This window comes from Clostridium sp. Marseille-P7770, from assembly GCF_902143525.1.
Classification (GTDB): domain Bacteria; phylum Bacillota; class Clostridia; order Lachnospirales; family Lachnospiraceae; genus Pilosibacter.
Genome location: NZ_CABFVC010000005.1, coordinates 115,343 through 173,013 on the forward strand (window position 1 = coordinate 115,343; position 57,671 = coordinate 173,013).

At 48.1% G+C, this 57,671-nt stretch carries 40 protein-coding genes, 2 tRNA genes and 1 pseudogene (2 of these 43 running past the window's edge); 11 read left to right on the top strand and 32 right to left on the bottom strand.

Annotated elements, in window-relative coordinates:
* The 5 genes from FN001_RS13275 to ftsH all read right to left on the bottom strand — a co-directional run.
* On the bottom strand, positions 1-212 hold the 5' end (the start) of the coding sequence (locus FN001_RS13275; protein ID WP_142412162.1) for a YbaK/EbsC family protein. 262 nt of this gene lie to the left of the window's left edge; 212 of the gene's 474 nt are visible here — the first part of the coding sequence; it begins with the start codon at positions 210-212; its stop codon lies beyond the left edge, outside the window.
* A 126-nt stretch (positions 213-338) separates the two neighbouring features.
* Entirely contained in the window at positions 339-1,316 is a 978-nt protein-coding gene (locus tag FN001_RS13280; RefSeq protein ID WP_118530621.1) for an EamA family transporter, read from the bottom strand.
* 105 nt (positions 1,317-1,421) lie between these two features.
* Positions 1,422-2,567 carry an aldo/keto reductase gene (locus FN001_RS13285; protein ID WP_118298653.1) on the bottom strand — a complete coding sequence of 382 codons (1,146 nt, stop codon included), beginning with the start codon at positions 2,565-2,567 and terminating at the stop codon, positions 1,422-1,424.
* Between the two features lie 151 nt (positions 2,568-2,718).
* Positions 2,719-4,293, bottom strand: coding sequence for a S8 family peptidase (locus tag FN001_RS13290; RefSeq protein ID WP_142412163.1), 1,575 nt, complete (start codon positions 4,291-4,293; stop codon positions 2,719-2,721).
* A 326-nt stretch (positions 4,294-4,619) separates the two neighbouring features.
* Positions 4,620-6,710 carry an ATP-dependent zinc metalloprotease FtsH gene (ftsH, locus tag FN001_RS13295; RefSeq protein ID WP_118530617.1) on the bottom strand — a complete coding sequence of 697 codons (2,091 nt, stop codon included), beginning with the start codon at positions 6,708-6,710 and terminating at the stop codon, positions 4,620-4,622.
* 243 nt (positions 6,711-6,953) lie between these two features.
* Between ftsH and FN001_RS13300 the strand changes: the two genes are divergently transcribed.
* The 3 genes from FN001_RS13300 to FN001_RS13305 all read left to right on the top strand — a co-directional run bounded on the left by FN001_RS13300 (position 6,954) and on the right by FN001_RS13305 (position 8,910).
* The gene (locus tag FN001_RS13300; protein WP_142412164.1) at positions 6,954-7,445 is read left to right on the top strand and encodes a DNA-deoxyinosine glycosylase; all 492 of its coding nucleotides are present in this window, start codon (positions 6,954-6,956) and stop codon (positions 7,443-7,445) included.
* Between the two features lie 195 nt (positions 7,446-7,640).
* Positions 7,641-7,808 carry a hypothetical protein gene (locus FN001_RS18165; RefSeq protein WP_182426555.1) on the top strand — a complete coding sequence of 56 codons (168 nt, stop codon included), beginning with the start codon at positions 7,641-7,643 and terminating at the stop codon, positions 7,806-7,808.
* A gap of 193 nt (positions 7,809-8,001) precedes the next feature.
* Positions 8,002-8,910, top strand: a complete 909-nt coding sequence (locus FN001_RS13305; protein ID WP_142412165.1) for a radical SAM protein — start codon at positions 8,002-8,004, stop codon at positions 8,908-8,910.
* 721 nt (positions 8,911-9,631) lie between these two features.
* Here the strand turns inward: FN001_RS13305 and FN001_RS13310 are convergent.
* The 13 genes from FN001_RS13310 to coaBC all read right to left on the bottom strand — a co-directional run bounded on the left by FN001_RS13310 (position 9,632) and on the right by coaBC (position 25,152).
* The gene (locus tag FN001_RS13310) at positions 9,632-10,249 is read right to left on the bottom strand and encodes a DedA family protein (RefSeq protein WP_142412166.1); all 618 of its coding nucleotides are present in this window, start codon (positions 10,247-10,249) and stop codon (positions 9,632-9,634) included.
* Between the two features lie 74 nt (positions 10,250-10,323).
* Complete coding sequence (gene trpS, locus FN001_RS13315; protein ID WP_118298647.1) at positions 10,324-11,412, bottom strand: tryptophan--tRNA ligase; 1,089 nt, start codon at positions 11,410-11,412, stop codon at positions 10,324-10,326.
* Between the two features lie 339 nt (positions 11,413-11,751).
* Positions 11,752-12,918, bottom strand: coding sequence for a phosphoglycerate dehydrogenase (locus FN001_RS13320; RefSeq protein ID WP_142412167.1), 1,167 nt, complete (start codon positions 12,916-12,918; stop codon positions 11,752-11,754).
* 35 nt (positions 12,919-12,953) lie between these two features.
* The gene (serC, locus tag FN001_RS13325) at positions 12,954-14,042 is read right to left on the bottom strand and encodes a 3-phosphoserine/phosphohydroxythreonine transaminase (protein ID WP_142412168.1); all 1,089 of its coding nucleotides are present in this window, start codon (positions 14,040-14,042) and stop codon (positions 12,954-12,956) included.
* Positions 14,043-14,800: 758 nt separating this feature from the next.
* A complete protein-coding gene (gene leuB / locus FN001_RS13330) occupies positions 14,801-15,883 on the bottom strand; it encodes a 3-isopropylmalate dehydrogenase (protein ID WP_142412169.1) in 1,083 nt (360 codons plus the stop codon).
* Between the two features lie 299 nt (positions 15,884-16,182).
* On the bottom strand, positions 16,183-17,049 hold the full coding sequence (aguB, locus tag FN001_RS13335; protein WP_142412170.1) for an N-carbamoylputrescine amidase: 867 nt from the start codon (positions 17,047-17,049) through the stop codon (positions 16,183-16,185).
* A 27-nt stretch (positions 17,050-17,076) separates the two neighbouring features.
* On the bottom strand, positions 17,077-18,189 hold the full coding sequence (gene aguA / locus FN001_RS13340) for an agmatine deiminase (protein ID WP_142412171.1): 1,113 nt from the start codon (positions 18,187-18,189) through the stop codon (positions 17,077-17,079).
* Between the two features lie 109 nt (positions 18,190-18,298).
* On the bottom strand, positions 18,299-18,712 hold the full coding sequence (locus FN001_RS18775; protein WP_347466178.1) for a PRC-barrel domain-containing protein: 414 nt from the start codon (positions 18,710-18,712) through the stop codon (positions 18,299-18,301).
* 179 nt (positions 18,713-18,891) lie between these two features.
* Complete coding sequence (locus FN001_RS13355) at positions 18,892-19,719, bottom strand: amidohydrolase family protein (protein ID WP_185911940.1); 828 nt, start codon at positions 19,717-19,719, stop codon at positions 18,892-18,894.
* 230 nt (positions 19,720-19,949) lie between these two features.
* Positions 19,950-21,353, bottom strand: coding sequence for a dipeptidase PepV (gene pepV / locus FN001_RS13360; protein ID WP_118651913.1), 1,404 nt, complete (start codon positions 21,351-21,353; stop codon positions 19,950-19,952).
* Positions 21,354-21,556: 203 nt separating this feature from the next.
* Complete coding sequence (locus tag FN001_RS13365) at positions 21,557-22,006, bottom strand: GatB/YqeY domain-containing protein (protein ID WP_142412173.1); 450 nt, start codon at positions 22,004-22,006, stop codon at positions 21,557-21,559.
* 85 nt (positions 22,007-22,091) lie between these two features.
* Positions 22,092-23,684, bottom strand: coding sequence for a peptide chain release factor 3 (locus FN001_RS13370; protein ID WP_117484361.1), 1,593 nt, complete (start codon positions 23,682-23,684; stop codon positions 22,092-22,094).
* A 274-nt stretch (positions 23,685-23,958) separates the two neighbouring features.
* A complete protein-coding gene (gene coaBC / locus FN001_RS13375; RefSeq protein WP_142412174.1) occupies positions 23,959-25,152 on the bottom strand; it encodes a bifunctional phosphopantothenoylcysteine decarboxylase/phosphopantothenate--cysteine ligase CoaBC in 1,194 nt (397 codons plus the stop codon).
* A 195-nt stretch (positions 25,153-25,347) separates the two neighbouring features.
* Between coaBC and FN001_RS13380 the strand changes: the two genes are divergently transcribed.
* Both FN001_RS13380 and FN001_RS13385 read left to right on the top strand, forming a co-directional pair.
* Positions 25,348-26,127, top strand: coding sequence for a type III pantothenate kinase (locus FN001_RS13380; protein WP_015553673.1), 780 nt, complete (start codon positions 25,348-25,350; stop codon positions 26,125-26,127).
* A gap of 221 nt (positions 26,128-26,348) precedes the next feature.
* Positions 26,349-28,160, top strand: a complete 1,812-nt coding sequence (locus tag FN001_RS13385) for an AAA family ATPase (protein ID WP_142412175.1) — start codon at positions 26,349-26,351, stop codon at positions 28,158-28,160.
* Between the two features lie 66 nt (positions 28,161-28,226).
* Here the strand turns inward: FN001_RS13385 and nspC are convergent, their stop codons facing one another.
* From nspC to FN001_RS13415, 6 genes are all read right to left on the bottom strand, one after another.
* On the bottom strand, positions 28,227-29,360 hold the full coding sequence (gene nspC / locus FN001_RS13390) for a carboxynorspermidine decarboxylase (protein ID WP_142412176.1): 1,134 nt from the start codon (positions 29,358-29,360) through the stop codon (positions 28,227-28,229).
* 146 nt (positions 29,361-29,506) lie between these two features.
* Positions 29,507-30,766: a saccharopine dehydrogenase family protein gene (locus FN001_RS13395; RefSeq protein WP_118606946.1), complete on the bottom strand. Its 1,260-nt coding sequence runs from the start codon at positions 30,764-30,766 to the stop codon at positions 29,507-29,509.
* A gap of 2 nt (positions 30,767-30,768) precedes the next feature.
* A complete protein-coding gene (gene speE / locus FN001_RS13400; RefSeq protein WP_015553676.1) occupies positions 30,769-31,623 on the bottom strand; it encodes a polyamine aminopropyltransferase in 855 nt (284 codons plus the stop codon).
* A 34-nt stretch (positions 31,624-31,657) separates the two neighbouring features.
* Positions 31,658-33,112, bottom strand: coding sequence for an aminotransferase class I/II-fold pyridoxal phosphate-dependent enzyme (locus FN001_RS13405; protein WP_142412177.1), 1,455 nt, complete (start codon positions 33,110-33,112; stop codon positions 31,658-31,660).
* A 645-nt stretch (positions 33,113-33,757) separates the two neighbouring features.
* Positions 33,758-37,888 (bottom strand): hypothetical protein, encoded by a 4,131-nt coding sequence (locus FN001_RS13410; RefSeq protein WP_142412178.1) that lies wholly within the window; start codon positions 37,886-37,888, stop codon positions 33,758-33,760.
* A gap of 429 nt (positions 37,889-38,317) precedes the next feature.
* Positions 38,318-45,283, bottom strand: coding sequence for a YDG domain-containing protein (locus FN001_RS13415; protein WP_142412179.1), 6,966 nt, complete (start codon positions 45,281-45,283; stop codon positions 38,318-38,320).
* A 190-nt stretch (positions 45,284-45,473) separates the two neighbouring features.
* Here FN001_RS13415 and FN001_RS13420 point away from each other — a divergent pair, with 190 nt between their 5' ends.
* Together FN001_RS13420 and FN001_RS13425 are read left to right on the top strand one after the other, a co-directional pair.
* Positions 45,474-46,226, top strand: a complete 753-nt coding sequence (locus FN001_RS13420; protein ID WP_142412180.1) for a LytR/AlgR family response regulator transcription factor — start codon at positions 45,474-45,476, stop codon at positions 46,224-46,226.
* Positions 46,227-46,291: 65 nt separating this feature from the next.
* Positions 46,292-46,903: a hypothetical protein gene (locus tag FN001_RS13425; protein WP_142412181.1), complete on the top strand. Its 612-nt coding sequence runs from the start codon at positions 46,292-46,294 to the stop codon at positions 46,901-46,903.
* A 563-nt stretch (positions 46,904-47,466) separates the two neighbouring features.
* On the opposite strand, the gene FN001_RS13430 is transcribed toward FN001_RS13425, so the two are convergent.
* From FN001_RS13430 to FN001_RS13465, 8 genes and pseudogenes are all read right to left on the bottom strand, one after another.
* Positions 47,467-48,780, bottom strand: a complete 1,314-nt coding sequence (locus tag FN001_RS13430; protein WP_142411495.1) for an IS30 family transposase — start codon at positions 48,778-48,780, stop codon at positions 47,467-47,469.
* 222 nt (positions 48,781-49,002) lie between these two features.
* The gene (locus FN001_RS13435; RefSeq protein WP_118600347.1) at positions 49,003-49,413 is read right to left on the bottom strand and encodes a hypothetical protein; all 411 of its coding nucleotides are present in this window, start codon (positions 49,411-49,413) and stop codon (positions 49,003-49,005) included.
* Positions 49,414-49,529: 116 nt separating this feature from the next.
* Positions 49,530-50,648 (bottom strand): RNA-guided endonuclease TnpB family protein, encoded by a 1,119-nt coding sequence (locus tag FN001_RS13440; protein ID WP_142412182.1) that lies wholly within the window; start codon positions 50,646-50,648, stop codon positions 49,530-49,532.
* Positions 50,611-51,051: an IS200/IS605 family transposase gene (gene tnpA / locus FN001_RS13445; protein WP_142412183.1), complete on the bottom strand. Its 441-nt coding sequence runs from the start codon at positions 51,049-51,051 to the stop codon at positions 50,611-50,613. The genes FN001_RS13440 and tnpA overlap by 38 nt, the downstream gene beginning before the upstream one ends.
* A gap of 293 nt (positions 51,052-51,344) precedes the next feature.
* A pseudogene (locus tag FN001_RS13450) lies at positions 51,345-51,671 on the bottom strand (P-loop NTPase family protein); the annotation flags it as partial.
* 9 nt (positions 51,672-51,680) lie between these two features.
* Positions 51,681-51,938 carry a TM1266 family iron-only hydrogenase system putative regulator gene (locus FN001_RS13455; RefSeq protein ID WP_142412184.1) on the bottom strand — a complete coding sequence of 86 codons (258 nt, stop codon included), beginning with the start codon at positions 51,936-51,938 and terminating at the stop codon, positions 51,681-51,683.
* Between the two features lie 244 nt (positions 51,939-52,182).
* Positions 52,183-53,727 (bottom strand): 2,3-bisphosphoglycerate-independent phosphoglycerate mutase, encoded by a 1,545-nt coding sequence (gpmI, locus tag FN001_RS13460; RefSeq protein ID WP_118298632.1) that lies wholly within the window; start codon positions 53,725-53,727, stop codon positions 52,183-52,185.
* Between the two features lie 618 nt (positions 53,728-54,345).
* Positions 54,346-55,308 (bottom strand): hydroxyacid dehydrogenase, encoded by a 963-nt coding sequence (locus FN001_RS13465; protein ID WP_142412185.1) that lies wholly within the window; start codon positions 55,306-55,308, stop codon positions 54,346-54,348.
* Between the two features lie 382 nt (positions 55,309-55,690).
* On the opposite strand from FN001_RS13465, the gene FN001_RS13470 reads away from it, so the two are divergent.
* The 4 genes from FN001_RS13470 to FN001_RS13485 form a co-directional block, all read left to right on the top strand.
* Positions 55,691-56,590, top strand: a complete 900-nt coding sequence (locus tag FN001_RS13470; protein ID WP_142412186.1) for a LysR family transcriptional regulator — start codon at positions 55,691-55,693, stop codon at positions 56,588-56,590.
* A gap of 349 nt (positions 56,591-56,939) precedes the next feature.
* Positions 56,940-57,013: transfer RNA gene (locus FN001_RS13475), tRNA-Pro, on the top strand.
* A 4-nt stretch (positions 57,014-57,017) separates the two neighbouring features.
* A tRNA-Glu gene (locus FN001_RS13480) sits at positions 57,018-57,089 on the top strand.
* Between the two features lie 440 nt (positions 57,090-57,529).
* Positions 57,530-57,671: the beginning of a lactate utilization protein gene (locus FN001_RS13485; protein ID WP_142412187.1), read on the top strand. 452 nt of this gene lie beyond the right edge of the window; only the first 142 of its 594 coding nucleotides appear in the window; its start codon is at positions 57,530-57,532; its stop codon lies off the right edge, out of view.

Below are 57,671 nucleotides of genomic sequence, written 5' to 3' on the forward strand. Positions count from 1 at the left end.
TATTTATGGTTATCAATCTTTGCAGTTCCTTCCGTCAGGATCAGGACCGGCGCGTCTCCCTGTAAAAATGACATCGTCTTCGCGATCATTCCCGGTTCTACGCCAAGCGCCTCCGCCGCCTCTGCGACCTTTGCTGTCGAATCTGCAAGTTCGATCACATGATCCAGAAAACCTTTTTTATCAAGATCTGCTTTTGCTTTTTCTAATGACATGATGTGTTTCCTCCTTTGCAAGCTGTCCCTATTCTACCACGTTTCACCGAAAATGGTGAAAAAAACTGCCGTCGATGGCAGAATATGATCTGTCACCAACAGCAGTCTTTCTTACATACACATTGATCAGATATCAAACACCCCGAGCATCACGATCCCGACCACAACCAGTGCGATCATCGCATAGTGTTTCCAGGAAAGCTTCTCTTTCAGGAAGATCCGGCTCCATACGACTGACGCGACGCAGTATGCGGAGATGATCGGCGCGGAGATCGCTGCGTGGACCGTGTCGGAGAGTGCGAAGATATACGCGAACTGACCGGCTGTCTCGCAGAGAGCTCCGAGATATTTCGGACCTTCCTGGGCAGCTGTGAACTTCTGTTTCTTAATGAAACCGACGTAGATGATGCAGCAGAAAGCCGCAAACAGGAATGTCAGCTCGTAGGCGCTGTTTGCCGCAGACGCAGCGTAGGAAGAGCATTCCTCTGCCGTTGCGAACATTCCGGCCGCCTCCGCCTCTCCTGCGAGCTTGTCGAGCACCATGGTGTCCGCAAAGGTACCGGCCGCATCGAGCAGACAGTACGCCACCGGCAGAAACAGCGCCAGCCAGGACTTCGCATACTTATAATTGGACGCAGCCTGGCGCTCCCGGCGCAGTTCATCATCTTCCCTCGACTCAACAATACCAAGCCCGATCACGCCGATGCACACGAGAGCCACCGCTCCGATCACCGCAAGACGCATGTTCCCCTCGATCGCATCGTCCAGGGTACCCGTTAAGAAGCAGAGCACCGCAACGAGAGCGCCTGAGGAGTTGCAGATCGGTGAGGAGATCGAAAGCTCAATGTACCTCAGACCGATGTAACCAAGCGTCATGGACGAGATATAGAGCAGGGATACCGGCAGATACACCATGGCGATATGCCATGTTACCACCGTACCTCCTACAAAGATCGTATAAAGTGCATGTACTCCCATCACAATTCCGACGGCAATAACCATCTTTAAGTGGGCGTACTTATCATTTCCGCGGCAGCCGATCTTTGAAAACAGATCCGAGCCACTCCAGCACAACAGTGCTGTCAGTGCAAGCCAAAACCACATATGCTTTTTCTTCCCTCTTTTCGTATTTGCCCGAAATGGACCTGCTTATTATATATCCGATTCCCGGTTCGCGCAAGGGAATTACCTGAGAGGTTTTGTCAACACTTAACACCCAAATAACTTCGCAGTCTTCTCCATCCGCTCCGCGATCGGAACTCCGAACGGACAGCGGGATTCGCAGGCATGACAGCCGATGCACTCAGATGCCTTATGGTCCAGGAGTTCATAGTGGGACTGGATCGTCGCCGGGACCTCCGGCTGCATGGTCGCCAGATCATAAAATTTGTTGATCATGGCAATGTCCAGATTTGCGACACACGGCTTGCAGTGTCCGCAGTAGGTGCACTCCCCGCGGTAGGAGTGAAACGGCGCGTTCGCAAGCACGGACGCATAGTCTTTCTCTTCCTCAGAAGCCGTCTCGTATCCTGCTGCCGCATCCACCTGTTCCTTCGTGTCATACCCGCACATGATGGAACAGACACCCGGTCTTGTGAGCGCATAGTGAATACACTGCACCGGAGTCAGACAGACGCCGAACGGGGAACGTTTCGCATCGAAGAGTCTTCCGCCCGCAAATCCTTTCATGACCGTGATCCCTACATCGTGCTCCTCACATGTCTTGTAGAGTTTTGCACGGTCCGGATCTGTCCCTTTCAGCCCTGCATCAAACTCATCCGCGAACATTGTGTCGATATTTTCACTCGCCGGCAGCATGTCAAACGCCGGATTGATGCTGAAGAGGATCATCTCCACATAGCCGGATTCCGCCGCTTTCATCGCAACCTTCGGGTTGTGGGAGCTCATTCCGATATGGCGGATGATGCCTTTTTCCTTTAATTCCATCACATAGTCCAGGTAGTCAGAATGCTGGATCTTCTCCCATTCTTCCTCAGAGTCCACGTAGTGGATCATGCCGAGATCGATGTAATCGGTCTGCAGTCTCTTTAAAAGGTCCTCAAAAGCCGGGCGAACGTATTTCATGTCTCTCGTGCGGAAATACTGGTTGTCCTTCCAGGTTGATCCGATATGTCCCTGAATGAACCACTGGCTGCGGTTCTCTTTAATCCCTTCACCGATGATATTTCTTGATTTCGGGTCCGCCATCCAGCAGTCCAGGATGTTGATCCCCTTTTTCGATGCATATTTGATCAGCTCGATGCTCTCTTCCTCCGGATGGCGCTCAAGCCACTCGCCGCCAAAGCCGATCTCGCTCACCATCAGACCTGTTTTCCCCAATCTCCTTGTTCTCATCTGTCTCTCTCCTTTTTCATATCCCATAATTTTTTTCTGACTCATTTCCTTCGTTTTCACATTCCTGTCCGGCAAAATTTCCTGCAATAACGCAGTGGGATTTGCAGATATTCCCCCACAGGATCTTACCTGCATCCTTGTATGGCGAGTTTTATTGAAACGCCCCCGGCCCATCGCTCTCCGACACGAATCTGGCGAGTTTTACGGCTCCGTTTCCTTTTTTGTCGACCGCATAAAAGGTATAGGTTCCTTTTTCCGTGATCTGAAATGCCGCGGTATCTTTGTCATTCACCGTAAACGGCGTTCCTTCCACCGTCCCGTTCGCAAATTCCTCCGCCGTGTGCTCTCCCTTTGCATAGAGAAGTTTGTCGAGATCCCCATCGATGTCGATAACGCGCACAGTCAGATAATTTCCTCCATTCCTGCTCGAGGTCTGCATCTCGATATGAGGTGCCGTCCCATTTTCCGGTCTCGTTCCGCCGTTCTGGAATCCCTTTCTTGAGAGCGTGCTGATATCGTAGGATAATGCCGCTCCGACATTCAGCATTCCGCCGGAAACCGTCACGTCTTTCAGGCTCTCCATCGGCGTCACCGTGGACATCAGGATCTCCTTCACGTCTGCGACCCCGATCCCGTCAAAATAGGAATAGACCATCGCCGCTGCACCGGATACCATCGGCGCCGCCATGGAAGTACCGCTCATGTAACCATATGTATTTCCCGGCGTTGTGCTCAGGATATAGCTTCCCGGAGCCGCGAGATCCACCGTTTTCTTTCCATAGTTCGAACTTGCGGAGAGCGTTCCGTCGATACTTAGATTCGCGACAGAAATGATATTGTCGAGATCATAAGCCGCCGGATAAAACGGGATCGCATCCGTGTCAACTCCCTTTCCGGTCTTCGGATTTCCGTTTCCTGCCGCCACAACAAAGAGCATACTGGAATTCTTCATCGCCTCATACAGCGCCTTGTCATCCACCGTCGATGTCAGGCTCAGGTTGCAGATCACGGCTCCATTGTCCTCCGCATACCTGATCGCCTTGATGACTGCTGCCGTGCTCCCTCCGCCGTCCGTGCCTCCTAGTGCCTTCAGCGCCATCACGCGCACCCGGTTTCCGGGAACGATCCCGGCAATTCCGATCCCGTTTCCCGTCCCGGCACTGATCGTCCCGGCTCCGTGGGTCCCGTGGCTGTCCTCTTCCCCGGTGAAGATCTGGTTGTTGTTATTATAAAAATTCCATCCGTAGACATCGTCCACATATCCGTTCCCATCGTCATCGATCCCATTTCCCGGGATCTCATCCGTGTTCACCCACAGGGTATCCTTCAGATCTTCATGCGTGTAGTCGATGCCCGTATCGATCATCGCGACGATCGTATCATGATTTCCGTTTCCGTACGTCTTCCATGCCTGCTCCAGGTTGATATCCACGCCAGATACCGCCTGGCGCTTTTTCACCTCCACAAGAGTTCCCAGTAGCTCCGCATTCCCCGTCGGCTGTCCGAACGGATCCGAATACACCGGATACTTCCTCATCTCCTCCGCTGCAAAGGAACCGTCATTGAAAAAAGCCCACTGTTCCAAGGCGGACGGGTCATTCGTCTGAAGCTTTTCCGAGGCGAAAGCCATAAGCGGCTGCCCTGATGAGGCGAGCAGGGCTGTCGCCAGGATTCCCGCCGCGATTTTAGAAATTTCTCTTTTCTTTTTCAAATATTTCTGCTGCATATCCACTCTCTTTTCTGGTCACAGTACACAGACACTCCATGCCCGCACACTGTAACAGGATCTTGCCGTTGCTTCGCTTCCCATTCCGGCTCAGCAACATCCGCGGTCACAACGTTATCATACTCAAACCAATGTTTATTCTACCAGATATTCTTGTATTTTCTATGAACTTTTTTGTTTTTAGGTAAATGCAGCGCCAAATACGGTCTAAAAAGAAAAGGCAGAACAACATCTTCCGATATCATTCTGCCTCTGTATTTCATTTTCCGGTTGTCTCGATCCACCGACTGCAATTTCGCGGAATCCTGTCGATCCGGATCAGGCTGTTACAGCTCCGCCGGTCCCTGACCATTGTCCGATCCCTGCTGACCGTTCTGAGTTTCTGCTGTCTTCTGCTCCGGATCCTGCGGCATCACGCTGTTTCCATCCTGCACCGGATTCTGAACCTGCTCAGCTGCCGGCTGTTCAGATCCCGCTGCCATCTCCGGCTGCCTGTTCCCGTTCTCTGCAGACTCAACAGTCTCAGCGCTCTCGCCGCCCATCCGGCTGTGATCGTCCTTCTGGCCTTCCTCCGGCTCCGGGATTCCCTTGACCTCACGGAAGATCTTCATGAATTCCTTGCCGGTGATCGTCTCTTTCTCGATCAGGAACGCTGCGATCTTATCCATCACATCCCTGTTTTCAGAGAGAAGACGTTTCGCCTCCGCATAGGCCTCTTTTAACATCTTCATGACTTCCGTATCGATCTCGGCAGCTGTCGCATCACCGCAGTTCATCACGGTGCGTCCGGTCAGATACTGGTTTTCCTGCGTCTCAAGACCCATCAGACCGAATTTATCCGACATTCCGTACTGGGTAACCATCGCTCTTGCGACTCTTGTCGCCTGTTCAATATCATTTGCCGCTCCGGTCGTCACGGTATCAAAGACGATCTCCTCCGCCGCACGTCCGGCAAGAGAGACAACGAGCATTGCCTTGAGCTCTTTCTTCGTATTTAAGAATTTCTCTTCTTCCGGAACCTGCATCACATATCCCAGCGCGCCCATTGTTCGCGGAACGATCGTGATCTTCTGGACCGGCTCTGCATCCTTCTGGAGAGCGGTTACAAGCGCGTGTCCGACCTCATGGTAGGAGACGATCCGGCGCTCCTCTTTGCTCAGGATCCGGTCTTTCTTCTCTTTACCGACAAGGACAAGTTCCACTGCCTCGAAGAGATCTTTCTGGGAGACAGCCTGACGGCCGTTCTTGACCGCATTGATCGCTGCCTCGTTCATCATATTCGCAAGGTCCGCACCGACGGCGCCGGAAGTCGCAAGGGCGATCTCCTCGAAGTCTACCGTCTCATCCAGACGCACATCCTTCGAATGTACTTTCAGGATGCTCACACGGCCTTTCAGGTCCGGCTTATCGACGATGACACGCCGGTCAAAACGACCCGGTCTTAAAAGCGCCGGATCCAGGATCTCCGGACGGTTTGTCGCTCCGAGGACGAGAAGTCCCTTGGAGGAATCAAATCCATCCATCTCGGAGAGGAGCTGGTTTAAGGTCTGTTCTCTCTCATCATTTCCGCCGAAACGGCTGTCACGGCTGCGTCCGATCGCATCGATCTCATCGATAAAGATGATACACGGGGCGGACTGCTGTGCCTGTTTGAAGAGGTCGCGGACACGGGACGCACCCACGCCGACGAACATCTCAACGAAATCGGAACCGGAGAGGGAGTAGAACGGAACGTGCGCCTCACCGGCTACCGCCTTTGCGAGCAGTGTTTTACCGGTTCCAGGAGGACCCACGAGGAGCGCTCCCTTCGGCAGTTTTGCGCCGATCTTTGTATATTTCTGCGGGTTGTGCAGGAAATCGACGATCTCCACAAGGGATTCCTTCGCCTCATCCTCACCTGCAACATCCGCGAACGTGACTCCGGTCTCCTTCTGGACGTAGACCTTGGCGTTGCTCTTTCCGACGCCCATCATTCCTCCGCCGCCCATCCGGCTGTACATCATATAGAGAAGTCCGATCATCAGTGCCGACGGAAGTACCCATCCCATCAGGAAATTCAGGATGCTGGCACTCGTACTCGTATCTTCTGCCACCACATGGACTCCGTTGGAGTCTAAAAGACGCTCCGCAAGTTCAGAGTCCGGAATTCTCACTGTATAATACTGGATAAAACGTGAAAGCTTTGTGGAAGAAGTCTTTGGCGTTAAATAGATCCTGTTGCCGGAGATCTTCGCCGTATCGATCTCTCCCTCTTTCAAGTATTCCACAAACTCCTCATACCCGAGTTCCTGGGTCTGGTTTTTGCGGACCATGTTGTTCATGACGGTCACAGCGATCAGCGTGATCACGAGGATCAGGGCGAGAACCCCGATATTCTGTCCGCTGGGCCGCTTTCTGTTCTGATTGTTGTTGTCCATTTATCTTCTCCACTTCTTTAGCGCATATATCACCTTTTGGGGACACTGCCCGCATTCTGTGATATAAAATTATAACTATTGTAACTGTTCAAATAGTTATACCTAATCATTATAATTTGAGTTTCCCCATAAGGCAATAAAAAAAGTATGAAATTTACGTGTTTACAAGAATTTTCAGAAAGGCTACAATACAAGATGTACGTTCCGTCCGAAAGTTTTATCATATCTGAAAGGCAAATGATCATGAACACTGTTATTCATCCGATCCCGCCCGTATTTGACCGGAATTCAAAGATCCTGATCCTCGGATCTTTCCCGTCCGTCAAATCCAGGGAAGGACATTTTTTCTACCATCATCCGCAGAACCGCTTCTGGAAAACCCTGGCCGGAGTCCTGGACGTTCCGGTTCCGGACACGATTGATGGGAAAAAGGCTTTTCTCCTCTCCCACCGCATCGCGCTCTGGGATGTGATCGCCTCCTGCTCGATCGAAGGTTCCAGCGACAGTTCGATCCGCGATGTCGTGCCGAACGACCTCTCCGTGATCCTCTCCACCGCCGATATCCGGGCGATCTTCTGCAACGGAAAGACTTCCTGGAATTATTACAGGAAATATCAGGAAGCCGTGACTGGGATCCCCGCCGTCTCCCTGCCGTCCACGAGTCCGGCGAATGCGGCGTGGTCGCTCGAAAAATTAAAGGGTGCATGGAATGTGATCCTTCCGTATATCAGATAATGCACGCTGTCCCGGTATGAATGCTTACAGGACACGCGTCCTCCATGCCCGCGCACTGTAACAGAAGGTTCCTGCACTCATTTGCTCCAGCGTCGTCTGTTCTGCCGGCATTTTTCATGATAAAATTTTTTATGAATTACTTTCCTGCATGTTTTCCCTCTCACCATCGAAAACTATCAGCCAGGAGGTGATCGTATGAAAGAACCATCAAAAAATAAGTCAGCTGATACCGACTGGGAGATCGACATCCAGTCCTGCTCCGCCACCGACTGTACCGGTCTGATCCCGGCGCTCCCGGAGAGTGACGCAGAGCTTGAGCATTATCAGGATCTCTACCATTATCTGCCTGACGAAAAAAAATGAGTCCGACTTTCACGGACCATATCTGCAAAATATGCATTCACAACTGCATCATACGGGATTTTTCGTTTAGATATTTTCGCTCCGTGGTGCAGGAACCATTTTTTCTACTCATCCGTGCATCCGGAAACTTCTCTCGATGCACCGGAAACTTGCAAGCCAAATATGATCAAATAAAGAAAGAAGTACAACAATTATGTTAAACGAATCCATCTACCGGTCATGCACCCTCTGTCCGAGGGAATGTCATGTTGACCGGACAGTATCCACAGGCTTCTGCGGCGCCGGACATGAACTGCGCGCCGCCAGAGCCGCCTTACATATGTGGGAAGAACCATGCATCAGCGGCACGACCGGAAGCGGGACCGTCTTTTTCTCCGGCTGTACACTGCGCTGTGTGTTCTGCCAGAATTTCCAGTTAAGCCATGAAAACTACGGAAAGACGATCTCCGCTTCCCGGCTCTCTGATATCTTCCTGGAGCTTCAGGAAAAAGGCGCCGCAAACATCAATCTCGTGACCGGGACGCAGTTCGCTCCGTCGATCATCCGTGCCCTGGATCTCGCAAAGCCAAAGCTTCAGATCCCGGTTGTTTTCAACTGCGGGGGATATGAAAAGATCGAGACGATCCGGGATCTCGCCGACTACGTCGATATCTGGCTCCCGGATCTCAAATACATAGACAGCGGTCTCTCAAAAAAATACTCTGCCGCTCCGGACTATTTTGAGAAAGCTTCCGCCGCGATAAAAGAAATGATCCGCCTCACCGGCGGACTTACCTGGAATCAAAAGAGCCCGTCCATGCTGGACCGCGGCGTCGTCATCCGCCATATGGTCCTTCCAGGAGCAAAGGATGATTCGATCCGGCTCCTGCACTGGATCAAAGAGAACCTCCCGGAACACCAGTATCTCATCAGTATCATGAGCCAGTACACGCCGTTTTACAGGAGCGCGGACTACCCGGAGATCAACCGCCGGATCACCTCCTACGAGTATAACAAGGTCGTTGATACCGCCATCGATCTCGGTCTCACTGAGGGCTTCATGCAGGAAAGAAGCAGCGCCAAAGAAGAATATACGCCGCCGTTTGACTGTGAGGGGATCTGAGAGCCGGTAGAAGTTCAGACCGACAGGATTGATGATGACAGCGTCAGCACCGGCAGCTTTCTGGATACAAACATCATAAAAGGTGGGTACCGAATCAATTTTTCTGTTTCGATACCCACCTTAATGTTCTGCGTTATCCAATGGATCTTACCTCGTTTTCATTAGATTTTGTTTCTATATGAAGTTTTTCTTGTTCACTCCGCCGGCTTTTTCCGAAAGTTTATATTTTTTGTTCTCATATCGATCATTGTATTTCTCTTTTCGATACTTTCTCGTCATATCTCGAAGGATTTCAAATAATCTTTTTTCGATCAATTACCCGGTTTTGTGTGTTTCCTTTGTTCCGGATTTTTCAAATTTGAAAAACGGAACGAGACTTATGTGTTCGGTGGACTGTACCTCCTTTACTTAGAATCTTTTAAGTACGAACCTTTTCGTCTTCTTTGCTTTGTTCTCTCTTTCTTTTTGATGTCTTTATTATATGCGATAAGTCCCATTTTGTCAACATGTTTTTAGAAATATTTTTATTTATTTTATTATTGTTAGTTAATTGTTGTATTGTATATAATTATTCAAATAATTTTATCTGTCAGTATTCTCTGTATATTACTGGATTTCTCCGCCCCGGATTTTTTACTCTGCAAGAATACCGCATCTACCAGCTTATGCTGACTAAGAGTATGCACCAACGTTCACCTGCATTCGTCTTAAATCCCCTGGGTTATCCACTTCTTTTTCTCTCCCCGCATCCCCGGAACAATACTGCAAATGTGACGGAGATTCCCGCCACCATCAGAAAGAGATCTGAGTACACCCCGAACGCAGCTGACACCTTCTCCCAGGAATCTCCGGCGATCCTGCCTGCATAGACGAGAACCGTATTCCACAAAAGGCTTCCCGCCGCCGTGAAAGCAAGAAACGGGATGACCGGCATCCTGGCGATCCCTGCGGGAATGGAGATCATGCTCCGGACGATCGGTACCAGTCTGCACAAAAAGACTGCAGACTTCCCGCGATCCCGGAACCAGTCTTTCGCGAGATCGACATCCTCCGGTCTGAAATGGAGCAGCTGTCCGGCCTTTCCACAGAGCAGTTTCCGAAATATCTCATCCGGAAGGAATCTCCCTGCTCCGTAAAGAATGACCGCTCCCACCATGGACCCGGCCGTTGAGAAGAGGATCACCCCGCTGGGCGTCATGTCCGTGCAGGTCGTCATGACACCTCCAAATGTCAGGATCACCTCCGAAGGGATCGGAGGAAACAGATTTTCCACTAAAATAAGGAGGAATACGGCAAGATTTCCGTATTCCCCCATCAGTTCCAGTACCAGCTCCCGCATACACGCACCCCCGCTTTGCCATGGGTACAATATATGTGGAGCTGATCTGCATTATTCATTTCCTTTTTCTCCGATCAGCCATTATATTTCTGGCTCTGCTCCGCGATCAGCGCCGCATCATCGAAGTAGTTGATCTTCATCGCCTCGCGCATCTCTTTTAAGGTCTGGGCAGCCACGCGCTCTGCCTTCTCGCTTCCGCTCTTTAAGATCTCGTATACAGCCGGGATGTCCTGCTCCCATTTCTTTCTTCTCTCACGGATCGGGCGAAGCTCTTCCTCAAGCACACGGTTTAAGAACTTTTTCACCTTTACATCGCCGAGTCCGCCGCGGGAGTAGTGTTCCTTCACCTCGTCGAGATTCTTGTAATCCGGCCAGAACTCTGCAAAGTACTCGTCCTTGCAGAATGCATCGAGATATGTGAAGACGGTATTTCCTTCCACCTGTCCCGGATCGCTGACTTTTAAGTGATTCGGATCTGTGTACATGGACATGACTTTCTTCTTTACTTCCTCCTCCGGATCGGAAAGATAGATGCAGTTTCCTAAGGATTTGCTCATCTTCGCCTTTCCATCGATTCCCGGAAGACGGCGGCATGCGTCGTTGCTCGGAAGAAGAATCTCCGGCATCACGAGTGCGTCTGTGTTGTATACCGTATTGAATTTGTGAACGATCTCTCTTGTCTGCTCAACCATCGGCATCTGGTCCTCACCGGCCGGGACCACGTTTGCCTTAAATGCGGTGATATCGGCAGCCTGGCTGATCGGGTAGGTGAAGAAACCGACCGGGATGCTCGCCTCGAAGTTTCTCATCTGGATCTCGCTCTTTACAGTTGGGTTTCTCTGTAATCTGGAAACGGTAACGATATCCATATAGTAAGCGGTCATCTCATAGAGTTCCGGCACCATGGACTGGATAAAGATCGTGGATTTCTCCGGATCAAGACCTGCGGACAGGTAATCCAGGGCAACCTCCAGAATATTCTGGCGGACCTTCTCCGGGTTATCCGCGTTGTCTGTAAGTGCCTGGGAGTCAGCGATCATGATATAGATATCGCTGTACTCTCCGGAATTCTGAAGCTCCACTCTTCTTCTCAAAGATCCTACATAATGTCCTACATGAAGACGTCCGGTCGGACGGTCTCCTGTTAAAATTACTTTTCCCACAACAATGTTCCTTTCTGTTCTGTGTTAGCAGGCAGCCATTCCGGTCATTTAGACCTTCCTGCGGCCTGGATCTTTCTCTTTTATTCCAAAGCGCCCTGATCCATCTGATCGTGGTCACGGCACCCGGAAGCGTTATGATAGAATTATAAAGCGGATTCGCCTCTTTTGCAAGCATAACCGCTCTTTTTGCAGGATTCTACGGACTTTGGCGTAACAAGTAAAGATCCGGTCACGATGAGTTTTCTCACCATGACCGGATCTTTCTACCATTTTCAGTATTATGAGATCACAGACCGTTTTCCGTTTTTATCCGTACACATCGGACCTGTAAATCTGTTTTCAGCCTTTGATCACGCGGACTTTATACATTCCGCTGATCTTCTCCAGATGGGCAACTGCCTCTGCCTTTGCCGGGTCCTCAAGATCCAGAAGTGTGTAGGCGTATTTGTCGCGGCTCTTGTTTGTCATGTTCGCGATGTTGATCCCCTCAGCCGCAAGGATCGAGGTGATCTGGCCGATCATGTTCGGAACATTTGCGTGGAGCAGGGCGATTCTTCCTGCAACCTGGCATACCCCCATGTCGCATGCCGGGTAGTTTACGGAATTCTTGATATTTCCGTTTTCCAGGTAATCCTTTAACTCATCCGCAGCCATCACTGCACAGTTGTCTTCAGATTCCTCTGTGGAAGCGCCGAGATGCGGGGTTGCGATCACGCCTTCCATCGCGGATGTCTTTGCGTTCGGGAAGTCTGTGATATATTTCTTTACTTTTCCTGCCTTTAATGCCGCTTCCATGTCATCGTCATTGACAAGAAGGTCTCTCGCGTAGTTTAAGATCACAACGCCGTCCTTCATCTGGTCGAAAGCGTCCTTGTTGATCATATACTTCGTGGAATCCAGAAGCGGAACATGAACGGTGATGTAATCGCACTCCTGGTAGATCGTGTTGACGTCCATGATGTGCTTTACGGAGCGGGACAGCATCCATGCCGCGTTGACGGAGATGAACGGGTCGTATCCGTATACTTTCATTCCGAGAGCTGCAGCCGCATTCGCTACCTCGCAGCCGATCGCGCCGAGTCCGATGACACCGAGCTTTTTGCCCTTGATCTCATTTCCTGCAAAGGCTTTCTTGCTCTTTTCCATCTTCTTTGCGATATCTTCCTCACCTGCATGCTCTCTGCACCATTCCACGCCGCCGATGACGTCTCTGGATGTCAGGAACAGGCCTGCAAGTACAAGCTCTTTTACACCGTTCTTATTTGCACCCGGTGTGTTGAATACGACGATTCCCTTTTTCGCGCACTCATCGAGCGGGATGTTGTTGACTCCGGCTCCGGCTCTCGCGATCGCCTGAAGTCCCTCCGGGAATTCTGTCTCATGAAGGGATGCGCTGCGGACCATGACTCCTTCCGCATCTTTGATGTCATCTACAAATGTATAATCTCCTGTGAGGCGGTCTGTACCGTAGTGGGAGATCTGATTTAAACAGCAAATCTTTCTCATAATGTCTCTCCTGTAATCTTTTCGATCCGGCAGCCTTACGCGTTCGCGTGCTCCGCCTCAAATTTTTTCATGAATTCTACAAGCTTTACAACGCCCTCTTCCGGCATTGCATTGTAGATGCTGGCTCTCATACCGCCGACGGTGCGGTGACCTTTTAAGTTCACGAATCCGGCCTTTTCTGCCTCTTTTACGAACAGGGCATCGAGGTCTTTGTCACCTGTCACGAACGGTACGTTCATGATCGAGCGATCCTCTTTTCTTACTGTTCCATGGAACATTTTGCTCTGATCCAGGTAATCGTAGAGGATCTTTGCCTTTCTTTCATTTCTCTCTTTCATGGCTTCCAGACCGCCCTGTTTCTTCAGCCATTTGAATACCTTGCCGCAGATATAGATTCCGTAGCACGGCGGAGTATTGAAGAGAGAGCCTGCCTTCGCCTGTACATCGTAGCGCATGATCGTCGGTGTCTCCGGAAGAACGTCCTCGCGGATCAGGTCTTCCCGGATGATCACGATGACAACGCCGGCCGGTCCGATATTTTTCTGGACGCCTCCGTAGATCACGCCGTATTTTGTGACATCCATCGGTTCTGAGAGGAAACATGAGGAGACATCAGAGACAAGTATTTTTCCTTTTGTATTCGGGAGTGTGTGGAATTTTGTTCCGTAAATCGTATTGTTCTCGCAGATGTAGACATAGTCAGCATTCTCGTCGATCGGAAGATCGGAGCAGTCCGGAATATAGCTGAATGTCTTGTCTTCGCTGGATGCGATGGCATTTGCGGTTCCGTAAAGCTTTGCTTCCTTCCATGCTTTCTTTGCCCACTGTCCAGTGATGATGTAATCGCCGACACGGTTCTTAAACAGGTTTAACGGAACTGCAGCGAACTGCTGGTGTGCGCCGCCCTGTAAGAACAGGACTTTGTAATTGTCCGGGATCTTTAAAAGATCACGGATATCCTGCTCTGCCGTCTGGATGATCTCCTCGAACGCTTTTGAGCGGTGGCTCATCTCCATAACGGACATTCCGGTTCCGTTATAATCCAGCATTTCTGCTGCTGCTTCTTTTAATACTTCTTCCGGCAACACAGCCGGACCTGCGGAAAAGTTGTAAACTCTGCTCATAAATTTTGTTCCCCTCTCTGATTGCTCTATGGTCTCTCCTCTAAGGGGCGGCCACGAATCCAGCCCAGTCGCATGATCCGTTGTATTACTTCACCTTGTCTCTTCTCTACCAATGTGAAGCCTCGAATCGGGCTGATTTGTCATATATCCTAGCACAAGTCACCCGGCAAATCAATGATAAAATTTTTTATTTTCGGGAATTATGTAAACTTTCTTCTTTTTTTAGTCTCTTTTTTTACAATTTCGATGAGACAGTTCCGAATTTTATTAGATTTCTCTGGGAAAATCGGATTTTATCTCAAGCAGATAAACCATGTTAGATTTTCATTTCCCTATCGTGTAAGATTATGGTACGTCAGTTATATCTTTACTCACTAGAAGCAGCGGACTTCCCTGATTCGGTAACAAGTGAAAACACGCTTCGCGAGTTTCCCCTTGTTATCGCGACAGTCGCCAAGGTCTCGCGCAAGCAGCGGACTTTGGCGTAAAAAAAAAGAAAGACAGACTGCATATGTTTTATATGTACTCTGTCTTTCTGTATTCGTAACTGCTCAGTACCCTCACAGTTACGAGCAAAAATCCATTTCAAATCGGCTTCGCCGATGGGATTTTTGCCTTCAAGCCTGTGTTTTATTACGGTCAGCGCAGCAAGTGCCCAGACCTACTGAACAGTTACCTGTATTCTTTCTATTTTACTTTCTGTATCTGCGTGATCTCTCCCTTTTTTCTCTCACTGAGAAATCCGGGCCCGGTCATTCTCAGATCCTCTCGCAGATCAAGTTGCCCATCTCGGTCGTTCCAACCTGCTTCATGCCCTCATCCATGATATCCACAGTGCGGTAACCGTCCGCAAGGACTTTTCTCACTGCGCCTTCGATCGCATCTGCTTCCTTATCAAGGTCGAAGGAGAAGCGGAGCATCATCGCTGCGGAGAGGATCGTCGCGATCGGGTTTGCGATGTCCTTGCCTGCGATATCCGGTGCGGAACCGTGGCTCGGCTCGTAGAGACCGAATTTGCTCTCGTTTAAGCTTGCGGAGGACAGCATTCCGATGGAACCTGTGATCATGCTCGCCTCGTCAGATAAGATATCGCCGAACATGTTCTCAGTTAAAATGACGTCGAACTGGCGCGGATTCATGACAAGCTGCATTGCGCAGTTATCGACTAACATGTTCTCAAGTGTAACTTCCGGATAGTCCTTTGCGACTTCCGCTACAACTTTTCTCCAGAGTCTGGAGGAATCAAGAACGTTTGCCTTATCGACACTCGTCACTTTCTTTTTTCTCTTCATTGCGATCTCGAAGGCCTTGATCGCTACGCGGCGGATCTCCTTCTCACTGTATACAAGAGTATCTGTTGCCTGCTCCACACCGTCTACCGTCTCTGTGTGGCGCTCGCCGAAATACAGACCACCTGTAAGCTCGCGGACGATGACCATGTCAAAGCCGTCCCCGATGATCTCTTTCTTTAACGGGCATGCACCGGCAAGGTCATTGTAGAGGTACGCCGGGCGGATGTTTGCAAACAGATTTAAGCCTTTGCGGATCGCAAGAAGACCTGCCTCCGGTCTCAGGTTCGGAGCCACATCATACCAGCGGGAGTTTCCGACATTTCCGCCGACTGCGCCTAAAAGAACGGCATCGCTCTTCTTTGCAGTCTCAAGCGCCTCATCTGTCAGCGGCACCCCGTAGGTGTCGATGGAGATTCCGCCCATGAGGACGTCCTCGTAGTTGAATTTATGGCCGTATTTCTGTCCAATTTTATCTAAAACTTTTTTTGCCTCTCTTACAATTTCCGGACCGATCCCGTCGCCGGAGATCGCTGCGATCGTGTATTCCATCTCTTTTACCCTCCATGATCCCATGGACTTGAATCCAGGGATCTTCTTTTTATATTCCGGATCCATCCCGACCCATTCTTTTCCATGTAATCATACTCTAAATTTTCTTATTTTTCAAGAAATCGGGAGGAATTACCGGCATACATGTTTTCTATCTGTTGTATGAATCAGGGTTATATTCTGATTGTTCCTCAAAAATGATTAGACATCGTAAAAAAAGTTAGTCCTATCCGGCCAAGATAAAGAAAGGCAGATACCCCGGAAAAATCCATCGGTATCTGCCTTTGTTCTCTTTTTCTTTATTCGTGGTACATCTCCGGTCTGCGGTCACGGAAAAGTCCCCAGGAGAAACGCTCGCGCTCCAGCTCGTCCAGGTCGAACTCCGCTGTGATCACGCCCTCGCTGTCGCGGTCCATGGACTCGATCACCTCTCCGGATCCGTCCGTGATGAAGGAGGAACCGTAGAATTTCAGGGCGGATTTCTGGTTTCCGTTCGCCTCACAAGGTTCTACCTCTTCCAGGCCCACGCGGTTTGCCGCGATCACCGGCATCAGGTTCGATGCGGAATGTCCCTGCATGCAGCGTCTCCAGTGCGGCATGCTGTCCACGGAGAGGATCGGCTCGCTTCCGATCGCGGTCGGGTAGAATAAGAGCTCCGCGCCCTTTACCGCCATGAATCGTGCGGTCTCCGGGAACCACTGATCCCAGCAGATTCCGACACCGATGGTGCCGTAGCGGGTCTTAAATGCCTTGAATCCGGTATCCCCAGGTGTGAAATAGAATTTCTCCTGATAATAGTGATCGTCCGGAATATGGGTCTTTCTATAGATCCCAAGGTTCGTTCCGTCCGCATCAAGGATCGCGACAGTGTTGAACAGGCGCTTTCCGTCCTTCTCATAGAAGCTGATCGGAAGAACGACAGAAAGCTCCTCTGCGACTTTCGCAAAGTGCTTTACCGCATCATTCTCCTCCACCGGCTTCGCAAACTCATAGTATTCGTACTGGCGCTCCTGGCAGAAATACTGGCGTTCAAAGAGCTCCGGCAGCAGGATGATCTGCGCACCGTCCGCCGCCGCTTTTCTTACAAGCCGTTCCGCGTTCGCGATATTTTCATTTACATTTTCTGTGCAGCGCATCTGTACCGCTGCAACTTTTACTTTTCGCATTTTATCTTTCCTCCTGTCGTATCTTTCCTATCTCCCTTGCGGGATCTGCTGTGTGATGCAGTGGATATTTCCGCCTCCGAGAAGAATATCCCTGGCCGGGATCGGGCAGATCTTTCTTTCCGGGAAGACGGTTCCAAGAATCTCCACCGCCGTCTTATCATGCTCATCCCCAAACTGCGGCACGACTACCCCGCCGTTTGAAATATAGAAGTTAACATAACTTGCTGCCAGCCGTTCCCCGACTTCTCTCGTGTCTTCGCCGTCCTCAAACTCATAACCGCCGAGGTCTTCCTCCGTCACACAGATCGGTGTCTTTGGGATTGGAAGCTTGTGAACTTTGATTTTTCTGCCCATAGCATCCGTCTCATTTTCTAAAATATCCAGACAGCTCTTCGACATGGCATACTGGGGATCCTTCTCATCATCGGTCCAGCCTAAGACCACCTCGCCCGGGCGCACGAACGCGCAGATGTTGTCCACATGTTCATTCGTCTCGTCATTGTAGATTCCACGTTCCAGCCAGATCACTTTTTCAGCCCCGAGGTAAGCACAGAGCTTCTTTTCGATCTCGTCCTTTGTGAAATCCGGATTTCTTCCTCCGCTCAGAAGACACGCCTCTGTCACAAGAACCGTCCCCTCTCCGTCAGAATGGATCGAACCGCCTTCCAGAACGAAGGGGTGGGCCTCATAGCAGTCATAGCCAAGCTCCCCACAGACTTTTTCCGCCACAAGATCGTCCTTCTCCCAGTGGGCGTAAAGTCCGTCCACGGTTCCGCCCCAGGCGTTGAACTCCCAGTCGATACCACGGACAGCGCCTTCCCCGTTCACCACAAAGGTCGGTGCCACATCCCGCGCCCAGGCATCGTCGGACTCCATCCGGATCACGTGGATCCCGTGTCCCGGATTCCCCGCTAACATCTCGCGGGCATTCTCCTCCACGTCCGGCTCCGCCAGCATAAAGACCTCCTCGCTCTCCGCGATGGCCCATGCCACGCGCTTAAATGCCTCTCTCGCTTTTTTCGCGCCGTAGTTCCAGCTTCCCGGACGCTTTGGCCAGATCATAATGCAGCCTCTGTGAGGTTCAAATTCTCCCGGCATGCGGAATCCATCTGCTGCCGGTATCGTATGAAGTTTGTTCATTCTACAGTTCCTTTCCTGACTTATCTTCATTAACTACTAATTATACCAATCTATCTCATGTCCATCTTCCCGCTATTCGACCCGGAAACAACTCTCACTTCCAGGTTTTTTACCGCCACTTTTTTATATAACCGCCTTTTTCCTGGTCACAAGGCGGAGGGCAGCCACAATCCATATTACACGGCGGCGGACAGTCACATCTTCCTCCCGGCTCACATGGAGGCGGGCAGGGACAAAACGGCGGCTTTGGCGGCGGTGGCGGGCCCGGCTTCGGAGGTTTCGGCGGCTTATCCTTCTTCTCCTCAACCCGGACCAGAATAATATCATCTCCAATCTGGCAGATGTCCCCAAAAGGGATCACAAATTCTTTTTCCCGTCCCAGGAAACCGCAGACACAGCCCGGTCCCGGCACGATGATCGCCAGAATCCTGCCTGTACATGGATCGACATCCAGATCACCCACAAAGCCTAAACGTTTGCAGTCGCAGACGTTGATCACTTCCCGTCTCTTCAATTCGCTCATCCGCATGGCATCATCTCCCGAATCGAAACATTTTATGTATCCCATCAACAGCAGACCTGTTATTCGCGCAGGCTGCCGTCAACCAGTCATACTCTCTATTTATAGTCTATGCTCCATTTCTTGTCCCTGAGATGAATATCCAGCATTATTTTCACTTAAATTATAATTTTTCTGAAGCTTTACAATTCAATATTCTCCGGCAGTTTGCCCACCGTTTTCAGGATCTTCGCCGCATTTCTCCACAGCATATCCTCTTTCTCACTGTCCGTGAAGCTGCTGTCCTTAATCCTCGCAATAGCGGCTTTCTGGGTGCCATAGGGGAAATCACTGCCGTAGAGCACCCGTTTTGTTCCGAATCTGCCGATAATCTCCTCAAACTCCCCGGCTTCCTCCAACTCCGCGCTCATGGCCGTATCGATAAACACATTTTCCGGCAGATTTTCAAGATTCTCCTCGGGATTTTTCATCATGCAGAAGCTTCCCATATGCGCCATGATAATTGGGATATCCGGGGCAAACTTTAAGATCTTCCGGATTCCCGACGGGTAAAGGTCATAGGGGCGCACAATCCTCGCCGTCCCCATGTGGATCAGCACCGGAAATCCCAACTCATTGATCTTTCTCCACATCTCCTCATACTTTGGATCTTCCAGATGGACCTTCTGAAACGGCGGATGGAACTTGATCCCGGCCATCTCCATATCCTTCAGCTTTTCCAGCTCCTCGATCACATTCTCACAGTCCGGATGAAGGCCGCCAAATGAGCTAATATTCTTTCTTGCCGCTTCCTTCGCGAACCGGTTTACCTCCCCCTGATTCTGTGGTTTCGATACCACCGGCAGGTTCACGGAGAGATCCACTCCCGCCTCCCGCATCCGCGCCAGCAGATTTTCCCTGATCGGAAGCTTCTTAAAATCATCATTTTCATGCCCGGTGACCTCCATGGCCCGTCTCGCCAGGGCAACCGGATAGATATGGGTGTGAATGTCAATGATCCTGCAATTCATCCTTTGTTCATCCTGTCTTTCCTCCATGCGCCGTTTTCAGCTTCATGTTCCTGATTTTTTGTAAATGCTGCCAGAACTTCTTCCACAGCACTTTATGAGCATCTATTTCACTGCGATCCAGCACCATTTTACCATGCAGACTGTACGATTTGCAATATACAAGTAACTACAAACGGCCTGACCTCATTTCTGAAGCCAGACCGCTTTCATACGCTCTATCACGTAAACTCTTAACAGCAAAGATCCACAATCACCTGTGCAAAGATCTTCGCACTCATTGTGAGCTCGTCAACCACCGCGAACTCGTCCGGGCCATGCATGTGGTTCTCGGTCTCCGGAAGGGCAGCGCCGAAGGCAACACCGTTCTTTAAATTGTGGACATAGGTTCCGCCGCCAATGGCGATACACTCGCCCTTTCTTCCGGAATATTTTTCATATGCGGAGAGCAGAGTCTTCACAAAATCAGAATCTGCCGGTACATGGTGCGGCGGCTTCATTTCTTCTGTATTGAAGGAGATTCCATCTGCTTCCATTTTTTCACGGATCACATCGATGGTGTTTTCCTTTGTGGCACAGATCGGACAGCGGCTGTCAAATTCGCCCTCTAAACTTTTCTCAGAAATATCCAGCATGCTGAATGCCAGTGTCAGCTCGCCGGACTCCTCATCGCTCATCTTGATTCCAAGCGCTTCGCCGTACCAGTCACCGTGAGGCATCAGGCGGTTTAACGCGCGGACTGTCTTTACCTGTCCGCATTCCGCCAACGGAAGACGCTCGATCAGGGATAAGAGTCCTGTCAGGGCATTTTTTCCTTTCCACGGTGCCATTGCATGGCCGTTTTCGCCAGCTGCAGCGATCTTCAGGCAGCCATCCTCAGAGGATACCGTGAACCGGATTCCAAGCTCCTCTTCCATGCTCTTTGCGAGAGCCCCTGTCTCATCTCCGTCAAGACCCTCAAATAATGCCTCTGCTGCGCCCGGAACCACATTCGTCTTTGTCCCGCTGTGGAAGGATACCATCTTCGGAAGACGGTCCGACGGCTCGAACTCTGCCGTAAAATTACCTCCGATCCGACCTTTCTCGATATTGATCACCGGGAAGGACGCATCCGGGGAGAAGGTCATCGGAGCTTCCTTTTCCACACTGTAGTAGTGGGTGATATCGGAGCTTCCGCACTCCTCGTCAGTGCCAAGGATCAGGCGGACGTTCTTTTTCATCGGGATTCCAAGTTCATTTACGGCACGCATCGCGTAGAGGGCAGCAATTGCCGGTCCCTTATCGTCCGCGGTTCCGCGGCCATAGATCTTTCCGTCTTTTACTACCGGCTCAAAAGGTTCTGTAACGGTCCAGCCGTCTCCGGCCGGAACAACGTCCAGATGAGCCAGAATATCGAGCTGTGCCTCTTTGTCATTCATATCAACGGTTCCAACATAGTTGTCATAGTTGTTGATGGAAAAACCGTAGCATTCCGCAATGTGCAGAGCTGCACGCAGTGCCTCGGAGCACCCTTCCCCATAAGGTTTTCCGATACGGTAAGACCCCTTCACACTGTTGATCCGGCAAAGAGCTCCGATGTCCTCCAGCATTTCTTTCCTGTGTGCGTCAATATACCGGCTGATCTTCTCTTTATACATAAATTTCCGCCTCCATATTTCTTTTGTTATAACCCATTTTACAGACAGGCGGGACCGTCTCATCCCGGGCGTTTCCGAGATCGTAAAACCAGCCCCGCTTATACCATATTTATTCTGTGCGCCAGTTATTGGCTGCGTGCCTGCCCACAAACCAGCACTTACGCGCTTTATTGTCTGCTTCGCAGGCGTTTCGTTCGTTTACCTTATTTCATGAATCCAGCTAAGATCTCATTTACGATCTTGCCGTCTGCCTTTCCCTTTACAAGCGGCATTAAGGACTTCATGATCTTTCCTTTGTCCTTTGCGGTCGGAGCTTCGATTCCGAGCTCTGCGAGAACCTTCTCAATCGTCTCCCTGATCTGGTCCTCGGTCATATCTGCCGGAGCGAACTCCTGATATACAGCCAGTCTCTTCTTTGCCTCTTCGATGATATCAGCGCGGTCTGCCGGAGCGGTATCGATCGTCTCTTTGACCTGCTTGATCTCCTTCTTTACGATCGCGTTCTCCTCATCCTCTGTGAGCGGAGCTTCACGCTTGTCGATCTGCGCGTTCTTTAACGCGGAGAGAAGCATGGAAAGGGAATCCTTTCTCTCTTTATCTTTTGCTTTCATCGCCTCGACCATGGCTGCTCTTACAACATCGATCTTACTCATCTTATATTCCTCCTGTCTATGCAGTATTCCCAGTCAAACCAACTGGTTCCGCATGTTCCTGTGATGATATATTTTGTAAACTTGATTAGTTCTTTCCGAATTCACTAAGTTTCAAGTTCGGATTTCTCTCCTCGACCATGCCGACACTCCAGCTGTTGATGAATAACAATAACGGATTGCCCTTGAGGTCGCAGATACGCTTCATATCGGATGTACCCTGGATCTTCGCCACATCCACTTCCTCCGGGTTCTCAACCCAGCGGATATACTCGAACGGAAGCTGTTCCAGACGGACATCGACATTGTACTCGTTCTTTAAGCGGTAAGTCAGGACCTCAAACTGCAGGACACCGACAACGCCGACGATGATCTCCTCCATACCGGTATTGAACTCCTGGAAGATCTGGATCGCACCTTCCTGAGCGATCTGGTTGACACCCTTTAAGAACTGTTTTCTCTTCATGGTATCGATCTGGCGGACTCTCGCGAAATGCTCCGGCGCAAAGGTCGGGATACCCTCAAACTGGAACTTCTCGTTGGATGTACAGAGCGTGTCACCGATTGAGAAAATACCCGGATCGAAAACGCCGATGATATCTCCGGCATAAGCCTCGTCAATGATCTTACGGCTCTCAGCCATCAGCTGCTGCGGCTGGGTCAGACGTATCTTCTTGCCTCCCTGGACATGGTTGACTTCCATTCCGGCCTCGAACTTACCGGAGCAGATGCGCATGAAAGCGATACGGTCACGGTGCGCCTTATTCATATTTGCCTGGATCTTAAATACGAACGCGGAGAAATCTTCCCGGAACGGGTCGATCACGCCTGTCGTTGTCTTTCTCGGAAGCGGAGAAGTCGTCATATTTAAGAAATGCTCCAGGAATGTCTCGACACCGAAGTTTGTGAGTGCGGATCCGAAGAATACCGGGGAGAGTTTTCCGGCGCTGACAAGCTCCTGATCAAACTCATCGCTTGCCCCGTCGAGAAGCTCAATATCGTCTCTTAACTGAGCGTGGAAATCGGAACCGATGACGGAATCCACATCTGTTCCCTCCACGTCGAAAGTCTCTGTGGCAACTTCCTTCTGTCCGCCCATGGCAGCCGTGAAGGTCGTGATCTTCTTTGTCTGGCGGTCATAAACGCCCTTGAAGCTCTTTCCGCAGCCGATCGGCCAGTTGATCGGGCAGGTATGGATTCCGAGAACCTCCTCAATCTCGCTCATGAGCTCGAACGGATCTCTCGCCTCGCGATCCATCTTGTTTACAAAGGTAAAGATCGGGATATGGCGCATCACACAGACTTTGAACAGTTTGATGGTCTGCGCCTCGACACCCTTTGATCCGTCGATGACCATGACTGCGGAGTCCGCTGCCATCAGGGTACGGTAAGTATCCTCGGAGAAGTCCTGATGTCCGGGGGTATCAAGGATGTTGATGCAGTATCCCTCGTAATTGAACTGGAGTACGGAAGATGTTACGGAGATACCTCTCTCCTTCTCGATCTCCATCCAGTCGGAGACTGCGTGCTTTGTCGCTTTGCGTCCCTTTACGGTTCCGGCAAGATTGATCGCGCCTCCGTATAACAGGAATTTCTCAGTCAGTGTCGTTTTACCGGCATCCGGGTGGGAAATGATCGCGAATGTCCGTCGTCTCTTTATTTCATCATTTAATGAAGCCAAAAAATTTTCCTCCAAATCTATCTTGTGTTTCGTCTATCAATATTTTCCTGCTGACAGCACAAAAGAACCGCGGTCCTTCATTGACTGCCGTTTTTTTCTGCTGCTCTTATTCCAATTAATTTTTACCAGTATTTAAGAGTTTCGTCAAGAAGAAAGCCCTAAAATTCGTTATATTTATAGCAATCTTCACCACTCTGTGCCTGCTTTGCGTTTTTCGCCTGTAAAGGCACCTGAGTGGTCGAATCTTCTATTTTCTGGTAAAAATTGGAATTTTCTATCTTTTAATTTCAAAGATCTCGTCTAAGATTGCCCCTGCAACCTCTTCCTTCGACATGATCGGAAGCTCGGTCTCCTTATTCTCGCGGATCATCGTCACTACATTCGTGTCCGTTCCGAAACCGGCACCGGCAACCTTCAGATTGTTAGCAACGATCATATCGAGGTTCTTCTTCTTTAATTTTGCCCTGGAATTCTCCAGCATATGTTCCGTTTCCATGGAAAATCCGCAAAGAAACTGGCTGTCCTTTTTGTGCTCACCAAGCCACTTTAAGATATCGTCGGTGCGCTCCAGTTCGATCGCCATATCCCCGTCCTTCTTCTTCGTTTTTTCCGTATTCACGAACTTCGGGCGGTAGTCAGCGACAGCCGCGGCCTTGATCACCGCGTCCATCTCATCACTGCGGCTCGTCACGGCCTCAAACATATCTTTGGCGGTAACCACCGGAACAAAGTTTACGAACATCGGCGGCTCCACCTCTGCCGGTCCGGAAACAAGAGTCACGTCAGCGCCGCGGAGAGCAGCCGTCTTCGCGATGGCATATCCCATCTTTCCGGTACTGTGGTTTGTAATATAGCGCACCGGGTCGATGGCCTCCCTCGTCGGGCCTGCGGTCACGAGGATCTTCTTTCCTTTTAAGTCTTTCTTGTACTGGACTTCCTTTAAGATATACTGGAGCAGCACCTCCGGCTCCGGCATCTTTCCCGCTCCGGTATCGCCGCAGGCGAGGTATCCGCTTGCCGGACTGATCACTTCCATTCCATAGTGTTCGCAAATCTTTAAGTTATCCTGTGTGATCGGATTCTCGAACATTCTCGTATTCATCGCCGGGCTGATGATCTTCCTGCAGGTACAGGCGAGAACCGTGGTCGTCAGCATATCGTCCGCAAGGCCATGGGCCAGCTTCGCGATCACATTCGCGGAAGCCGGGGCAACGAGGACAACGTCCGCTGCCTTCGCAAGGGAAACATGTTCAACGGAAAACTCAAAGTTCCGGTCAAACGTATCCACCAGGCATTTGTTTCCGGTCAATGTCTCGAATGTAATCGGGTTGATGAAATTTGTCGCATTCCGGGTCATAAGCACATGGACATCTGCCTTCAGTTTTTTCAGTGCGCTGGCGAGATATGCGATTTTATAGGCAGCGATGCTGCCGCTCACGCATAAAAGTACGGTTTTTCCTGCTAACATTTGGAATCCTCCGTTGTAATTTTAGTCAATTTATGGTAAGATAATTCGAACTTTAAAATTATGAGGAACCTGTCTCACATGTTTCTCATATTCACGGTGACGGTTGGCAAGTCCCGCAAATACGGAAGCTTTGATCAACTGCACACGTAAAAACAGTATAACACGTTACTTAGATTTGTGGAAGGAGTTTTCTCAATGATTTTAGCAATCGACATGGGAAACAGTAATATCGTTGTCGGAGGTCTTGACGACAATAAAACATATTTTGAGGAGCGTATCACCACCGATGACCGGAAAACGAGTCTCGAATACGCGATCCTTTTAAAGAATATTCTGGAGATCCATAAAGTAAAGAAAAATGATATCGAAGGTTCCATTATGGCGTCCGTTGTCCCGCCCCTGAACGCGCCGATCTCTTCCGCCGTAAAGAAGATCACCGGAAAGAAACCGCTTCTTGTTGGTTCCGGCATGAAGACAGGCTTAAACATCAAGATGGATAACCCCAAGACCGTCGGCGGTGACCGGATCGTGGCCGCTGTCGCTGCAAATGCCAAATACAAAGGACCGATCATCATCGCGGATATGGGAACCGCGACAACGCTCGATGTGGTGGACCACGATGGAAATTACATCGGCGGTGTGATTCTCCCCGGTGTAAAGGTTGCCTTAAACTCCCTCGTTTCCAATACGGCCCAGCTTCCGAGGATCAGCTTCGATGTTCCGAAACGCGCAATCGGAAAGAACACCATCGAATGTATGAGAAACGGCATCATGCTCGGCAATGCCGCAATGCTTGACGGTCTTATCGACCGCATGACCGCAGAGCTCGGCGAACCGGCAACTCTCATCGCTACCGGCGGTATGGCAAGATTCATCACACCGCTCTGCACCCACAAGATCACCTATGACCCGGATCTTCTGCTCCGCGGACTGATGATCCTTTACCGACAGAATACGGAAACAAAAGACGCGTAAAGCTTCACTGCCGAATGAAATTAATGTTCATTCGGCTTTTTTTATTGTAACAGGGAATTTCCTGTTACATAAAAAAGGCACATTCTTTTTCATTCAGAATCGTCCTCCCGGCCATTTCTGTCTATACATTTCGTTCGAAACGAAATGCAAGCGAAATGTAGAGTTGTAATATTTCGTTTTATAGGATATACTTATGATAGAATTACGTTTGGAGGTGTTCTATGAACTATTTGTCCAGCAGGGAAGCGGCAAAAGCAATGGGAATCACAGTGCGCAGAGTCCAGCAGATGTGCAAGCAGGGCGAAATTTCCGGAGCTGTGAAAGAGGGACATTCCTGGCTGATTCCAGAAAATGCAGTTTGGCCAGATTCAGGCGAAAAGAAAAAGCCGATGCCCATTGGGATTTCTGATTTCAAGACGGCGACCACAAGCTATTATTATGTAGATAAAACCTTGCTGATCCGTGATTTTCTGGATGCGAAACCTATGGTATCGTTGTTTACCCGTCCGAGACGTTTCGGTAAAACATTGAATATGGATATGGTTCGGGTCTTTTTTGAAAAAACACAGGAGGACACCTCCATTTATTTCAAGGATAAGCAGATATGGCAGTGTGGTTCTGATTATACCCGGCATCAGGGAAAGTATCCGGTCATATTCCTGACATTTAAGGATGTAAAATGTCTGACATGGCAGGAGACATTTCAGAAGATCCGTAAGCTGATTTCACTGGAATTTATACGGCACAGTGAACTTGAGGAAAGTACTGCACTTGGAATCTATGAAAAAGAACAGTACCATCGCCTTGCCAGTGACAATGCGAATGAAGTAGACTGCCAGATGGGATTACAAATCTTATCTCTGTTGCTGCACAAGCATTATGGACAAGAATGTATTATCATTATTGATGAATACGATACACCGATCCAGCAGAGACATCATTGCAATTTTTATCCTGAAATCGTGAATTTCATGCGTAATTTCTTTTCCGGCGGCCTGAAGGATAATCCACATCTGGCTTTTGGCTTTCTCACAGGCATTCTCCGTGTTGCAAAAGAAAGCATCTTCAGCGGCATGAATAATTTGAAAACCAATTCAATTTTGGACGACAGTTACAGTGAATATTTCGGATTTACGACTGAAGAAGTAAAAGAAATTCTGCACTACTATGGAAAAGAGGATAAATATCAGGAGATCTGCAGCTGGTATGACGGATATCGATTTGGTAATACAGAAATCTTTAATCCATGGTCTGTGATCAATTACATTACCGATCAATGCTTCCCAAAGGCATTCTGGCAGTCTACCGGCAGCAACGAAATCATTGGTGAGATTATCGCGACATCTACTCCCGAGATAACGGAAGGACTTCATAAACTGCTCTGCGGTGAAAAAATCACTACTTATATAGACACCAGCGTGATCTATCCGGAGATCCAGAATAATCCATACACGATTTATAGTTTTCTTCTTGTTGCGGGTTACTTAAAAGTTGCAGAAATTTATCCACAGAATGATGGAAATTTCATGTGTGATGTTGCAATTCCAAATAAAGAGATTGCCTGTGTCTATGAAAAAGAAATTTTGAATCGGACGAATCAGAACAGCGTCGCGATTTCTATCAATCAGGCGATATTCTCCGGAAATGCAAAAAAGCTTCAGTCTTTGCTGGAGAGTTTTATGCTGCAGAGTATTTCTTCTATGGATGGGGCAAATGAAAGTTTTTATCATGGCATGATGCTTGGATTATGTGCGATCCTTGGAAACAGGTACCAGATTCGTTCCAACCGAGAATCAGGGCTTGGCCGATTTGATATTCAACTGAATCCATTAGTAAAAGAAATTCCGGGATTCCTGTTTGAATTCAAACACACAAATGATGATCATGTGGATCTGGATGCGCTGGCAGACCGCGCACTCCAACAGATAGATGCGAAAAAATACGACACGGAATTGCGGGATGCAGGTGTCCGGCCGATCATAAAAATCGGGATTGCTTTTCGTGGAAAAACAGCCGTTGTGAAACGAAAATAATGAGAAGGGGCTGCCGCACCAATTTTGGCAAGCGGCAGCCCCGTTTTCTATAATCATGTTTCTATTTTATCCCAGTCTTCTCACAAATTCCTCATACCCAAAGGTTTTCACCACACTGCACTCCCCACTCTCATCCATTCGCGCGATGGACGGAAGGCACATGCCGTTGAAGGTGTTGTTTTTTACCATGGAGTAGATCGCCATATCCTCGAAATAGAGTTTATCGCCGATCTGAATCTCGTGGTCGAAGGAATAGTCGCCGATCACGTCACCCGCAAGGCAGGTCATTGATGAGAGACGGTAGGTGTACTGCTTTTCGTCTGCTTCTCCGGAGTCTTTTAACGGCGGACGGTAGGGCATTTCCAGCACGTCCGGCATATGGCAGGCGGCGGAAGCGTCCAAGATCAGAGTCCTGATGCCGTTATCCACAATGTCCATGACTTCCGTCACGAGATATCCCGCATTTAATGCCACGGCTTCCCCAGGTTCCACATAAACAGTGACATCATATGTCTCCTGCATATGGCGGATGCAGCGCTCTAAACGGTCGATGTCGTAATCGCTTCTCGTGATATGGTGTCCGCCGCCCATGTTGAGCCATTTGATATTTGGAAGCTTCAGGTACTTTCCGAATTTTTCCTCCACTGCCTTCAGAGTCGTCTCCAGATCATCCGAGTTCTGCTCGCAGAGGGTATGGAAATGGATCCCATCAAGCTTTTCCACGAGATCTTCCCGGAAATTTGCCAGGGTCACGCCGAGTCTGGATCCCGGTGCGCAGGGATCGTAGATCGCGTGGTCGCCCTGGGTGGAACACTCCGGGTTTACGCGGATGCCGATACTGACGCCCTTTTCCTTACAGAAGTCCGCGTATTTTTCAAGCTGGGAAAAGGAGTTGAATACCAGATGTTCGCAGATATCGGTGATCTCGCCGATCTCCGACTCCTTGAAGGCCGGGGCAAATACATGGTTCTCCTTTCCCATTTTTTCATATCCAAGCTTTGCCTCGAAAAGACCGCTGGCTGTGGTTCCGTCCAGATACTGCCCGATCAGCGGGTACTCAAAGAAGTTCGAGAATGCCTTCTGGGCAAGGAGGATCTTGCAGCCGGTGTCGTCTTTCACTTTCTTTAAAATCTCCAGATTTTCTCTGAGTTTTTTTTCATCGATCACATAACATGGAGTTGGTAATTCATTAATCTTCATCTTGTTCTCCAATTACTGACTCGTTTCTGATACACATTTCAACCCTGCCAGAAAACGAAGTTCATTTTTCTACTGCCGTATCACAATACAGCAACACCCCTGACATCCTGCCAGAGGTGTTTTCTGCACTTAAAATCATTCAAATTTTATTTCACAATCTCCGGATTCTCATCCACAACCCACGGAAGTCCCCACTTGTTCAACGCTTCCATATACGGATCCGGATCGAACTCCTCGACGTTGAATACGCCTGCGCCCTTCCAAGTTCCGTCGACTACCATCATGGAACCGATCATAGCCGGTACGCCTGTCGTGTAGGAGATGGCCTGGGAGCCAACCTCTTTGTAGCACTCCTGGTGGTCGCATACATTATAAATATAGATCGTCTTCTCTTTTCCGTCCTTCACACCGGTAAAGATACAACCGATGTTTGTCTTTCCGACGGTTCTCGGACCTAAGGATGCCGGATCCGGAAGAAGAGCCTTTAAGAACTGGATCGGAACGATCTCCTGTCCGTTAAAGTTTATCGGGGAGGTGGAAAGCATTCCAACGTTCTCTAAGCATTTCATATGGGTCAGGTAGCTCTGGCCGAAGGTCATAAAGAAGCGGATGCGCTTTACGCCCGGAATATTCTTTGCGAGGGATTCGATCTCCTCATGATGTAAAAGATACATATCCTTCTCACCGACCTGCGGGAAGTTGTACTCACGCTTGATCTCCATCGGCTTTGTCTCTACCCAGTGGCCGTTCTCCCAGTAGGAACCGTTTGCGGATACCTCACGGAGGTTGATCTCCGGGTTGAAGTTTGTAGCGAACGGATAACCATGGTCACCGCCGTTGCAGTCTAAGATGTCGATGGTGTGGATCTCATCGAAATAGTGCTTTAACGCATACGCGGAGAAGACGCTTGTGACGCCCGGGTCAAAACCTGTTCCTAAGAGTGCCATAAGTCCAGCCTCTTTGAATTTCTCCTGATATGCCCACTGCCAGGAATAATCGAAGTATGCGGTGAAGCCCTCTTCCTTGCAGCGTTTCTCATAGATCGCGCGCCATGTCGGATCGTCGGTGTCCTCCGGCTCGTAGTTTGCGGTATCGATATAGTTCACGCCGGCCTTTAAGCATGCATCCATGATCGTCAGGTCCTGATACGGGAGTGCAACGTTTAACACTGCATCCGGCTTGTAGCTTTCCATTAAAGCCACCAACTCGTCCACGTTGTCAGCATCCACTTTCGCGGTCGTGATCTTCGTCTTTGTAGTTCCCTGAAGTTTCTCCTTTAAGGCATCGCACTTGGATACGGTACGGCTTGCGATCATGATTTCTGTGAATACATCACTGTTCTGACAGCACTTGTGGATCGCTACGGACGCAACACCTCCGCAGCCGATGATCATTAATCTGCTCATGTTTATTTTTCCTCCTCTTTTAAAAGATCCTCAACATACTTCGGCAGCATGAATGCGCCCATGTGAAGATGTGTCGTGTAATACCAGGTTTCGATATTTAATGCATCCCATTCCCGGGGCTTGAAATCCTTGATGGGATGATATTTCTTTGAAGCGAAGCCGAAGAGCCAGTATCCGGACGGACAGGTCGGAATATGCGCCTGATACACACGGCTGATTGGGAAGGAGCGGAACGCCTTGCGGTGCATACTGCGGCAGGCCAGCTCGTCCTCATCGTAGAATGGGCTTCCGTGCTGGTAGACCATGATCCCATCTTCCTTTAAGGCGCTGTAGCAGCTTCCGTAGAATTCCTTCGTGAACAGTCCCTCAGTGTGGCCGAAGGGGTCTGTGGAATCGTTGATGATGAGGTCATATTTTGCCTTCTTGTTTCTTAAAAATCTCAGACCGTCATCATAGTGGACCTCGACACGCGGATCATCTAAGGCACAGGCTACCTCCGGGAAAAATTTTCTTGAAACCTCCACAAACATCTCATCCGTCTCCACGACATCGATATGTTCCACGCAGTCATACTGCAAAAGCTCTTTCGCGACACCGCCGTCGCCGCCGCCAATGATCAGTACGTCCTTCACACACGGATGGACCGCCATCGGCACATGGGTCACCATCTCGTCATAAATAAACTCGTCCTTCTCGGAGAATACGATCTCCCCGTCCAGAGAGATAAATTTTCCAAATTCCTCGGAATCGAACACATCGATCCGCTGATATTCACTCTCCCCGGAAAACAGCTGCTTTTCGATCTTGATGGACAGCTTTACGTTTCCGGTGTGCAGTTCTGAAAACCAGAATTCCATATCTCGTGACTCCTTGTATCGTATTGGCCAAAGCCTATATGTTTGCCAGCACCATCAGATGGTCCACCGCCGGATCCTCTGTTCCCTGCATGGAGCATCCCTTTTTCTTCGCATACAGGATATACTGGACCACGTCGTCCGTGATCATCTCCCCCGGCGCCAGAATCGGGATTCCCGGAGGATAACACATAACAAACTCCGCACAGACTCTTCCTGAAGACGCTTCCACCGGAACGGAGACCTTCTCGGAGTAGAACGCTTTCTGCGGGGACATAACAACCTTTGGAGAAATGTACTCGCCAGAGAGCAGTCCGGAGCTGTCTTTTTTGTAGAGACGCTCGATATCATCCAGAGCACCAACAAGACGCTCGATGTCCTGGATACGATCTCCGATGGAGATGTAAGCAAGAATGTTGCTGATGTCACCGAACTCGATCTGGATATCATACTCGTCGCGCAGGAGGTCATAGACCTCAATTCCCGCAAGTCCGATGTCTCTTGTATACACGGAGAGCTTCGTCACATCGTAATCGAAGATGCTGTCCCCGTTTACCAGTTCTTTTCCGTAGGCATAATAACCACCGATGGAGTTGATCTCCCGTCTCGCGTACTCTGCCATCTCAACGACCTTCGCGAAGGATTCCTCACCGCGGAGAGCCAGATTTCGTCTTGAGATATCAAGGCTGGAAAGAAGCAGATAGGAGGCGCTTGTGGTCTGGGTCAGGTTGATGATCTGGCGCACATAGTCGGTGTTCACGCCCTTATTTAAAAGAAGAAGCGAACTCTGGGTCAGGCTTCCGCCGGACTTGTGCATGGATACCGCCGCCATATCAGCTCCCGCTGCCATTGCGGAGATCGGAAGATTCTTTCCAAAATACAGGTGGGTTCCATGGGCCTCGTCCGCGAGGACCTTCATGCCCCTCGCATGGGCAAGCTGTACGATCGTTTTTATATCAGAGCAGATACCGTAATAGGTCGGGTTGTTGACGAACACCGCAACCGCGTCCGGATTGTCCTCGATGGCCTGTTTTACTTTTTCGACCTGCATTCCCAGTGAAATACCGAGTCTCTGGTTCATCTCCGGATTTACGTAGATCGGGATTCCGCCGCAGAGCACCAGCGCGTTGATAACGCTCTTATGTACGTTTCGCGGCAGTATGATCTTATCTCCGGCTTTTACCACCGAGAGGATCATGCTCTGGACCGCCGATGTCGTTCCACCTACCATCAGATAGGCGCTGGCCGCTCCGAATGCCTCCGCCGCAAGCTCTTCCGCCTCACGGATCACGGAGACCGGATGACAGAGGTTGTCAAGCGGCTTCATCGAGTTTACGTCCAAAGATACACATTTCTCTCCTAAAAGCTGTACAAGTTCCGGATTTCCGCGTCCTCTCTTATGTCCCGGTACGTCAAACGGGACAACTCTCTTCTTTTTAAATGCCTCGAGCGCTTCATAGATCGGGGCTTTCTTTTGTCTCTCTCTGTCCATGGTTTTGTTCCTCATGCATTTTATTGATTGCGCATCATCTGAATAATAAAAAAAGCAGATGACGCCAAAACCATCATCTGCTCAAAACGATTCTATTCCATTGGGGTCTGGGGCGCGTCACTCCGCTCCCGTCTGCCTCTGACTTTTATCGTTTTTTCCTCCAAGTCTGCAATCGAAAATATATTGTCCCTGCACTTATTGACCGATTCACAAGATGATGTTTTTTTAAAACACTGATTATAAAGTAATCAACTTATAATTTTGAGCTTTTAACTAAATCAATAATGTGGGCTTACCCCCCCGCGGCGCTTGACCCGCCTGTCCGATGGGCTTAACTTCCGTAGTCTGTTCTGCGGGAGTGGTCATTACATACATTTGCATGAAAACGATAAATGTCTCTTCACACTATTCTTATCATACATGAAAAACACGGGAACTGTCAAGTAAAAAATTCTTTACGTGCTTGACAAAGTAAATAGAAATCCGGAAGGATTCCCAAAGCCCGCGGATCCCTTCCGGATTATTCTATACCTAATGCAAGAGCATCTCCCCGCGAGGATACGCAGTGATTCTGATAGAAGCATATCAGCTTCTCTTACCAGAATCACGCGCCAAGTCTCGCGGAGATTCAGCTTGAAACTCGTTTTACTGCTTGTTTCTTCCGTCCCAGACACCGTTTTCCTCTACATAGTATCCGTCCGGTGTTCTTTGTCCGGCGTACATAATCCCTCTCTTTCCATCGGAAATCGGATTAAAATAGTACCAGACTCCATTGAGAAGCATCCAGCCGGTCTGCATGCCGTGTTCCGGATCCATATAGAACCAGCCGCCGTAATCCTCATCTCTTAACCAGCCTGTCTTGACATAACCCGTTTCATCAAAGGCCCACCATTTTCCGTTGATCTGCTCCCAGTGATATGTGCCGGTGCGGTCGGCCATTGGCCATGTACCGTCACTAAAGCGGAGCCACCAGCCTTTGGCGTCCTTCATCCAATGGCTGTAGCCATCATTCACGGTCTGATTGGCTGTGCCGGTGATGACGCCCTGTTCCACATTTCTGTAGCCCTTCTGACTGTCCTTTGTAACCTTGTTGGACGGATCCGGGGTTACTTTAACACGACTTTCGTTCGGATCATCATACTCGGAGCTGTCCCCGTCTGAACTGGAGCTGCCGCCGTTGGAACCGCCATTATTGCTGCCATTGGAATTACCATTATTGGAGCCATTGTTGCCAGAATTATTTCCAGAGTTGTTGTTGGAGTTACTGTCAGACGAATCTGCAGTCAGAGTCACGATCACAGGAATCTGAATATCCTCGTAATTCTTAGTCTCCACCTTCACGACAACCTGGGCAGTCTTGCCAACCATGTTTTTAGAACCGCCTTTCAGACGAAGTACCAGATTCATGCCATCCACTGCCGCACTATCTAAGATCTGTCCCTCATCGGAAATGATCTGTGCCGTGATACTTCCAATGGTTCCACAGTTCTCCGGAAATCCTGGCAATGCCACCTGTCTCTCGCCAGTCTCTTTGTAGCTGTATGATTCTGACATAGCAGATACGGTTGGAGCAGCTGCTTTCTGCACAGTCACAGCAACTGTTTTCGTTTCGTCATTGAAATTCGCCATAGATGCTTTCACATACACCAGATACGTTCCCGCCTCTGTAAAGCCCGGGATCTCACTCTGGTAATTGACACCGTCCTTCGAGTAGGTAAATGTTGCGTCTGGGCTTACATTTTCAAGTCCGGTTTCCACAGAAGCATTGATCTTCGGCTGCTGCTCGGTACCGTTGTAGGTGAGCGGGGCTGCGGATACGGTCATGGACGCGAAATCTCGTTTCTCAATCCAACCATAATCACTTACACTCGTTGACTCTAACTGGTAACTTTCTGCATTCGGTCCAGCAATCTTGATGTCATGAGCAGTCAGAACCCTTTTTCCCGCATCTGCATAATTGTATTCCCACTCAACATGATCAACATAAATCTCATCGAAAGGACTTGTTCCTTCTTTCGTAATCGCAAGTTGAATTGCTAAGTTCTGTGCATCCGTAACACCAACAGTGCCATCGTAGACTTTCGTTGTGCTTCCATTAATCTTTAAAAACAATGTAGATTTCTGAATTGTAAATATAGCGCCATTCGTGGTATTATCGTAATTTCCAATTCCCATTAACTGAACCGTATATGTTCCTGCATCCTTTATTTCTGAATCCTTTATTACTGAACCTATTCCTCCAGAAACTTTCTTTCCCCAATAGGATATTTTGTAATCAACATTTTCTCTCAACTCATTTTTTAAAGCGCCATCCCAATTCTCAAACACCTTGATTTTGGGCATCTGGGGTTTGCCATTATAAATAAGGACATCAGGCTCAATCGTTACTGCAACACTGGACGAAAAAGTACGCTTCTTAATCTCCGTTGTTTCAAAAGAAGAGAACACTTTTGGTTCATAATTATCCGTTATAACCCTTACAAATACATGCTGACCAGACTCTGCTACATTTGCAATGGTAGGACACGTTTGTTGCCATTGATCGGCAGGCAACTCATCAATCTTAGTTGTCCTTGCTACCTGATATTCATACGTCACTTTCACATCACTTGGTATATCTTTCGCTGTGACCGTAGCTACTTTATATCCAGTAGAACCATTATATGTCACATCCCGAATTGGATTGATTTCCAGCTTCCAACTTTCTGGAATTTTCGCTGGTGTAACTGTTAATGTTATCTCAACTGGTTCTGCTGATTTATAGATTCCAGTTTTTTCTGTGGTAACCTGAATTACGAAAGTTCCTATCTTTTCAACAGTCAGTTTACCTGTCCCAGAATTGATCGTTCCTATTCCATCACTTTTATCTTTATCAATCGAATACGACAACTCTACATTCTCATTTGGCTTAGTAATTTCAGCGAGACCTTGAATATCCATCTTCTCACTCGTATATTCCTGCTTTAATGTACCTTTAGTGAATCTAATTGAACCTGGATCCCTTTTTGCATCTTCTGGCACACTTCCAGTTCCACTGATTGTTCCTCCCTCTTCAGTCACAACAGTTCCACCGCCGTCATAATCACCATTTACGATAAGCTTTCCTTTATTTACTAATTTACCAGTTTCTTTGAGACCCAACCTATCTACTTCTAAAGTTCCTCCAGATTCAATCGTCATAGTTCTATTGTCTAATAATACACGATCTGCAATTAATTTTCCGCCTTTTATCGTAACATTATCTGATGCTACAGCAAACCCTGTACCATTATTCTCCGTTGCTCTAATTATTCCACCTGAAAGTTCAAATGTTCCAGCGGTACCTCTGCCATCAACCAAAATAGCCTGATGACCAACTCCATTAGCCGTTAACTCTCCACCAGACATCCGAAAAGTACCGCCTACAAATACACCATATCGGCCACTTCCAGTTGTAGTTATGGAACCCCCAACAATATTTAATTCTCCATTTCCAGAAACTCTAATTCCTGCTATTCTATCATCATCTGCTTTATTTCCCCCCTTATATTCATTAGCACTTGCATTAATCGTTCCTCTTTGAATTGTTAATTTTCCAACAACATCTATGCCAGATCCAATCAGGTTTCCAGCAGTCGTCAAGCTACCATCGCCCGTGATAACGACTTCTGCTCCTTGCCCAATAAAAAGAGCAGTACCAAGATATTTACGATCTACTTCCGCTTTATTTTTACCTCGTAATTCTATTGTCCAGTTTCCACTATGTATAGAAATAGAATTCACATTTGTATTATTAAGAATTAATTTATGATTACCATTTGATAAGTTCTGATACGTTAATCCACTAATATTGGCACTGGTTAAATGGTCTTCCCCATTATCATAAACACTGGCATCAACTTTTCCATCCCTTATTACTGTAAGAATTGCCCTCATTTCTCCAGCCGTCACCGCCGCCTGGTCTCCCACCACAGACACTTCCACCACCAGCGCGTCCACGCCTTCTGCCAGCTCATACCCCTCCGGCAGCTCTGCTTTAAACTCATAGGTGCCTTCCAATGGCCAGCGGCCTTCTTCGTCCTGCACATACTCCGGGCAGCTCCAGCTGGTGATTGACAGATTCTTTTCTTCCCCGTCTTCCACGTTTTCGCCGTCTTTGCCTTTTTCCACCCGGGCAATAATGGCCGTTGGTAAATATTCGGTGATCTCTGTAAAAGATGGCTGAGCCTCCTCAGTAATTCCGGTGAGTTCCAGTCTGCCATCAAGCAGATTTTCCTCCGGATCAAGCCATGACCATGACAGGATCTTCGTCTGTGGAACCGGTGTGACGGTTCCACCCGTGGTTGTGGTATCTTTCGCATTGGACGACGTGCTGACAGAAGGTGCTGTCCCGTTCTGAGATAACACATCGTTTAAATTTTTATTCTCATCTGTATTACCAGAAGAATCCTTCCGGTCTATGGCTTCTTCTCCAGCTTGCTCCTTGCCAGAATCAACCTTGCCTGTATTGGAAGTAGCATCCAACGTGTCGGCATTCTCATTATTTTCATTCTCTGTATCCCGTATACAGCCACTTTCTACGCTGCAAATGTGGGTACATTCCGTAGGCTCCTTTCCTATCTGGGATGGAGTTGCTGTTTTGTCTGCATCTTTGTAGCACTCTGCCGTATGCACATGGACGCACCGGTTATTCCCTGCATCCGAATGTATCTCTCCCCATGCTGTATTCCCAAAAGCTGTCGATATCGCCAACGACATGGCCAGCCAGACCGCCGCTGCTTTTCGTGTATTTTTCATTACCACAACGCCCCTTTCTGATTCCTTTTCACATTTGATGTACGCTCATAAAGTCTATTGCTCTGCTTTCATTATTTAATAATCCGCGCGACATGTCAAGCAAATGCACACGAATTGTTGTTTTTTGGCACGAAATGTTTGAGAACTGGTATCGGAAATGCAACAGTATTTCGACTCACAGTTTCCGGGGCTTTGACACACCTTCCCTCTAAAAACACCCTGTAAGCCGCATAAAGGCTTATATTTTTTTGTCAATTTTGTCGTTTTTGCACAATTCAGAAACCGAGTAAATAACTACGCGGAAAATAAATAAATAGAAATATGCAAATAGAAATCCGGAAGGATTCCCCAAGCCTACGGATCCCTTCCGGATTATTCTATAGTTAGTACACGCGCCAAGTCCCACGGAGGTTCGACTTGAAACTCGTTTTACTGCTTGTTTCTTCCGTCCCAGACACCGTTTTTATCTACATAGTATCCGTCCGGTGTTCTTTGTCCGGCGTACATAATCCCTCTCTTTCCATCGGAAACCGGGTTAAAATAGTACCAGACTCCATCGAGAAGCACCCAGCCGGTCTGCATGCCGTGTTCCAGATCCATATAGAACCAGCCGCCGTAATCCTCGTCTCTTAACCAACCTGTCTTAGCATAACCCGTTTCATCAAAGGCCCACCATTTTCCGTTGATCTGCTCCCAGCAATGTGAAACACCACCGGATTCACGCACGCTTCCCTTCGGATAGGTATTATCTGCAAAGCGTAACCACCAGCCGTGCTCATCCATCATCCAATGGCTCTTTCCGTCATTGACAAAGCTGTTTGTTTCTCCTGTGATAATTCCTGTTATACTGTCGATCGTTCCTTTGACTGAATCGTGGCTGACTGCACCGCTGCCGGAGGTTTTATCCTTACCGGAGGACGGGTTGTTGCGACTCGGTCTTTCCGGCTCATCCGAATCATCGGAATCATCCGTTCTGTTCGATTCGTTCGGTTTGCCTGCTTCTCCTGGCTTTTCCGTTTCACCCGGCTTGCCTGATTCTCCCGGCTTTTCCGTTTCACCCGGCTTTTCTGCTTCGCCCGGTTTGCCCGTTTCTCCCGGCTTGCCTGTTTCTCCCGGTTTTTCTGTTTCTCCCGGCTTTTCCGTTTCGCCAGGCTTTTCTGTTTCGTCCGGCTTTTCTTCCGTTGCTGTAACTTCTGCCGTGCCGGTCATCGCTGCGATCTCATAACGAGCGGAGGCCCCTTCATTCGGTGTAAATACCACCTCGTAGCTATGGGTGCCTGCCTGTGCCGTCTGCGCCGGATCCTTCCATGCAAAGCTTCCGTATTCGGTGCTTCCTCCCGATAAGGCAGAATCACTCAGAGGACTTCCCGCCTTCACCGACGCTGCCGTCGGCCAAGTGATCTGCGGTGCAGCCACCTTTCCGATCGCGAAGGTATACGCAGCCGGAGCAGGCGTGTTGTATTTGTCCGCCCATTCATGATAAGTGTCAAAATCAAACTCGGCTGTCATCCGGTGCGTTCCTACGGATGCGACTCCCGGCTTTGTCAGGTTGAGAACCGCAGTTCCAGCTTCCCCTACAGAGATCGCATCCGGAACCTGATTTCCATTATCATAGAAGCGGATCTTACCCTGCAGCTTGTCACCATACGCTCCCTGAATACCTGCAATGATATCAAAATCATCCTCGTAGGTTCCGAGAATCCCTTCCGGCTGCTGCACTCCGGTATTCCGGTTCACAGCCGTTAAGGTAAGGGTGAGTGTTCCTTTTTCAATGGTGATCCTTCTCTCTGCCGGTGTGCTTGTGCCAAGGTAATTTGTTCCCTTTGCCATAGTGATGCTTACATCGGCGGAACCCGTGCCTTTGATGGTCACCTGTCCCTGTGCATCCACGGTGAGAACATTTTCATTGGAGCTTTCATACTTCAGAGCTCCATCTCCCACTACATTCACACCCATCAAGGAAAAGCTGTCATCTCCATAGGTTTTTTCTCCAATCCATGCTTCCGGATCGATTGAAATCGAACCCTGTATCCGATGGATGGTTCCGGTCTGAGCTGGATATGTGATAAGGTAATTCTGCAGATTCACTCCACTCTCACCCGTCTCAACCCTTGCCTCTGAGGAATCAATGGTTACCGTCTTACCGGTTCCGGCATTGGCATCATCAAAGGTTCCTTTCAGACCGCTGATGTTATAGCTCTGACCCGAGCTCTGACCCGGAGTTTCTATCTCCACCGTTGCCTTTAATGCGATACCGGTACTTCTGTCATAGTCTTTTTCGATAGGCGTCGTAATAACTGCGGTCAACTCTTTCGGTGATATCTCCGGAATCACACTTTGGGTCAAAGTTTCTCCATACTGGTCTTCTGATGCTTTATCAGGTATAAATTCTACCTGATATGAAGTGGTTCCCTTTGCCTCCGGATAAATGGAGGAAGCGGGCGTTCCGCTCTGATCCACACTGAACCTCCATGTTCCTGAAACCGGTGATCTACTATAATTAACAACCTGAAATCCCGTTGCCAGCTTTACCTGAATCTGATCAAGTGTCTGTCCATAGGTTCCCATCGTTTCAAAGGATACTTTGCCGGCGGGACCGTCGATCAGTAATGCATCCGGTGTTGTCACCTCCAAACGATCAGCTGGCTTCGATGCAAAACTGCTGTCTGTTGCTTTCACACGACGGGTTATATAATAGGTGTTAGCCGGCTTCGGCGACGTAAACGTCTTCTCCGTCTGCCACTGAAGCTTACCATCCGCAGATTCTGAAATTCCGTACTCATAACCGGAAACGGGCTGTCCCTTTACCCTGATAGAGTAGCTCTCTTTCGCTACATTTGTTATCTGTATCGGATCCGGTTTTTTCGGTCTTACCGGAATCTTTATCTCGGTTGCGGCTGCTTCGGAACCTGCGTCCGCTTTCCGCACATACAGAGTAATCTTCTCGGTCGCACTCGTCGGCGGTTTATCCAGAATTCCCGTCAGAGTCTCCTCGCCGCCTGCCGGGATCTTTGTCCAAGATACATTCCTCGGGTATGCCGTATATTCGAGATCATACAGAGCCATATTTTTCAGGACTTCCCTTTGATAATCAATAGAAGTCTGTTCACGCTCCAATACATTCTCATCCTTGCCTTCCTCAACCTTTCCGGTAAATTCCACACCGCCAAAGGAGGCTTTCACTGTCTCCGAAGCCGGAAGGTACATATAGAGCTTTCCGCTGGAATCTGTCCGGACATCCTTAAAGCCGTAGGAGCTTCCTTCAATACCCGCTTTTTCAACCAGTGTATTATTCTCATTGATACCGGTCAGATCCGCTATGGTATAATAAACCGGGTTACCGTTCCCATCTTTTGGTGTATTCTTCTGCCATGTTCTTCCATCTGCAGCCTTTTCCCAGCCATAAATCATAGGGCGTTTTATATATGCACCCGCATTGATCAGATGGATCGTTCCACCCATAATCTTCACATCGGTTGATGCCTTTGTAGAACTCTCCGCCCCCTTTCCAATATGAGCAGCGTCCCTACTATGTACGCCTTTATTATCTAAGCATATTGTACCGCCGTCAATCAGCACCCTCGATGAGCTGTCTCTACCACTTCCGATGCAGGCTCCAGAATAAGAATAGGCTGTAATCATTCCGCCATAAATCTCAATCTCAGCAATTATCGCTGGGCTTCCAGCGGCATATCCAGAACCGCTTCCAATTCCGGCACCCTTCCACGAGCTTGCATTCACCGTTCCGCCTTCTATCACGATTTTACCGGTTCTATCCTTCGTAGCACTTCCTGTTCCGATTCCGGCACCATCACTACTTTTTGCAGTTACAACTCCTCCGCTAATCCGTATTTCTTTTACATTTTTTTCTGACGAAGCACCGATAGCCGCTCCGTCAGAACCAGAAGTGGAAGTTGCAGTTACAGTTCCCCCCTTGATGTGAATAATTCCTGCATCCTGCTCTCCATTTCCTCCAATTGCTGCACCAGTCTTCTCTACCGTTGTATTATTGAGCACCTCTATGGAGCCCGGCTGTCCCGGCTCACTGTCAATCGTAAGCTTTGCATCCTTCGCCACACTGATGCCGGCAGGTGAAACAGTGAACCTTGATGAAGATGCTGATTTATTAATCGAAATCTTGTTTTCCCCTTCCAGATAGGTAGTCACATGGGATTCTCCGTTTATCTGAATCGGTGCGATAGCCTCTGCCGGTGTAATCGTAAGGTTTTTTAATACGAGCTTTAATTCCTCGGAAGCTGGGGTATTCACAGAGAGATGATAATTCTCTACCAGCTCAGATGAAGTGATCCGATAGCATTTCTCATAGGGCTGGTCTATTAGCTTTGCTGTAACCACTTGACCGGAACCATCTGTTTTAGAATATAAAATTGTCAGCTGACCATTTTCCTCGGAAAAAGATATATTTCCAAGGGAAAGATCCAGCTCTCCCTCCAACGTCTCTGCCGCATTTAATACAGTAATATCCGTTCCGGCAGCCTCAGCCTTTACCGTTTCGCTGTTCAGGGTAAAGCTTCCACCGGAGCTGCCTAATTCTGTGATGCCTGTATTTATCACAAACCGGTAATTTCCGGCCGGAAGATATGCCAGGGCATATGCATGATTGCCTGCTGCTGCATCGATTGTCAGTTTCCCGTCAAAGGCAAACTGGCCTTCTTCCTGCTTTAATTCCACCGAAGCTTCTGAAGCAGAGCTATCCAGCCGTTCGACTGTCATGACTATATTCTCTGCTGCCTGCACCTTTGATGAATAGAAGTGGAACCGGACAGGGTACAGGGGTTCTCCGATGGTGAGGGAAAGATTCGTTTCCTCCTCTGACTTCATCGTGAGGGTTCCTGTTACTTTAAAGCTATTATTTTCTCCTTCCTCTCCTTCTTCCTGTACCAGAACCGATACCGGAACCTCTCCGGACAGGGGCGTATACCAGCTGACTTTATCAGTCTTTATCTGATAACCGGAAGCTTTTTTAGATGAATAGGTTACCACATCCGATGCGGTACCGCCTTCACTTGCTTCTTTCCCGATTTGAGCTGTCAGTGTATATTTCTTACCATCCCTCAAACGGCCATCATGGATGGTCAGATCCATTGTCTTCTGGTAGGCGGTTTCTCCAAGTGTGACGGAGATGGTTTCATCTATTCCTTTGTTTAGAACAACTGTTCCCTCCATCGTCTTAACTGTCCCACCGCCGGAAGGCTTCAGCGCTACAACCATCTTCATATTTCCGAAATAGCCCATCCACTGGGTTATATCCGATATCGTTCCCCTGAATCCGGAGACGGCCATTTCTGCCTTTGTCTGATAAACCGGAGATGCTTTTTCTGTATCATTTTCCCGATACAGGGATATGTCAGCCTGATAGGTTCCATCTAGTAGCTGGTTATCATAAGCGGTGATCTGGAATGTTTTTTTCCCGTAGGTACATTCTCCCCGGGGAGCAATCTTGCTTTCAAGCGGCAGCTCCAGCTGCACCTTCTCGGAAATAGTGACACTGCCGCCTTCCATGCTATTCCCACCAATAACCTTTAACACTCCATAACCAATATTTCCGCCCTTTACCGTAACAGATCCACTTAATATCCGGATATCGCCACAGGATAATTTTAAATTACTCACTCCATTCCATCCGCTGCCGATGGCAGCTCCCTGATATCCTAATTCTTCACTCTTATAAGAAGATACGGTTATATGAGGAGCTTCACCCTTCCCCCCGCCGATCACGATCGTGTCTACACCTCCACCAACTCCGCCTCCGATTCCGGCTCCTGTCTCCCTTCCTCCTTCTGCGGTTATCCTTCCACCCAGTATTTTAATGGTTCCGCCGATTCCATACATACCGGTTCCGATTCCGGCTCCTCCATGATAATTATACGCAAGAACCCGATAATCTCCACCTACAGCTTCGATGGTTCCGCCCTTAATTATAATTTTTCCTGTTCCGTATTCCTCATTTGCACCTTCGTAACCTGTTGATCCGGCTTTTCCTCCGATACCGGCGGCACCATAGGCACCTCCCACTGCCTTCAGGCTTCCGTTACTCTGCTCCGTAATAACCAGTGTTGCCCCTTTTTCCACCTCAATTCCGGCTCCCTCATCCAGTCCCAAAAGAGTGTTTTTCCCTTCTAAGGTCAGATTCAGCTGGGCATTGCCTTTCAGGTAAATACCAGCCAGATTCCATCCACGGGCTCCATCAGATTTGATTGTTACATCTTTAATAGTCAGATCGACCGTAACATTATCAATTGTGATACCGCCCTTGATGTCTTTATATGTAAACTCTGGTCGGTTGGTAGGACAATAGTTGCCGGTTATGGTTGTTCCATTAAAGTCATTTTGGTTCGTGCTATCAATGAGCAGCGGCTGATTATTCAGATCATGTTCTCCGCCTGCCAGAGTCATCAGCTGCATCTCTCCTACGAGAACGCAGATTTCCGGCAGCTCTGCTTCCTCTCCCACCGGATATTCCTCCGGCAGAACCGGTGTGTAGACATAGGCACAGCCGTTGTAGTACTGGTTCGCCTCATAATAGCTATTCCAAGTCTTATCGGAGGTTTCGATAGGCTCTCCGTCCTCGTTAAATTCTTCAAAATAGTCCTGTGGGGAGATCCCGCCGTGAAATTCCGGATAGTCGCTCTCATTGATATCCAGCTTCCATGTCACGCCGGAAATCCTGCTGATATCCTCATCTGCTTCCGTCTCCGAGTTTTCTTTTTCGGTGTCAGCTTCCGCATCTATCTGCTGCTCGCCTTCTGCTTTTTGAGCATCCTCTAAAGTTTTCTGCTTCATCCGAACCTCCAGAGTATCCGGAAGAACGATATCGCTTTCTTTGGCACCCAGAGAGAGCTTCTGCACCGCAATGGCCTCATCCAGCTCCAGAAACGCCTCTATCTCTGTTTTTAGCTCTACTCCTGTTGCTGTGCCATTTGGTGCTCCGTTTGTTCCTGCGATTGCTCCGCTTGCACCTGCTTCTGCTTTGCCTGCTTCTGCTTTGTTTGCACCTGACTCTGCTCCCGCTTCTGCTTTGCCTGTATCTACATCTGCTCCCGCTTCTGCTTTGCCTGTATCTGCATCTGCTCCCGCTTCTGCTTTGCCTGTATCTGCATCTGCTCCCGCTTCTGCTTTGTTTGTACCTGACTCGCCACGGTTATCTTTTACTTCCGCATTCGATAGAGAAGCATTCGACGGAGAAGCTTTTAATACAGATTCTTTTGATGTAGATTCTTTTTCTGCTGTTTCCGCAGTATCATCTGCTCCCGTTTCAGCCCCGATCCGCTGCAGCGAACCGGCCGCCAATGCCTGCGGCTGCCATTCACATGTATTCCATATTAATATAGCTGACAATGCAGCTGCTAAAATTCGTTTCGATTTTTTTCTCATACTTTTTTCCTCCCACTTCTATTTGAATTTAGGATAATCATCAAGTTCCCGCAATATTTACATTTTTCGCATAATCTTCTATACTAATAGTATATCAATTACGTGTTTTTCTGAAAACCACCTCGACGCAAATGGTCAAACCTCGACCTAATTGGTTCGGAAGCATCGAGGTGAAAGGAGTACTGTCGTTATGATGCATATTGCTATTGTGGAAGATTTCGTTTTCGATCAGAAGCATCTGATTAATTTAATACAGAAGAATTTTGAGAAACATGGAGAAATGGCTGATTTTACCTGCTATGAGAGCGGTGAAGCATTCTTAGAGGCTTTCCGCCCCGGTCTTTTCAATGCTGTATTTATGGATATCATGCTTGCAAAAAACGGTCTGAACGGGATTGAAACAGCCGAAAAGCTTCGAGCTGTTGCCGCGCGGATCCCTCTTATCTTTGTGAGCAATGAGCGGGATTATTCCCTTGAAGGATACCGGGTACATCCGCTCGACTACCTCTTAAAGCCGGTGGATGCGGACACACTGGCCTGGTGTCTCGATGAGATCCGCACTTTTCTGGCCGAACCGGCTTATATTGAGATTCAGGCTGTCCTTGGGCAGGGGCAGTCATCCTGCCAGCGGATTCTTCTGGATGATTTTTTATACGCGGAAACGCAGAATCACCGCCTGATCATCCACACGTTAAAAGGGGATGTTGCCACGCGCCTCTCTTTTTCGGATTTAATGGCGCTGCTGCCGAAGGGCGGACGTTTTTATATGAGCGGCCGCAGTCTCCTCCTCAATTTTTCACAGGTAATCTCTGTGGATGAGGATGGTTCTGTCCGTCTGAAAAACGGTTCCTGCCTTTTCTGCAGCCGTCGAAAGAAAAAAGAGACAAAAGAGGCATTTATGGCATACCTGTTTACCTGTATGCGGAAGGGAATGATTTCATAAAATATTTTGGACCAAAAGCCGGGAGTATCAAATAAAGAAAAAACTATCCTACGGAGGAGTAACCGATGAGTAATGCGGGCTTATTTCTACATACTACCATTAATTTTGATGAAGTTGCAGCGGCTTTAGATTATGGGCAAAGAACTTTAGATCATGCAACCTATTCAAAGGTAACGAACGCCTTTAAGAAAATGATATTTCACTGCCTTCTCTGGATCTTTATATCCATAATTATCTGTTGTGGCACTGTACTGTTAAGCCATCACATCCAGAATCTGAAGACAAATGAATTGCTGACAGCTTATAATGCAACGACTTTTAAAGGTGGAGTACGAACCAGTCCAACCACGGTAATGTATACAGAAGGCAGCTCCTATCAATATGATGTCTCCAAACTTGGATTAAATCTTGATACAGACTTTCCGCATCAGAGAAGATTAACCTTATTATTAGATGACCAAAACCAGCTGAAAGGCGTTATTTCTAATGATGATTCCAACAAAATAACCGATATATTCGCATTTGGACTTGTTTTCGGAATGATCGAGATAGCGGTGATCATGATCGTCTATGCATTTTTTATTCGTAAGCATACGTCTTATGGCAAAAAATGGTATGCCTTTATGAAATGGTTCGAAACCAGAGATAACACCCTGCTTGATATCATACGGGAATAATGCCATGCAAGATTTCTTTTACCTTAATTTCCTGTTACATAAAAACAGTCCCGGCATAGGCATACAGGCACTTCTGTCCATATCGCCGGAACTGTTTTTATTTTTACATGATCTTATTGCGTCAAAGTTCTCTTACTCTCTTACCAACAGAGACTTACCAGTCATCTTTTTCGGCTGTTCCCTTATTGCCCGCGCCAGCTGTCCGTGCCGTCCCAGCTTCCGTCTTCCTTATGTTTTGGTATTTTTTGAAAGTTGTTTCTAGCAGAGCCTGTGAAAGCAGGGGAGAGTGGATAAAAGTACGGAAACTCAAGGCTGACTTGAAAAAGTAAATTCCAGTGCAAAAGTAAATTCCACCGCTCTTTTAAAAGTTGCTTATAATCTAGTGATTTTTAAGAAGAAAAGCGGAATCTATGCTATAATACAAGTAATCTATGGCGAAATTTTCTGTTTTTCTGTATGGCAAACAAGCTGCTGGAGGTCGGTGTGCACGACTAAATTCCACCAGCCACATTTGAAAAATGTGAAAAGTTTACTTCCAGTCTGACAGCAGATTTCTTCATGGGTTAGTGGTTATAGCGGATCAGCTTAGGTGTTAAGATGACTTTGTCAGGGTCAATACGCCTAAGCTGAAATGCTTTTAAGACGTCTTCCCCAAAAGCCTCCAGGGCGACATCATACGGTGTACGCCCATTCAAACTCTCCCGCGGTGTTGAGTTGATGTGGCTGGTGATTAAATTCACATCCCATTGAGTCAGGAATTCAAAGGTAGTTCGTTTCGGCAGTATCATGCGGAGCATGGTGTGTGCCTGTTCAATGCCGCCTTTCTGTCCGCTTCTCATGGGATCACAGTAATAAATGTTGGTTCTCTGGATACCAGTAACACCGGTTTCGAGAGAATCAGGATCACCGAATTCAGCGCCTCTGTCGGTGAGTATATATTCAAACAGAGTCAGGAAATCGAAGGTACCAAAACGCTTTTCTAAATGGTCCAAAACGAGTCGTACAGATCCTTCCGTATTCCGGTTCATGAGGAACGCAAGAAACAGCTTTTCCCTTGTAAAAAAGAAGGTAAGCAGTGTTTTAGAGGAACCAACAGCGGAGTGGACGGTGTCCATCTCTACAAAAGATTCCAGGTGCAACTGTTGAAAATCAGCGTAAGTTCTGCCATTAAAGACACGGCGGTCAGATATCTGTGATTTATGGACTTTTCTGGGTTTAAACTTCACTTTACGTTTCAGATCAACGTTTCTGGCAGTCAGAAGTCCCATATCAAGGTAGTTGTAAACGCTGCGGACGGAAAGATTCAATTCCGGATGGTTTGCAACGATCTGGTAAGGAGACTGGCCCTGATCGATCAGAGGAGTGATGATCTTATCCTTTTTGTGGAGTTCCTGTCTGGTCATAGCGATTCCGGACCTGGAATCCTTGAGACACTCCCGGTATTTCCGGTCAGCGAACCTGGCATTGTAGGTATATTTGTGGGCAATCGTACAATGATTGATCTTTTTACTGCATCCATTGCAGACGTAGGGAGCCCGATCAAGTTTGCTGCAGCGTTCTTTTTGAAAATCCGGACAGGTCTGGTTACAGGTGGGACAGGAAGCACATTTAACGCCGCAAAAAAGGATCTTATTGCAGGCATTCGTTTTCTTACAACGGAAACGCTTGGTACAGAAGTTCTTCACATTAAGAAAAGTCCCTTTGTGAAACCAATCGGAGGCTCTTCTGGCCTTCACTTCTTTTGAAATCGTAGTAGGGTCCTTACAGAGAAAGCGGGCAATATCTTTAAAGGATGTACCCTTATCCAGTTCATTCTGGATATAGATACGATCCTCTATGGTGAGATGCTTCTGGTTGCCTGGGATATATTTACTCATAGTCAAACTCCTTCTACTGCTGTCAGAAGGACGATTAAAGTATCATATCAGTATGCATGAGTAAATATCAACTGTGCAAGAGTAAACTCCACCGCCCTTTGGAGAAGTGGAATTTAAATTTTCATTTTAGGACGGAAACTCAAGATGTATAAATCCTTGACATTTTTTTATTCAATGTTAGAATGACAAAAAAGAAGCGGGTTTTGCGACCGTACAGTATTATTACTCAAGCGGGTTGCTCGCTTCTTTTTTTGTGCGCAAAATATCATAAAGATACATTTTTCCATCTGCATCGTGCCGCACAAGCATTCTTGCTGAGAAAATATTATAGCGAATCAAGGTGCCATTTTCTTCGTAAACAGGCAGACCAAATCGTACATCATAACGATACCAACCATTTTTAGCTCTATTTCCATGTCTATCTCCATAATCTGGAAATTCTGATTTATTCTCTGCTATTTGTATTAATTCCTTAATTGCCTGTGCCGCGTTAGCTTTTGCCTTTGCATTTGCCCCCTTCAAACCACGAGCATCTTTTGCGTTTGCAAATTCATCAGGGAATTCTTTTCCAATATATATTTTTTCTGATGACTCTGCTATCTCGTAACACTCTCCAATATATTCTTGTGACATACTCCCACCACTTAGCTCACGCTTGAAGTGGGGGCTTCTCGTTCGATTGCCCCGTTGGGCAAAGCATTCACGAGCGATCCCCGTGTGTCCCACGGTTCTTTTGGACTGATATCTTTTTATGATGCTTTTTCGCTTTTTTCTAATATGATCCCGGATATTCTCAGCCCTTCCCGGCAGATATTGACCGCCGCATTTTCATCACGGTCCATTCGGTTTCCGCAGCTGCAAAGATATACCCGCTCTTCCAGTTTCAGATCATGTTTTATTTTTCCACAACAGCTGCATGTTCTGGAACTGGGATACCAGCGGTCGATGCGGACAAGCTTCTTCCCTTCCCGTTCCAGTTTATACTGCAAAAAATCTGTAAACATTCTCCAACCGTTGTCATGAACACTTTTTCCAAAATGATGTTCCCCACTCATCGTCTTCAGATCCAGATCTTCGATGCATACGATATCATAGAAATTGGTTATCTTTCTTGATTCTTTATGCAAATAATCTTTTCTCTGGTGAGCGATATGTGTATGGATCCGCGCCACTTTTTTCTGCTGTTTTTTATAACGATTGCTTTCTTTCCGGCAATGACTCAGTTTTCTCTGCGCTTTCGCCAGTTTTTCCTCGCTGTTTCTGAAATAGTGCGGATAACCTGCATGTTTTCCATTGGAATCTACATATAGTTCTTTCATGGAAAAATCGAGTCCGACGGCCTGCCTTATGTTCCTTGTTTCCACCGGCTTTTCTTCACAAAAATACAGAAGAGAAACATAATACCGCCCATCAGCTTCCAGACAGACGGATGCACCTTTCAAGCAGGCATCTTCCCGGATCTTACGATGCTGCCGGATCCGGATCCAGCCTGCCTTTGGGAGCTTCAGCTTCCCATCTTTTAACAGGATATTTCCATTGACACTGTTTGTGGTATAGCTTTTAACAGGATTCTTTTTTGACTTGAATTTTGGAAATCCAAACGATGGATCCCGGAAAAAGTTTTTATAAGCAGTCTGCAGATGCAGCTGGGCATTGCACAGAGCAAGACTGTCCACTTCTTTTAGCCATGGAAACTCTGCCTTATATTTTGCCGGAGTGACCTTCAGGTTTTTTCCGGTCTTTTCATAGCATTCCTTCTTTTCTGCCAGCATTCGGTTATATACAAACCTGACACATCCAAATGTTTTTGCAAACAGTTCCTGTTGTATTTTATTGGGATAGATCCGAAACCGGTATACTACGTTCATGTTTTTTCTCCCCCTGCGTCTCGATATACTGGCGGATCACTTCGATCGGAGCTCCGCCGGCACTCAGAAGACAGAAGCTCTGACTCCAGAACATTTCCTTCCAGAGCTTCTGCCGGATCTCCGGATACTCTTTTTTGATCAGACGGCTGCTGGCGCTTTTATAGGCATTGATAAATTTACTGAGTTCCGACTTCGGATGGGCACGGAACATGATATGGACATGGTCCTCATCGTGATTCCACTCTTCCAGGGTGATATGATATTTGGGCGCGATGCATTCAAAGATTTCTCGTGCGCGACCCGAGATCGGATCATTCAGGACCTTTTTCCGGTACTTTACGACCAGGATCAGATGATAATAGAGTAAAAATACTGAATGTGCATTATTGTCAAGTTCTCTCATATTTATCAGCCTTTCTTTCTATTTCGACTGATTTAATTATATCACAAATGAGATCATTTGTCTATTACATTTCAGAACGTTTGTTCTGCTTGATCTGCAATCTATTTTCCCTTTAGGCTTATTCATTGTATGCAGAATTGATGATATAGCACGACTGCAAAAATCAATATATGAGAAGTTTACAATACACAGCACAGCTATGTGCAATAATCTGATATTTACATGCCAACTATGGCACTATGCAAGAGATAGCAATTCATCTCACCACCTGTAGAGGTGGGAGAATTCTTGCTGATTCTTGTTAAAAGCTCCGTTCCTGTTCCGAAGGTACTGCGGATCCCCGGGATCCCAGGCCTCTGGTGAAGCGCCAGCGCCGCCGGGACATAGAGTGCCTCATCCACCTGTGCCTTCGCCGCCTGGGTCATACGGCGTCTCGTGTAGGTGGAGAGCGCCTCTAAGTAGCGCCTGGAACCTTCCGCGTAGAGGACACCCAGAGCCAGGGATGATTTTCCCGAACCAGAGACTCCGCCGATGGCGACGATCTTGTTTAAAGGAACGTCCACATCAATATTTTTCAAGTTATGGACCCGTGCGCCGCGGATCTTGATTTTTTCGATCATATTTTCTCCCTACTGCCCGTTCTTCGAATACATCACCTTCGCGCTGATCCCCTTGATCTTTCCAAGCTTCCCTGAAAGCGCACTGATCCGGTCAGACGGGGCGTCAACGATGACGCTGATGATGTTCACTTGTTTCTTCTCGTACGGAAGTCCCATTCTTCCGATAATATACGGGCTGTAATCGTGAAGGATCTGGTTGACCTCCCCCACAGCCTCTTTATTTTCTACAATAATTCCCACTACTGCGATTCTTGTTTCCTGTTCCATAACCTTCTCCTTTTGTCCTGCCGAAAATATTTCTTTTATCTTAATGTCAGAGAATTCTTTATGTCAAGTATACACTGTGAAATTGTTCTTATAACACATCTTTGGCACGCCAATGCCTTTTTATGTAACAGGGAATTCCCCGGAATTTCCTGTTACATAAAAATAGTCCCGGCATACAGACTCTTCTGTCCATATCGCCGGAACTGTTTTTATTTTCGCATGATCTTATCGCGCCAAAGTTCTCTTACTCTCTTACTAACAGAGACTTACCAGTCATCTCTTTCGGCTGTTCCATTCCCATAAGTTCAATCAGGGTCGGAGCGATATCTGCAAGGCAGCCGCCCTCTCTGAGGCCGTAGCCCTCGCCCGCGTTTACAAGAATGAACGGAACCGGGTTTGTTGTGTGAGCGGTCCACGGCTCGCCTGTCTTGTAGTCGATCAGCTGCTCTGCGTTTCCGTGGTCAGCGCAGATGAACATTACGCCGTCGACTTCCTTAATCGCCTCAACTGCTTTTCCGACGCACTCGTCGACAGCCTCGATGGCCTTGACCGCCGCGTTCTCAACGCCTGTGTGGCCTACCATATCCGGATTTGCGAAGTTTACGATAATAACATCATATTTTCCGGAGCGGATCGCGTCTGTCAGCTTCTCACAAACAGCCGGTGCGCTCATCTCCGGCTGAAGGTCATATGTTGCGACCTTCGGGGACTTCACGAGGATACGGTCCTCACCCGGATTCGGCTCCTCAACGCCGCCGTTGAAGAAGAAAGTAACGTGGGCATATTTCTCTGTCTCAGCAATTCTCGCCTGAGTCTTCCCGTGGGCAGCAAGGAACTCACCGAGAGTATTCTTGATCGTCTCTTTCTTGAATGCGACAAGTTTGTTCGGGATCGTCTCATCGTAATCAACAAAGCATACATAGGTGGTCTTGATCCTCTTCGCTCTCGCAAATCCTGTAAACTCGTCATCACAGAATGCGCGGGTCATCTCTCTTGCGCGGTCTGGACGGAAGTTGAAGAAGATCACGGAATCATTGTCCTTAATGGTTCCGATCGCATTTCCATCTTCTCCTGTCACGACAGCCGGAACAACGAACTCATCTGTCTTTCCGTCATCGTAGGATGCCTGGATCAGTTCCGTTGCGGATGTTCCCTTATTGCCCTCGCCCGCTGTCAGTGCCTTATACGCAAGCTCCACACGATCCCAGCGGTTATCACGGTCCATCGCATAATAACGTCCCATAACGGATGCCACCTTGCCGACGCCGAGCTCTTTCATCTTCTCCTCTAAAGCTGCGACAAAATCCTTTCCGGATGCCGGCGGAGTGTCACGGCCGTCTAAGAAGCAGTGAACGAATACCTTGTCGAGTCCGTTTCTCTTTGCGAGCTCTAAGAGTCCGTAGACATGTGTGATATGGCTGTGTACGCCGCCGTCGGATAAGAGTCCAAACAGGTGCAGCGCGGAGTTATTCTTCTTACAGTTCTCAACAGCTGCGAGGAACTCTTCGTTCTTGAAGAAATCGCCGTCCTGGATAGACTTTGTGATTCTTGTCAGTTCCTGGTAAACAATGCGGCCTGCGCCCATGTTCAGGTGACCTACCTCAGAGTTTCCCATCTGGCCCTCCGGAAGTCCGACAGCAAGTCCGCTGGCCTGGCCTTCCACAAACGGGCACTCCTTCATTAAGCGATCCATCACCGGCTTCTTCGCCTCATATACCGCATTTCCTTCATGTGTTTTATTCAGTCCGTAACCATCGAGGATCATTAACACTACTGGCTTTTTGCTCATGATTTTTTCTCCTTTATTGCGTGACTGCAGGAGCCCGCTCCAAACGGAAGCTTCCTGCCTTCTTTATAAATGCAATCATTTTCTGCGGTCAGAACGGAGCTTTCCGTCTAACGCTTTGATATTGGTACTATCATCGCAGAAACATCTATATTTTATACCAATTAGAACGTTCCTGCAACTGTTTTGGGGGGAGAAATTGTTATAAATTTATCAGTCTTGATCTGCACGATCCTCCCCGCCTTCTTTCTCTCCGGAATTTCCACTCCAGAAAACTCATGCCCGAAAAAAGGAGCTTCCTTCCAGGTGAGCATTCTATCCTACAGCGATTTCACAATTTTTTCACATCAAACACAATATTTCGACACATTTTTCCAGTATCCTATAAAGCGTAACAGGACAGCAAGCCTGGAACAAAATATACTTTTTCATACTTGACCGGCAGAGTATTCTGCCGGTCCCTCCCTTTTATTTTAAAAACATTTACAATATAAATCCCCTCTTTTAAGGCTGCCGCAGGATCGGAAATGCGGCAGTCTTTTTGAATGAAGGAAAAGACGTGCCCAAAATGATTTCTCATTTCTTCACACGCCTTTTCCTTTTGTGGGGTATTGAGGGTTTTTATATCAACTTCGCTCTCATCAGCGGCACCGGATACTTCGGCCGTCTGCCGGAGAGGAAATCATCGATCCCCTCCGCACATACAAGAGAAGATCTCGATGACGCCTCCTTCGTCGCTCCGCCGATATGCGGGGCTGTGAGGACATTGTCCATGGAGAGCAGCGGATTTTCCGGATCCAGCGGCTCTTTTGTGAGAACATCAAGTCCGGCTCCCGCAATCTTTCCAGCCTTTAACGCCTCGATCAGCGCTTCCTCATCGACAACCGCACCGCGGGAGGTGTTGATCAGGTAAGCGGTTGGCTTCATGAGGTCAAATTCCTTCGCGCCGACACTTTTCTCCGTCTCCGGTGTTGCAGGAATATGGAGCGAAACGTAATCTGCGTTCTTAAATACTTCTTCCCTGGATTCCACTCTCTGGATATAATCCGGAAGTTCTTTTGCGTATGGGTCAAAAGCGATGACCTTCATATCAAATCCGAATACCGCCTTTTTCGCCACACGTCCACCAATGTTTCCGACGCCTATAAGTCCCAGTGTCTTTCCGCCAAGTTCATGTTTCTCGATCTTCATCTTTGCAGTCATGTAGTCGGTCTTATAGAGCGCCTGAACCTTCTTAAAGTTCCTGGAACAATATAACATATAGAAAATCGCTGTCTCCGCAACAGAATTGCTGTTTGCCGTCGGCGCATAGAGGACCATGACGTTCTTCTCCTCAGCTGCCTTTAAATCCACGCCGTCAAAACCTGCGCCATGTCTTGCGATCACCTTTAAAGAATCGGCTGCATCCAGGATCTTCTTTGTGATTTTCGCAGTTCTCACAATCATCGCATCGCATCCCGGGATCTGGCGGATGATGTCATCCTCCGTGAAACCTTCCCCATCAATGATCTCATAACCTTTTTCTTCGAGATACTTTCTTCCGGATTCCATGATCGGCTGCGGTAATAAAATTCTGTATGCCATAATAATTTCCCCCTTGAGTTTTTTCTTTGCTCCTGTGTGGGAGCGATACGCTTTTCCGTTTTTTACTGTTACCTCTCACCGGCATTCCCTGCATGGATTGATGATCCGCCGTTTCCTTTTTCCATGTCTGTGAGCTGTAACCTTTTCTTTTGATAGCACGATTGTATCATATAGTTATTTTCTTGAATAAGTTTGGATTTTGATATAAAATATAAGCGAACGCTAATATTTTATAAGGTATGGCTGCCTACCTGCAGACTGTTTACCTGTCTCAAACCTCTGCCATATTTTTCATGCACATATTTTCAGAAAGAAAAATCAACGACCGACTGTCAGATATTGGAATCTCAGCAGTCGATATATTGGAAAGGAGACCTGCCTCATGAACCAGAATGATATCCGCATGTTCCTGACGATCGCAAAGACCGGTTCCCTAAACCAGGCCGCCGGCCACCTCTTCGTGACGCAGCCGGCTCTCAGCCAGCAATTAAAAGCCCTGGAGGCCGAACTCGGGACCACGCTCTTTCTCCGCAAACAGGGACAGCGAAACCTTACACTCACCGCGAGCGGACGCGGGTTCTACGAGATCGCCGTCAAGATGGACGCTCTTTTTCAGGAAAGTTCCCATGTCCGCTATATGGAAGACATGCGTTCCCTGTCGATCCACACGGTCGGGAGTCTGAACGCCCATCTCTTCCAGCCCCTGTACAAGCGCCTCTCTTCCATGACACCGCCGCTCTCCTTAAAGATCTTCACCGGCAAAACCCATATCATCTACCAGAGCATCTCCGACCACAGCTATGATATCGGCTTTGTCCATCGGAACCTTCACAGAAAGGATCTGGAGCTTCTCCCTGTCTTCCGCGAGAACATGGTCCTTGTCGGCGGGACGAATTTTCCGATTCCGGATGCGCCGATCTCCCCGCAGGAGCTGAATCCCGCCAGAGAGCTCCACTTTGTCTGGTCTCTCGAGTACAATGACTGGCATGATTACTGGTTCGGGACCGCGATCCCGCCCCATATCGACCTGGACCAGACCGCGATGGTAGAATTTCTTTTGAAGGATACCGATTACTGGGCGATCGTTCCGTCTTCGGTCTTCAGTATGTTCGTACATCCGGAAGCGCTTCATGTGATCCCCCTGCTGGATCCGCCGCCGTCGAGGACTTGCTATGCGATCTACCGGAAAGATCAGGATGTGATGCCGGACTCCCCGATCGGGATCTGCCTGAGGGAACTGCGCGAGCTGGTAGAGGAAAACCAGTGGATCGAGAAATTATGATTTCCTATCTGTTTGCCTGACTTATCGCGGAATATCACGAAAGCGGTGAGAGTTTTTCAACTTTTTTTGAATTGAATTTTCATGTTTCTTTTCATTTTTTCGGTTTCTGTGAACTTTCCGGGGATTTTTCTTCCTGATTGTAAGACGCGATGCCAATGCTCTTCAATCGCTGTTTTTCCTTATAAAATAAGGCTTTGTTGGGATTTCCCCGAACCCGGAAGATTCTCCGAAATAACTTTTTTTCAAAAAATTGAAATTTTTTCAAAAAAACGCTTGCATTTTTTTCAAGGTCATGCTATTATATACGAGTCGCTGGTGAACAGCACAAAACAAAAAGCCTTAAAGACATCGAGGCGTGGCTCAGTTTGGTAGAGCGCTGCGTTCGGGACGCAGAGGTCGCAAGTTCGAATCTTGTCGCCTCGATTCCGGCCTGTTGGTCAAGCGGTCAAGACGACGCCCTCTCACGGCGTAAACCCGGGTTCGATTCCCGGACAGGTCATGAAGCTGTATGGAATTCCATACAGCTTCTTTTTTTATGTCTATCATAGTTTTCATTAATACAAGAAAACCCCAGAGGTGGCAGCCTCTGGGGTTTTTGCGTCGCATGAGAAAAGTTCACCACATTTCTTAGCTGCCTACATCATATTCTATTTTTTTAAATGTCAATATGATATCAAAATCACCCATCCAAAGAGCTCCAGACCGAAACCTATTTCCATACGCTATGACTTATTTCAATTTTTTTCACAAATAATTCATGTTTTCTTCCCTCTTTTTGTTACAATTTATGCTATAATGTCAATAGACGAGTCATGGTGAAGTATCATGACTCTATTTACGCAAGAAAAAGCTGATCCGCTGCTTCTTTTGGACCGGTTTTTGCGCCACTGACCCGGCGGCGGCTGCCGCCTGTACCCGAAGGAGGAACATCGAGAACTTATGGATTACGCAGTATTAAAAAAGAACTTTGAAAACCATCGTTTTCATACATCATATTTCGAGACAAAGGAGGAAGCTGCCGCTTATCTGAGTAACCAGATCAAGGGCGAGAAGGTCGGCTTTGGCGGCTCTATCACCGCAA

Excerpts from the sequence above, each read along its gene's own strand:
- FN001_RS13290 (WP_142412163.1), bottom strand. The coding sequence starts at position 4,293 with ATGCAGCAGAAATATTTGAAAAAGAAAAGAGAAATTTCTAAAATCGCG.
- aguB (WP_142412170.1), bottom strand. The coding sequence starts at position 17,049 with ATGCGAAAAGTAAAAGTTGCAGCGGTACAGATGCGCTGCACAGAAAAT.
- leuB (WP_142412169.1), bottom strand. The coding sequence starts at position 15,883 with ATGGAATACACGATCGCAGCGATCTCCGGCGACGGGATCGGTCCGGAA.
- FN001_RS13285 (WP_118298653.1), bottom strand. The coding sequence starts at position 2,567 with ATGAGAACAAGGAGATTGGGGAAAACAGGTCTGATGGTGAGCGAGATC.
- FN001_RS13310 (WP_142412166.1), bottom strand. The coding sequence starts at position 10,249 with ATGCGGGAGCTGGTACTGGAACTGATGGGGGAATACGGAAATCTTGCC.
- FN001_RS13420 (WP_142412180.1), top strand. The coding sequence starts at position 45,474 with ATGATGCATATTGCTATTGTGGAAGATTTCGTTTTCGATCAGAAGCAT.
- pepV (WP_118651913.1), bottom strand. The coding sequence starts at position 21,353 with ATGTATAAAGAGAAGATCAGCCGGTATATTGACGCACACAGGAAAGAA.
- tnpA (WP_142412183.1), bottom strand. The coding sequence starts at position 51,051 with ATGAGAGAACTTGACAATAATGCACATTCAGTATTTTTACTCTATTAT.
- FN001_RS13425 (WP_142412181.1), top strand. The coding sequence starts at position 46,292 with ATGAGTAATGCGGGCTTATTTCTACATACTACCATTAATTTTGATGAA.
- FN001_RS13365 (WP_142412173.1), bottom strand. The coding sequence starts at position 22,006 with ATGAGTAAGATCGATGTTGTAAGAGCAGCCATGGTCGAGGCGATGAAA.
- FN001_RS13395 (WP_118606946.1), bottom strand. The coding sequence starts at position 30,766 with ATGAGCAGATTAATGATCATCGGCTGCGGAGGTGTTGCGTCCGTAGCG.
- FN001_RS13405 (WP_142412177.1), bottom strand. The coding sequence starts at position 33,112 with ATGGACAGAGAGAGACAAAAGAAAGCCCCGATCTATGAAGCGCTCGAG.
- FN001_RS13355 (WP_185911940.1), bottom strand. The coding sequence starts at position 19,719 with ATGAATTGCAGGATCATTGACATTCACACCCATATCTATCCGGTTGCC.
- FN001_RS13280 (WP_118530621.1), bottom strand. The coding sequence starts at position 1,316 with ATGTGGTTTTGGCTTGCACTGACAGCACTGTTGTGCTGGAGTGGCTCG.
- gpmI (WP_118298632.1), bottom strand. The coding sequence starts at position 53,727 with ATGAGCAAAAAGCCAGTAGTGTTAATGATCCTCGATGGTTACGGACTG.
- speE (WP_015553676.1), bottom strand. The coding sequence starts at position 31,623 with ATGGAATTCTGGTTTTCAGAACTGCACACCGGAAACGTAAAGCTGTCC.
- FN001_RS13410 (WP_142412178.1), bottom strand. The coding sequence starts at position 37,888 with ATGAAAAATACACGAAAAGCAGCGGCGGTCTGGCTGGCCATGTCGTTG.
- FN001_RS13465 (WP_142412185.1), bottom strand. The coding sequence starts at position 55,308 with ATGGCATACAGAATTTTATTACCGCAGCCGATCATGGAATCCGGAAGA.
- serC (WP_142412168.1), bottom strand. The coding sequence starts at position 14,042 with ATGAGCAGAGTTTACAACTTTTCCGCAGGTCCGGCTGTGTTGCCGGAA.
- FN001_RS13455 (WP_142412184.1), bottom strand. The coding sequence starts at position 51,938 with ATGGAACAGGAAACAAGAATCGCAGTAGTGGGAATTATTGTAGAAAAT.
- FN001_RS13305 (WP_142412165.1), top strand. The coding sequence starts at position 8,002 with ATGTTAAACGAATCCATCTACCGGTCATGCACCCTCTGTCCGAGGGAA.
- ftsH (WP_118530617.1), bottom strand. The coding sequence starts at position 6,710 with ATGGACAACAACAATCAGAACAGAAAGCGGCCCAGCGGACAGAATATC.
- FN001_RS13470 (WP_142412186.1), top strand. The coding sequence starts at position 55,691 with ATGAACCAGAATGATATCCGCATGTTCCTGACGATCGCAAAGACCGGT.
- FN001_RS13385 (WP_142412175.1), top strand. The coding sequence starts at position 26,349 with ATGAACTATTTGTCCAGCAGGGAAGCGGCAAAAGCAATGGGAATCACA.
- aguA (WP_142412171.1), bottom strand. The coding sequence starts at position 18,189 with ATGAACAAACTTCATACGATACCGGCAGCAGATGGATTCCGCATGCCG.
- FN001_RS13430 (WP_142411495.1), bottom strand. The coding sequence starts at position 48,780 with ATGAGTAAATATATCCCAGGCAACCAGAAGCATCTCACCATAGAGGAT.
- FN001_RS18775 (WP_347466178.1), bottom strand. The coding sequence starts at position 18,712 with ATGAGCGAATTGAAGAGACGGGAAGTGATCAACGTCTGCGACTGCAAA.
- FN001_RS13300 (WP_142412164.1), top strand. The coding sequence starts at position 6,954 with ATGAACACTGTTATTCATCCGATCCCGCCCGTATTTGACCGGAATTCA.
- FN001_RS13440 (WP_142412182.1), bottom strand. The coding sequence starts at position 50,648 with ATGAACGTAGTATACCGGTTTCGGATCTATCCCAATAAAATACAACAG.
- FN001_RS13380 (WP_015553673.1), top strand. The coding sequence starts at position 25,348 with ATGATTTTAGCAATCGACATGGGAAACAGTAATATCGTTGTCGGAGGT.
- FN001_RS18165 (WP_182426555.1), top strand. The coding sequence starts at position 7,641 with ATGAAAGAACCATCAAAAAATAAGTCAGCTGATACCGACTGGGAGATC.
- nspC (WP_142412176.1), bottom strand. The coding sequence starts at position 29,360 with ATGAAGATTAATGAATTACCAACTCCATGTTATGTGATCGATGAAAAA.
- FN001_RS13415 (WP_142412179.1), bottom strand. The coding sequence starts at position 45,283 with ATGAGAAAAAAATCGAAACGAATTTTAGCAGCTGCATTGTCAGCTATA.
- FN001_RS13435 (WP_118600347.1), bottom strand. The coding sequence starts at position 49,413 with ATGTCACAAGAATATATTGGAGAGTGTTACGAGATAGCAGAGTCATCA.
- coaBC (WP_142412174.1), bottom strand. The coding sequence starts at position 25,152 with ATGTTAGCAGGAAAAACCGTACTTTTATGCGTGAGCGGCAGCATCGCT.
- FN001_RS13320 (WP_142412167.1), bottom strand. The coding sequence starts at position 12,918 with ATGAGAAAGATTTGCTGTTTAAATCAGATCTCCCACTACGGTACAGAC.